The sequence below is a fragment of the Streptomyces sp. NPDC059248 genome (genome assembly GCF_042753905.1).
Taxonomy (GTDB): Bacteria; Actinomycetota; Actinomycetes; order Streptomycetales; family Streptomycetaceae; genus Streptomyces.
Genome location: NZ_JBHYZV010000054.1, coordinates 1 through 55,522, shown reverse-complemented (window position 1 = coordinate 55,522; position 55,522 = coordinate 1). Strand labels below are relative to the sequence as shown.

43 protein-coding genes, 2 pseudogenes and 1 riboswitch are annotated in these 55,522 nt (G+C 71.6%); of the genes and pseudogenes, 19 read left to right on the top strand and 26 right to left on the bottom strand.

Features of this window, described 5'->3' with window-relative positions:
* Positions 1-168: 168 nt before the first annotated feature.
* The 6 genes from ACFXG1_RS22615 to ACFXG1_RS22590 form a co-directional block, all read right to left on the bottom strand.
* Positions 169-624, bottom strand: coding sequence for a MarR family winged helix-turn-helix transcriptional regulator (locus tag ACFXG1_RS22615; protein WP_384714522.1), 456 nt, complete (start codon positions 622-624; stop codon positions 169-171).
* 152 nt (positions 625-776) lie between these two features.
* Entirely contained in the window at positions 777-1,637 is an 861-nt protein-coding gene (locus ACFXG1_RS22610) for a GNAT family N-acetyltransferase (RefSeq protein WP_384714525.1), read from the bottom strand.
* 5 nt (positions 1,638-1,642) lie between these two features.
* Positions 1,643-2,209 (bottom strand): DUF2269 domain-containing protein, encoded by a 567-nt coding sequence (locus tag ACFXG1_RS22605; RefSeq protein WP_384714528.1) that lies wholly within the window; start codon positions 2,207-2,209, stop codon positions 1,643-1,645.
* Positions 2,210-2,317: 108 nt separating this feature from the next.
* Positions 2,318-2,797 (bottom strand): NUDIX domain-containing protein, encoded by a 480-nt coding sequence (locus ACFXG1_RS22600; protein WP_384714531.1) that lies wholly within the window; start codon positions 2,795-2,797, stop codon positions 2,318-2,320.
* An 87-nt stretch (positions 2,798-2,884) separates the two neighbouring features.
* Positions 2,885-3,775, bottom strand: coding sequence for a LysR family transcriptional regulator (locus ACFXG1_RS22595; RefSeq protein ID WP_384714534.1), 891 nt, complete (start codon positions 3,773-3,775; stop codon positions 2,885-2,887).
* A 258-nt stretch (positions 3,776-4,033) separates the two neighbouring features.
* On the bottom strand, positions 4,034-5,176 hold the full coding sequence (locus tag ACFXG1_RS22590) for a cystathionine gamma-lyase (protein WP_384744280.1): 1,143 nt from the start codon (positions 5,174-5,176) through the stop codon (positions 4,034-4,036).
* A 101-nt stretch (positions 5,177-5,277) separates the two neighbouring features.
* Between ACFXG1_RS22590 and ACFXG1_RS22585 the strand changes: the two genes are divergently transcribed.
* The 3 genes from ACFXG1_RS22585 (at position 5,278) to ACFXG1_RS22575 (ending at position 7,284) form a co-directional block, all read left to right on the top strand.
* The gene (locus ACFXG1_RS22585) at positions 5,278-5,595 is read left to right on the top strand and encodes a cupin domain-containing protein (RefSeq protein WP_384721822.1); all 318 of its coding nucleotides are present in this window, start codon (positions 5,278-5,280) and stop codon (positions 5,593-5,595) included.
* 252 nt (positions 5,596-5,847) lie between these two features.
* Positions 5,848-6,066: a DUF5326 family protein gene (locus ACFXG1_RS22580; protein WP_384721824.1), complete on the top strand. Its 219-nt coding sequence runs from the start codon at positions 5,848-5,850 to the stop codon at positions 6,064-6,066.
* A gap of 783 nt (positions 6,067-6,849) precedes the next feature.
* Positions 6,850-7,284, top strand: coding sequence for an SsgA family sporulation/cell division regulator (locus ACFXG1_RS22575; protein WP_384744277.1), 435 nt, complete (start codon positions 6,850-6,852; stop codon positions 7,282-7,284).
* Positions 7,285-7,482: 198 nt separating this feature from the next.
* On the opposite strand, the gene ACFXG1_RS22570 is transcribed toward ACFXG1_RS22575, so the two are convergent.
* Positions 7,483-9,123: a YibE/F family protein gene (locus ACFXG1_RS22570; RefSeq protein WP_384714220.1), complete on the bottom strand. Its 1,641-nt coding sequence runs from the start codon at positions 9,121-9,123 to the stop codon at positions 7,483-7,485.
* A gap of 72 nt (positions 9,124-9,195) precedes the next feature.
* Positions 9,196-9,374, top strand: a riboswitch (TPP riboswitch).
* On the opposite strand from ACFXG1_RS22570, the gene thiC reads away from it, so the two are divergent.
* Positions 9,368-11,170, top strand: coding sequence for a phosphomethylpyrimidine synthase ThiC (gene thiC / locus ACFXG1_RS22565; protein WP_384714217.1), 1,803 nt, complete (start codon positions 9,368-9,370; stop codon positions 11,168-11,170). It overlaps the preceding riboswitch by 7 nt.
* Positions 11,171-11,272: 102 nt before the next feature.
* Here thiC and ACFXG1_RS22560 read toward each other — a convergent pair whose 3' ends face one another.
* The 3 genes from ACFXG1_RS22560 to ACFXG1_RS22550 form a co-directional block, all read right to left on the bottom strand.
* The gene (locus ACFXG1_RS22560; RefSeq protein ID WP_384714214.1) at positions 11,273-12,091 is read right to left on the bottom strand and encodes a hypothetical protein; all 819 of its coding nucleotides are present in this window, start codon (positions 12,089-12,091) and stop codon (positions 11,273-11,275) included.
* A 170-nt stretch (positions 12,092-12,261) separates the two neighbouring features.
* The gene (locus ACFXG1_RS22555) at positions 12,262-13,581 is read right to left on the bottom strand and encodes a metallophosphoesterase (protein ID WP_384714211.1); all 1,320 of its coding nucleotides are present in this window, start codon (positions 13,579-13,581) and stop codon (positions 12,262-12,264) included.
* A gap of 407 nt (positions 13,582-13,988) precedes the next feature.
* Positions 13,989-15,101, bottom strand: a complete 1,113-nt coding sequence (locus ACFXG1_RS22550; RefSeq protein ID WP_384714208.1) for a LacI family DNA-binding transcriptional regulator — start codon at positions 15,099-15,101, stop codon at positions 13,989-13,991.
* 436 nt (positions 15,102-15,537) lie between these two features.
* Here ACFXG1_RS22550 and hisC point away from each other — a divergent pair, with 436 nt between their 5' ends.
* The 6 genes from hisC (at position 15,538) to ACFXG1_RS22520 (ending at position 26,763) form a co-directional block, all read left to right on the top strand.
* Positions 15,538-16,611 carry a histidinol-phosphate transaminase gene (gene hisC / locus ACFXG1_RS22545; RefSeq protein WP_384714223.1) on the top strand — a complete coding sequence of 358 codons (1,074 nt, stop codon included), beginning with the start codon at positions 15,538-15,540 and terminating at the stop codon, positions 16,609-16,611.
* Between the two features lie 333 nt (positions 16,612-16,944).
* On the top strand, positions 16,945-18,453 hold the full coding sequence (locus ACFXG1_RS22540; protein WP_384744274.1) for a cytochrome ubiquinol oxidase subunit I: 1,509 nt from the start codon (positions 16,945-16,947) through the stop codon (positions 18,451-18,453).
* 21 nt (positions 18,454-18,474) lie between these two features.
* A complete protein-coding gene (gene cydB / locus ACFXG1_RS22535; protein WP_384719403.1) occupies positions 18,475-19,476 on the top strand; it encodes a cytochrome d ubiquinol oxidase subunit II in 1,002 nt (333 codons plus the stop codon).
* Positions 19,477-19,591: 115 nt separating this feature from the next.
* On the top strand, positions 19,592-23,308 hold the full coding sequence (gene cydD, locus ACFXG1_RS22530) for a thiol reductant ABC exporter subunit CydD (protein ID WP_384744271.1): 3,717 nt from the start codon (positions 19,592-19,594) through the stop codon (positions 23,306-23,308).
* Positions 23,309-23,398: 90 nt separating this feature from the next.
* Positions 23,399-25,168, top strand: a complete 1,770-nt coding sequence (locus ACFXG1_RS22525) for a GAF domain-containing sensor histidine kinase (RefSeq protein ID WP_384744269.1) — start codon at positions 23,399-23,401, stop codon at positions 25,166-25,168.
* A gap of 134 nt (positions 25,169-25,302) precedes the next feature.
* Entirely contained in the window at positions 25,303-26,763 is a 1,461-nt protein-coding gene (locus ACFXG1_RS22520; protein WP_384708263.1) for a peptidoglycan DD-metalloendopeptidase family protein, read from the top strand.
* Positions 26,764-26,807: 44 nt separating this feature from the next.
* Here ACFXG1_RS22520 and ACFXG1_RS22515 read toward each other — a convergent pair whose 3' ends face one another.
* Positions 26,808-27,659 (bottom strand): Cof-type HAD-IIB family hydrolase, encoded by an 852-nt coding sequence (locus ACFXG1_RS22515; protein WP_384708260.1) that lies wholly within the window; start codon positions 27,657-27,659, stop codon positions 26,808-26,810.
* An 89-nt stretch (positions 27,660-27,748) separates the two neighbouring features.
* Positions 27,749-28,642 (bottom strand): LLM class flavin-dependent oxidoreductase, encoded by an 894-nt coding sequence (locus ACFXG1_RS22510; protein ID WP_384708257.1) that lies wholly within the window; start codon positions 28,640-28,642, stop codon positions 27,749-27,751.
* A gap of 131 nt (positions 28,643-28,773) precedes the next feature.
* Here ACFXG1_RS22510 and ACFXG1_RS22505 point away from each other — a divergent pair, with 131 nt between their 5' ends.
* Both ACFXG1_RS22505 and ACFXG1_RS22500 read left to right on the top strand, forming a co-directional pair.
* The gene (locus ACFXG1_RS22505) at positions 28,774-29,022 is read left to right on the top strand and encodes a hypothetical protein (protein ID WP_384708254.1); all 249 of its coding nucleotides are present in this window, start codon (positions 28,774-28,776) and stop codon (positions 29,020-29,022) included.
* Entirely contained in the window at positions 29,019-29,420 is a 402-nt protein-coding gene (locus tag ACFXG1_RS22500; RefSeq protein ID WP_384708251.1) for a DNA-binding protein, read from the top strand. Before ACFXG1_RS22505 ends, ACFXG1_RS22500 begins: the two co-directional genes overlap by 4 nt.
* Positions 29,421-29,579: 159 nt before the next feature.
* On the opposite strand, the gene ACFXG1_RS22495 is transcribed toward ACFXG1_RS22500, so the two are convergent.
* The 3 genes from ACFXG1_RS22495 to ACFXG1_RS22485 form a co-directional block, all read right to left on the bottom strand.
* On the bottom strand, positions 29,580-30,521 hold the full coding sequence (locus ACFXG1_RS22495; protein WP_384708248.1) for a MerR family transcriptional regulator: 942 nt from the start codon (positions 30,519-30,521) through the stop codon (positions 29,580-29,582).
* 61 nt (positions 30,522-30,582) lie between these two features.
* Positions 30,583-32,352 (bottom strand): SDR family oxidoreductase, encoded by a 1,770-nt coding sequence (locus tag ACFXG1_RS22490; protein WP_384708278.1) that lies wholly within the window; start codon positions 32,350-32,352, stop codon positions 30,583-30,585.
* 122 nt (positions 32,353-32,474) lie between these two features.
* Entirely contained in the window at positions 32,475-33,398 is a 924-nt protein-coding gene (locus ACFXG1_RS22485) for a M24 family metallopeptidase (RefSeq protein WP_384708245.1), read from the bottom strand.
* 355 nt (positions 33,399-33,753) lie between these two features.
* On the opposite strand from ACFXG1_RS22485, the gene ACFXG1_RS22480 reads away from it, so the two are divergent.
* The 4 genes from ACFXG1_RS22480 to ACFXG1_RS22465 all read left to right on the top strand — a co-directional run bounded on the left by ACFXG1_RS22480 (position 33,754) and on the right by ACFXG1_RS22465 (position 37,486).
* A complete protein-coding gene (locus ACFXG1_RS22480; protein ID WP_384708242.1) occupies positions 33,754-34,821 on the top strand; it encodes an ABC transporter ATP-binding protein in 1,068 nt (355 codons plus the stop codon).
* Entirely contained in the window at positions 34,818-35,741 is a 924-nt protein-coding gene (locus tag ACFXG1_RS22475; protein WP_384708239.1) for an ABC transporter permease, read from the top strand. The genes ACFXG1_RS22480 and ACFXG1_RS22475 overlap by 4 nt, the downstream gene beginning before the upstream one ends.
* Before the next feature lie 94 nt (positions 35,742-35,835).
* The gene (locus tag ACFXG1_RS22470) at positions 35,836-36,747 is read left to right on the top strand and encodes an ABC transporter ATP-binding protein (RefSeq protein ID WP_384708236.1); all 912 of its coding nucleotides are present in this window, start codon (positions 35,836-35,838) and stop codon (positions 36,745-36,747) included.
* Positions 36,748-36,766: 19 nt separating this feature from the next.
* Positions 36,767-37,486 carry an ABC transporter permease gene (locus tag ACFXG1_RS22465; protein WP_384708233.1) on the top strand — a complete coding sequence of 240 codons (720 nt, stop codon included), beginning with the start codon at positions 36,767-36,769 and terminating at the stop codon, positions 37,484-37,486.
* A 587-nt stretch (positions 37,487-38,073) separates the two neighbouring features.
* On the opposite strand, the gene ACFXG1_RS22460 is transcribed toward ACFXG1_RS22465, so the two are convergent.
* The 9 genes and pseudogenes from ACFXG1_RS22460 to ACFXG1_RS22420 form a co-directional block, all read right to left on the bottom strand.
* Complete coding sequence (locus tag ACFXG1_RS22460; protein WP_384708230.1) at positions 38,074-38,928, bottom strand: HAD family hydrolase; 855 nt, start codon at positions 38,926-38,928, stop codon at positions 38,074-38,076.
* The gene (gene serS / locus ACFXG1_RS22455) at positions 38,925-40,202 is read right to left on the bottom strand and encodes a serine--tRNA ligase (RefSeq protein WP_384708227.1); all 1,278 of its coding nucleotides are present in this window, start codon (positions 40,200-40,202) and stop codon (positions 38,925-38,927) included. The genes ACFXG1_RS22460 and serS overlap by 4 nt, the downstream gene beginning before the upstream one ends.
* Positions 40,203-41,027: 825 nt before the next feature.
* Positions 41,028-41,963 (bottom strand): prephenate dehydratase, encoded by a 936-nt coding sequence (pheA, locus tag ACFXG1_RS22450; protein WP_384708224.1) that lies wholly within the window; start codon positions 41,961-41,963, stop codon positions 41,028-41,030.
* A 200-nt stretch (positions 41,964-42,163) separates the two neighbouring features.
* On the bottom strand, positions 42,164-43,564 hold the full coding sequence (gene efeB / locus ACFXG1_RS22445) for an iron uptake transporter deferrochelatase/peroxidase subunit (protein ID WP_384708221.1): 1,401 nt from the start codon (positions 43,562-43,564) through the stop codon (positions 42,164-42,166).
* Positions 43,565-43,572: 8 nt separating this feature from the next.
* Entirely contained in the window at positions 43,573-45,678 is a 2,106-nt protein-coding gene (locus ACFXG1_RS22440) for a copper resistance protein CopC (RefSeq protein WP_384744263.1), read from the bottom strand.
* 142 nt (positions 45,679-45,820) lie between these two features.
* Positions 45,821-46,252, bottom strand: a pseudogene (locus tag ACFXG1_RS22435) (copper chaperone PCu(A)C); the annotation flags it as partial.
* A 98-nt stretch (positions 46,253-46,350) separates the two neighbouring features.
* The gene (locus tag ACFXG1_RS22430) at positions 46,351-47,016 is read right to left on the bottom strand and encodes an SCO family protein (protein WP_384708521.1); all 666 of its coding nucleotides are present in this window, start codon (positions 47,014-47,016) and stop codon (positions 46,351-46,353) included.
* 44 nt (positions 47,017-47,060) lie between these two features.
* Entirely contained in the window at positions 47,061-47,912 is an 852-nt protein-coding gene (locus ACFXG1_RS22425) for a YcnI family protein (RefSeq protein WP_384708524.1), read from the bottom strand.
* 97 nt (positions 47,913-48,009) lie between these two features.
* Positions 48,010-48,825, bottom strand: coding sequence for a hypothetical protein (locus ACFXG1_RS22420; RefSeq protein ID WP_384708527.1), 816 nt, complete (start codon positions 48,823-48,825; stop codon positions 48,010-48,012).
* A gap of 335 nt (positions 48,826-49,160) precedes the next feature.
* On the opposite strand from ACFXG1_RS22420, the pseudogene ACFXG1_RS22415 reads away from it, so the two are divergent.
* Positions 49,161-49,508: pseudogene (locus tag ACFXG1_RS22415) on the top strand (ATP-binding protein); the annotation flags it as partial.
* A 381-nt stretch (positions 49,509-49,889) separates the two neighbouring features.
* Positions 49,890-50,072, top strand: a complete 183-nt coding sequence (locus ACFXG1_RS22410) for a hypothetical protein (RefSeq protein WP_384744284.1) — start codon at positions 49,890-49,892, stop codon at positions 50,070-50,072.
* Between the two features lie 72 nt (positions 50,073-50,144).
* Here the strand turns inward: ACFXG1_RS22410 and ACFXG1_RS22405 are convergent, their stop codons facing one another.
* Together ACFXG1_RS22405 and ACFXG1_RS22400 are read right to left on the bottom strand one after the other, a co-directional pair.
* The gene (locus tag ACFXG1_RS22405) at positions 50,145-51,602 is read right to left on the bottom strand and encodes an aminopeptidase P family protein (RefSeq protein WP_384708530.1); all 1,458 of its coding nucleotides are present in this window, start codon (positions 51,600-51,602) and stop codon (positions 50,145-50,147) included.
* A gap of 311 nt (positions 51,603-51,913) precedes the next feature.
* Positions 51,914-53,494, bottom strand: coding sequence for a PP2C family protein-serine/threonine phosphatase (locus ACFXG1_RS22400; RefSeq protein ID WP_384708533.1), 1,581 nt, complete (start codon positions 53,492-53,494; stop codon positions 51,914-51,916).
* A gap of 1,172 nt (positions 53,495-54,666) precedes the next feature.
* On the opposite strand from ACFXG1_RS22400, the gene ACFXG1_RS22395 reads away from it, so the two are divergent.
* Complete coding sequence (locus ACFXG1_RS22395) at positions 54,667-55,350, top strand: bifunctional DNA primase/polymerase (RefSeq protein ID WP_384744260.1); 684 nt, start codon at positions 54,667-54,669, stop codon at positions 55,348-55,350.
* Positions 55,351-55,522 lie beyond the last annotated feature (172 nt).

Here is a 55,522-nt window from a genome sequence, read left to right as displayed (position 1 = left end):
TCCTCCACACCTACAACCACCACCGCAGCCACACCGCACTGGCCGGCAAGCCGCCGATCAGCCGCGTTAACAACGTTGCAGGTCAATACACCTAGGTCGTCTCTTGTGGATCAGGCCAAACGGGCCGTGTCCCGTGGGTCGGGCCCGGCAGGATCCGCAGAGCGTCGCCTACGGCGTATGCAGCGTTTCGACGGTCCGGACCAGCGGTGCGAGTACGGGGTTCTCGGCGGCCTCGTCGAACGCCTCGCGCAGGGCGGCGTCATTGGTGGGGCGGGCCTCCGTGAGCAGGGCCAGTCCGGCCTCCGTCACATCGGTATAGATCCCCCGGCGGTCGGTTTCGCAGAGATAGCGGGTCAGCAGCCCCCGGTCCTCCAGCCGGGTCACCAGCCGGGTCGTCGCGCTCTGGCTGAGCACGACGGCATCGGCGACCTGCTTCATCTGGAGATGGCCGCCGGGGCCGCTGTGCTGTCGGCTGAGGACGTCCAGCAGGGAGTACTCGCGCACGCTCAGACCGTGGCCGCTCTGCAGGGCCCGCTCCACCCGGGTCTCGATCTTCCCGTGGAGCAGGGAGAGGGCGCACCAGCTCTGGGCGAGGCCGGTGAGGGCGGGATCGGTCGCGGGCATGGAATCCTCCTCCGGGTCGCGTCCGCGCCCTGAGCGCCGGAGCGACGGGAATCCAGGTTAGTCGAAAGTCATCGTCCGCAATATCCCGCGCCTGCAACCGTCCGGTCCGGGTTCGGGTCGGGGATCGGGTGTGCCAGCCGGTGGGGAGCGCGTCAGCCGGTGGCGAGGGAGAGCGGGGCGAAGGCGCGGCGGCGGTCGCCCGGGAGTTCACCGACGCCGTAGGTCATCGCCACGTTCGTGGTGACGGGCGCCATCCCGTGGTCGACGGCCCAGTCCAGCAGTTCCTTGTGCTCGTCGTGGATATTCGTCCGTACGGGACCGTCGACGCTCCGGGCCACCGTGACGAGCAGCGCCCGGGCGGTACGGGTGTCGCGGGCCGTCAGCGGGCCGATGCCGTAGCCCTCGGAGGTGGGCCAGCCCGCCGCATAGCCGATGATCTCTCCGCCGTCCTCCGCCACCCAGAGCCGGTCGGCGACCGCGGGCAGCCGGGTGATCATATGGGTGCGGTCGGCGCCGAAGCACTCGGCGTCGAGCCGGACGATCGCCGGGATGTCCTCGGCGGTGGCCCGACGGGTCACCGCCTCCGTCGCCGCGGCGTCGGCCGCGTCGTCGAGGCGGCCCAGGATCCGCTCGACCCGGCCGGTCTCGACGAAGCCCAGCTTCTGGTAGATCGGCCGGCCCTGAGGGGTGGCGAACAGCATCAGCGGGGTCTCGCCCGCCGCCGCCATGATGTGGCCCATCAGCCGCCGCCCCAGTCCCTGACGGCCGTACCGCCCGGCGACCAGCAGCTTTCCGACGGCCGAGAAGCCGGGGTCGTACGGGGTGAGGACACAGCAGCCGGCCAGCCCCGTTCCCTCGGGGGCGTCGATCCCGAACCCCGTACCCGCGGCCAGCAGCAGCCCCCACACGCTCTCGGTCCGGGCCCAGCCCCGGTCCTCGGCAAGGTCGGCGCAGTGCCTCAGGTCGTCCCTGGTGAGTCGGCGGATGGGCAGTTGGGGGAGCGCTGTCGACATAGAGGTCAGACTGTACGCCCCGATGATCGCTCGTCCAGTGCTTTCCGGGAACTGAATCCGGCCCGCAACCGACGGCCCCGCCGGGTCGGACCCCAGGGCTTGAGTACGGAGACGATCGTCATGAAGAGATAGGCGCAGAAGGACACGATCGGCCCGCCCAGTAGATCACCGGGCGGCGGAACGGCACCGGCCGCCACGCTCCCGGCCGCGTCGTCGATCCCGGGCCGGAGCGCCAGGACGGTGGCGATGACCGTGGCCGTGGTGAGCAGGAACTTGGTGAGGACCCAGCGGTGCCGGGCCAGACCCCAGGGCGTACCGAGGGCCAGCACCAGACCGCTGCCCAGGGTCAGCAGCGCGAGCGGGAGCACCAGCCACTGGGTGAAGATCCGCATCGACCGGACGGCGGCCTCGATCGTGTCCCCGGGGGCCGCGGGTCCCGCCGGTACCGGGTCCGTGGTCACGGCGGTGATCGCCAGGGCGAGCAGCCCGAGGGTGAGCCCGAGCCAGCCCGCGGAGGCGGCGATATGGATGACGAGGAAGGTCCGGCGGACGCGTCGGCTGAGTGGTTTCACGTGAAACACCGTGCCGTTCGGGGTGGCTCGGGGCGTCCCACCGGGGAAGTAACCGCCCGTACGCGAGCGGAGGTAGCCGCCTCCGGCCGCGATGGCCGGACGGGGGTGTCAGCCCAGGTCCGGAGAGTGCAGTGCGCGTACTCCCTCGATATTGCCGTCGAGGTAGTGGCGCAGGGAGAGGGGGACCAGATGGACCCCGGCGATCCCCATCCGGCTGAAGGGGACCCGGACGATCTCGTACTCGCCCCGGGGTTCCTCGATCTCCGGGCCGTGCCGTCGTGCCGGATCCATGGACGCCAGCCGGCAGACGAAGAAGTGCTGCACCTTCACACCGGTCACCCCGCCGTCTCCGATGTGCTCCACGGTGTCGACGAAGCAGGGCACCACATCGGTGATCTTGGCGCCCAACTCCTCGTCCACCTCGCGGTGCAGCGCGTCGACGACGGTGGCGTCCCCGGGCTCGACCCCGCCGCCGGGCGTCAGCCAGTACGGATCCACTCCGGGCCGGGTGCGCTTGATCAGGATCAGATCGTCGCCGTCGAGCAGGACGGCGCGTGCGGTGCGCTTGACCACGGGACGTTCGGTCATGTCTGGACTTTGGCCCGTACGGGGCGCTCTGAAACTCCCCGGGCTGTCGCCGCGGGGCGGGAGACCGGGGTCCGTCGGCGCTTCGGGTCACCAGTCGGCGGCGGCGCGCATCAGCCACTCATGGGCCCGGGAGATATGCGGCAGCGCCAGCGTCCCGGCCCGTACGACCAGGAAATACGTCCGCAACGGGGGCACCGGCGGATCGAGCAGGGGGACCACCCGGCCCCGTTCCAGCGCGTCCTCGCACAGATAACGCGGCAGTACGGCGAGCCCGGCGCCCGCGGCGGCGGCGTCCAGGACCGCCCGCAGATCGGGGGCGATGACCGCGCCCGCGGCCGCGGGCGGGGATTCGAAGACGGTGGACCAGTAGCGGGAGACCAGCGGCAGCGACTCATGGACCTCGACGACCGGTAACTGCTCCAGCCGCACCCGGCCGCCGCGCAGCACATCGGGCCCCAGCCGGGCCGCCCAGCGGGGCGAGGCGACCAGAATGTGCTCCTCGTCGCAGAGGGGGGTCGCGGCGAACAGCCCGCCGCGTGGCCGGGCCGTGGTGATGGCGAGGTCGTGGTGGCCGGCCCCCAGGCCGTCCAGGGACTCCTCGGCCTTTCCGAACGAGGCCCGCAGCGCCAGCCCCTGGGAGAGCAGCGGGGTGAGCGCGGGCAGGGCCCGTAAGGAGATGAACTCCGGTGGCCCCACCAGATGCAGGGTCCGTACGCCCGCCTCCTCGTCGAGACCGGATTCGGCGATCTCCACCAGGGCGTCCAGATGCGGGGCGGCCCGATGGGCGAGTTCGTCGCCGACGCTGGTCGGGGTGACCCCCCTGGCCTGCCGAAGGAAGAGCGGCTTGCCCAACTGGCGTTCCAGTGTGCGTATCTGGCCGGTCACCGCGGGCTGGGAGAGGCCCAGGAGGGCCGCGGCCCGGGTGAACGAACCGGCCCGGTGCACCGTGACGAACGTCCGCAGCAGGGCCAGATCCATATCGAGCACCTCCCGGCGACGGTGTCCGCGGATCGGACAACGATAAATAAGTCGATAGGCCGCTGTCGTTACTGTGATTGGACACTGACGCAGAGTCAACTAGCCTTGTGGGGCGGTTCCCCGGGGAGGAACCGGGGCGGTCCGAGCCACGAGGGGGGAGGCTCGGACCGTCCGACTACGGCCCCGTGCCCGTGCCTGCGCCCGTGCCCGGCCTCACGCCGCCCGCCGTCAGCCGGTCGCTTCGGTGGCTTCATCGGCTCAGGCGGTTTCGGCGGTTTCGGCGGCTTCTTCGAGGGCATGGAGGACGTCCGCCACCAGATCGGTGGTGTCCTCGGCGCCCGCCGAGAGCCGGATGAAGCCCTCCGGGACCGCGTCCCCGCCCCAGCGCCCGCGCCGTTCGGCCGACGACCGCACCCCGCCGAAGCTGGTGGCGTCGTCCACCAGCCGCAGCGCGTCGAGGAAGCGTTCGGCGTGGTCCCGGTCGGGCAGGACGAACGAGAGCACCCCGCCGTACCGCCGCATCTGCCGGTTGGCCAGGGTGTACGAGGGGTCGGTCGGCAGGCCCGGATACCGCAGTCCGGTCACCTCGGGGCGCTCGCCGAGCGCCTGTGCCAGGGCCAGCGCGTTGGCACACTGCCGGTCGATCCGCAGATGCAGGGTGGCCAGTGACCGATGGGCCAGCCAGCTCTCCATCGGCCCGGGAATCGCCCCGACGACCTTCCGCCAGCGCCGCACATCCGCCGCCAGGGTGGCGTCGCGGCAGGTCACATGGCCCAGCAGCAGATCGCCGTGGCCGGTCATGCCCTTGGTGTCACTGGCCACCGAATAGTCGGCGCCCAGCGCCAGCGGTCGCTGGGCGAGCGGCGTGGACAGCGTGTTGTCGACGGCGACCAGGGCGCCCCGGGCATGCGCGACCCGGACCAGCCGCCGGATGTCGCAGACGTCGAGCCCCGGATTGGAGGGGCTCTCGATCCACAGCAGACGGGCCCCTTCCAGGACCGACAACTGGGCGTCGCCCGCGGTGGGCGCGGTCCGCACCTCGATGCCGTACGCCTCCAACTGGTCGCGCACCAGCGGCAGCGCCTGGTAGCCGTCGCTGGGCAGCACCACCGCGTCACCGGCGCGCAGCCGGGAGAACAGCACGGCCGAAACCGCCGCCATGCCCGACGCGAAGACCGTGGTGTCGACGTCCTCACCCGGGGCCTCCAGCTCCCCGATGGCCCGTTCCAGCAGGGTCCAGGAGGGATTGGAGTCCCGTCCGTAGGTGTAGGGGCCGGTGGGTTCGCCGGGCAGATGGAAATGGGCGGCGAAGGCCGGGCCCGGCAGGGTCGGCTCGTACTTCACCGGTTCGGGCAGCCCCGCCCGTACCGCCCTGGTCCCGTCTCCGATACCCGCGTCCACGACCCGCCTCCGCCCCTTGACTGGGAAAATCTTCCTGTGTCTGATCGTGACAGACGTGATCGTGACAGGCGTGATCGGGACGGAAGCAGGGGCGGAGCACGATGAAGGCATTCCGGCTGGACGAACTGGAGGCGGAGCGCGCCGCCAACGACGGCGCGTACCTCCAGTTCCTGCGCGAGCGGAATATGTCGGTCGGCCTGTACGCCCTCGAGGCCGGGGCGCTCGATCCCCAGCAGCCGCACGGCCAGGACGAGGTGTACTTCGTCGTCAGCGGCCGGGCGGCGATCACCGTGGGGACGGAGACGACCCCGGTCGCCCGGGGCAGTGTCGTCTATGTGCCGGCCGGGGTGCCGCACAAGTTCCACCACATCACCGAGGATCTGCGGGTCATGGTGGTCTTTTCGCCACCCGAGGCCTGAACCGGCGGGGGCGGGACCGCCGTCTCCACCCGGGAGCGGAGACCGGGGCCGGTGATCCCTAGGGGGTCGTTCAGGGGAGACCGGGGGCCCGACGGACCCCGTCGCGCCGCCCGCCCGCTTAGCATCGAGGGCGGGAATGCGGTCGACCGATGGTTGACCGAAGAACGTCGTGGAAGGCGTTGGAAGGCGTTCGAACGCGTTCCAACGCGTTGGAAGGCCGCGGAACATCACCAGGGAGACGAGGTAGGACCGATGGCTGTACGGGAGATCGCCGCGAGGCTTCCGTGGTGGGTGAAGTGGGTCGTCGCGCCGGTACTGGCCCTGCTGGTCTTCGGCGGGCTGATCGCGAACGTCGTGGGGATCCTGATCGGTCTGCTCTTCAAGGTGCTGGCGCTGGTCGCCCTCGTCTGCGCACTGGTGTTCGTCGTCAGAAAGTTCAAGGGGTCGTCGAACTCCCGCGGGGGCTGGTAGCCGACCGCGACCGGGTAAGGCCGTTAACCCGGCCGGGGGAACCCGGGGCCTTACCCGGTTACAGACGGTTGAATGGCCATTACAGTGGCAGTCCGCCGCCGGGTACGCGGATTCACCACCCCTAGTGCGCCCTTTCGCACGCTTGTGAGCGCCCCTCCGGGGCCGCTCGGCGCCGTCTCGCCGGAGTCCGTTTCGGGTCTCCGCAGGACGGGCCGGGGAGGCCGGACGGGGTCAGGGGATCCGGGCGCCGCGGCGGGCGATCGCACGGGGACGGCCCCCGCGGGCGGGGCGCCGCCCCGCCACCTTGCCTGGGGGTGATCCGTGGCCACGACGAACGGCGGCGCTTCCGCCGCGTATCACGTGCTGCGCACGCTCGCCCATGAGGGCCGTCTCCACCGCGAACGAGGGGTTCCCGTCCTCGGTGACGCGCTCGGAAGGCTCGGCTCCGGCGAGCCAGGAACCCCCTTGCGGCCTGTGCAGAATCGTCGCGGCAGCGGACCGGGTGCCGGCACGGCGGTGACGACGGCGAGATCCGTCCCGCTCGATCAGGAGGAACGATTACCTCCGTCGATCGAGCCGTTCCGGACGCGAGTTGGCGGTCTCCTCGGCTCACTCGCCGTCTCTATCAGCACATGAAGGAATCACTCCTTGTAGTCTCGCGGTCACATAACGCACGATTGCAAGGAGAGAGTCAGGGGAATCCTTCCTGACCCGTTTCGCCAGGCTTCGTCAAGAAGGCTGCCACCAGGCCCTATCCGGGCTTTCGTCACTGCGGGGTACACGATGCACGAGTCGGTCCAGGCCGAGGTCCTGATGAGCTTCCTCGTCTCCGAGGAGCTGTCGTTCCGGATCCCGGTGGAGCTCCGGTACGCGGCGGCGGATCCGTACGCCGTGCGGATGACCTTCCATCTGCCCGGGGACGCGCCGGTGAGCTGGGCCTTCGGCCGGGATCTGCTGCTCGACGGGATCGTGGGGCCGAGCGGGGACGGCGATGTGCACATCACACCGCTCGGCCCCGACGAACTGGCCGATGTGGCGATCCGGCTCCGGGTCTGCGACGAGGAGGCGCTGTTCCAGGTGAGCGCCGCGCCGATCGTGGCCTTCCTCGACCGTACGGACCGGCTCGTACCGCTCGGCCAGGAGCAGGCGCACGTGGACTCCGGGGCCGAACTGGACCAGGTGCTGCGGAGCATCCTCGCGGAGGAGAACGCGGGGTAGCGCGCGCCGGTGGAGCCGCGCCGGGCCGGAGCCGTACGAACGGAGCCGTACGAACGGAGCCGCGCCGGGCCGGAGCCGTACGAACGGAATCGTACGAACGGAGCCGCGCCGGGCCGGAACCGTACGAACGGAGCCGCGCCGGGCCGGAACCGTACGAACGGAGCCGTACGAACGGAATCGCCGGCCCGGCCGGGGCCGCTACCGCTTGCGGCGGCGGCCCTTCGACCGGCCTCCCCTGCCGCCACCGCCACCGCCACCGCCACCGACGCCGCCCGTGCCCGGTGCGGCGGCTCCGGCCGCGGCGGTGGCACGTGCCCCGTCCGCCGAGACCACCAGCGCCGCCAGCGCAGTGGTCACCGGCACCGAGGCCACCAGACCGATCGAGCCGACGAGGGTCCGGACGATCTCCTGCGCCACCAACTCGCTGTTGGCGACGGCCCCCATGCTGCTCTGCGCGATGCTGAACAGCAGGAGCAGCGGCAGCGCCGCGCCCGCGTAGGCGAGGACGAGCGTATTGACCACGGACGCGATGTGGTCCCGGCCGATCCGGATCGCGGCCCCGTACAGCGCCCGGGGACCCATCCCGGGATTCGCCTGACGCAGCTCCCACACCGCCGACGTCTGGGTCACCGTCACGTCGTCGAGCACCCCGAGGGACCCGATGATGACCCCGGCCAGCAGCAGCCCGCTCATATCGATCTCGGGGTAGAGCCCATGGATCAGACCGGTGTTGTCGTCCGTGTTGCCCGAGAGCACGGACCAGCCGATGAAGATCGAGCCCAGCAGTCCGATCAGCAGCAGCGAGATCAGCGTGCCGAGGACGGCGACCGAGGTACGGGCGGTGATGCCATGACAGGTGTAGAGCGCGATCAGCATGATCGCACTCGCCCCGACCACCGCCACGAGCAGCGGATTGGAGCCGTCCAGGATCGCCGGGAGGATGAAGAGCGTCAGCACGCCGAAGGAGACGGCGAGTGCCACCAGCGCCATCAGCCCGCGCATCCGTCCCACCAGCACCACCGCCAGGGCGAAGATCCCGGCCAGGACGGCGAGCGGCATCCGGCGGTTCACATCGATCACCGAGTACTGGAGTTCGCGGGGCGCGCCGGGGGAGTACGCCACCACGACCTCCAGCCCCCGCTCCAGCTTCCGTGTCGCGTCCGGCTGGACGATCTCGCCGAAGGTGCGGCCCTTGTGCGGACCGCTGGTGATCTCGATCGTCGCCTTCTCGCACGTGCTGCTCCGTGCCGCGTCCGCCTTGCCCCCCTGGGGCGCGGCGGTGTCACCGCTCGGTGCCGCCGGGGCGGCGTTGACGGACTTGCAGTCGACCTTCTCCAGCCTGGCCACGGTCGCGGACTCGGTCTGCCGGTCGAAACCGACGCCGGTGCGCTCATGGCCGGGGTCGGCGCCGGGCCAGAGGATCGCCATACCCACGGCGACGGCGGCGGCGAACGGGATCAGCACCGCGGCGATCACCCGGCGCAGCTGCCGTGACGCGGGCGCGGCGGGCCCGTGCCCATGGGAATGCCCATGGGAATGGCCATGGGAGTGCCCGTGCCCGTGCCCGTGGCCCTGACCCCGGCCGTGTTCATCCTCCGCCGGAGCGGGGGGCGGGACCGGGACCGGGGGCGGTGTCGGTGCCGGTGCGTGGTTGTGCTCGTGGCCGTGGCCGTGGGTGGGGGTGTGGTCGTGGGTCCGGGCGGGGCCGTGGTCGTGGTCGTGCGCGTGCGGCGGCGCGGGGCCGTGGCCGGGAACGTACCCCTGGTCACCGCCGTCCGCGGAGCCGTACGTGTACCGGGAATCGGGACCCCGTTGAGGGCCGGGCGCTGATGACGTCACCGACCGATCATCGCAAGAACGGGCGGGGGCCCCTGTTCAGCACGCCAGAATTGGCGCTAGCGTTGGTGTCACCTTTGCACACGCGGGAGCTCGGAGCACCGGGCTGAGAGGGCGCTGACCTCCGTCGACACGTCGCCGGGCGATACACGAACCAGGTGTACGCCCCGGGACGCCGTCCACGGGATCCGCTGCGTCGACCGCCGAACCTGTTACCGGGTAATGCCGGCGTAGGGAGTAGGTCTTCATGACCGTTCAGGATGCACGCACGCCTGCCGTCGTCGAACCGGCGCTCGACGGCGAACGCACGCCGGGCTGGCACAAGGGGTACGTCACGGGTTCCCGCCCGGACGTCCGGGTGCCGGTCCGTCAGGTGCACCTCACCAACGGCCGGGACGTCACGCTGTACGACACCTCCGGCCCGTACACGGACCCCACCGTCGAGACCGATGTACGCCGCGGTCTGGCACCGCTGCGGGAGAACTGGATCACCGCCCGCGGGGACACCGAGGAGTACGCGGGCCGTCCCGTGCGCCCCGAGGACGACGGGATCAAGCACACGTCCCCGCGCGGCGGACTGCGCAATCTCGACGCGGTCTTCCCCGGCAGGCCGCGCCAGCCGCGCCGGGGCCGCGACGGCCGGGCGGTGAGCCAGCTCGCCTACGCCCGCCGGGGCGAGATCACCCCCGAGATGGAGTTCGTGGCGGTCCGGGAGAACGTCTCCCCCGAGGTCGTACGGGAGGAGATCGCCGCCGGCCGGGCGGTGCTGCCGGCCAATGTGAACCACCCGGAGATCGAGCCGATGATCATCGGCAAGCGGTTCCTGGTGAAGGTCAACGCCAACATCGGCAACTCCGCGGTCACCTCGTCCATCGAGGAGGAGGTGGAGAAGATGACCTGGGCGACCCGCTGGGGCGCCGACACGGTCATGGACCTCTCCACCGGGCGCAATATCCACACCACCCGCGAGTGGGTGCTCCGCAACTCCCCCGTCCCGATCGGCACCGTGCCGCTGTACCAGGCGCTGGAGAAGGTCGACGGCCGGGCCGAGGAGCTGACCTGGGAGATCTACAAGGACACGGTGATCGAGCAGGCCGAGCAGGGCGTCGACTACATGACCGTGCACGCGGGTGTGCTGCTGCGGTACGTACCGCTGACCGCCCGCCGCAAGACGGGCATCGTCTCGCGCGGCGGCTCGATCATGGCGGCCTGGTGCCTGGCGCACCACCGGGAGTCGTTCCTGTACGAGAACTTCGAGGAGCTGTGCGAGATCCTCGCGGCGTACGACGTCACGTACTCCCTCGGCGACGGCCTGCGGCCGGGCTCGATCGCGGACGCCAACGACGAGGCGCAGTTCGCGGAGTTGCGCACGCTCGGTGAGCTGAACCGGATCGCCAAGCGGATGAACGTCCAGACGATGATCGAGGGCCCCGGTCATGTCCCCATGCACAAGATCAAGGAGAACATCGACCTCCAGCAGGAGATCTGTGAGGAGGCGCCGTTCTACACCCTCGGTCCGCTGACCACCGATGTGGCGCCCGCCTACGACCACATCACCTCGGGCATCGGGGCGGCCATGATCGCCTGGTGGGGCACGGCGATGCTCTGCTACGTCACGCCCAAGGAGCATCTCGGGCTGCCCAACCGGGACGACGTCAAGACCGGGGTCATCACCTACAAGATCGCGGCGCACGCGGCGGATCTCGCCAAGGGGCATCAGGACGCCCAGGAGTGGGACGACGCGCTCTCCGACGCGCGCTTCGAATTCCGTTGGGAGGACCAGTTCAATCTGGCGCTCGACCCGGACACGGCCCGTGAGTTCCACGACGAGACGCTGCCCGCCGAGCCCGCGAAGACGGCCCACTTCTGTTCCATGTGCGGGCCCAAGTTCTGTTCCATGAAGATCAGCAGGTCGATCGCCGAGCAGTTCGGCGGGGATGCGGCGGCGGTGGACGGGGCGAGCGATACGGAGATCGCCGAGGGGATGCTCCAGAAGTCCAAGGAGTTCGCGGCGAGCGGCAGCCGGGTCTATCTGCCGCTGGCCGACTGACCGGGACGGGCCGCACCGTCCGGCCGCACCGTCCGGTCACACCGTTCGAGGGCATCCGGGGGCATCTGAGGGCATAGGAGGGCATACGAGGGCACCGTCCGGTCACTCCGGACGGTGCTCCGGTCCGCCGAAGTCGGGGCTGGTGAACTCGGGGCTGCTGAAGGTCGGCCGCGGCCCGGCCGTGGCGCCTTCACTCGGGCTGGAGAAGTCCGGGCTGTCGTAGCCGACCTTGGGGATCCGGCTCACCGGCCGGGCCCGGGCCGCCGAGAGCGGATCGACATCGGGCTCCTCCAGCGCCATCCGCAGGAACGGCAGCAGACCGCGTTCCAGTACGGCGTGGAGCCAGGCGTCCTTGGCACGTGCCACCTCGTCCGGAAGCTCCTCCGAGAACTCCTCGGAAGCCACCTGGGTCGCGCTGTTGCGGACCGCGGTGACCAGCAGTCCGACCGCAGCCGCCAGGATCGCGGCGGCCGTCACCGCGGCGAAGAACCAGCCGGCCGAGACCAGGGGGGTGGCGAAGGACGGGGCGGGGTCGAGCATCTTCAGCAGATGGCCGACGAGCAGGAAGATCAGCGCCGCCGTTCCGGCGAGCACCGGCGCGAGCACGGTGAGGACGGCACCGAGACCGGCACCGCCGCCGTCGGCGTCCCCGACGAGGTCCGGCGGGTCGTTCCGGCCGTCGTCCGGGGCCGAGGGGGAGCGTGCCTCCTCGCGGATCCGGATGTAGTGCGCGTACTCCGGGGCGGCGGACGCGGTGATCATCGTGGTGGCCCTGAGCGCCATCGTCCGTAGCTGAGTGGCGTTCAGCCGCTCACCCACGGCGGCCAGATCCGGTCGTTCGTGGGCGTTGCGCAGTGTCTCGTCGAGAAGCCGCTCGTATTCGGCGCGGTCCTCGCCCAGCAGGTGCGGAGCGCTGTTCATGTGCGTCCCCCGATGCTCCGTGGGCCGGGCCGCCCGCACGCGGACGGAACCGGTCGTAAACGGAGGAGAGCCTGGAACGGATAAGCAGATGGTAGAGCCGTTACGGCACGGGGTGACAGGGGGTTGCGGCAAAACGCAGGTCAACGCGGTGTGGAGCCGGCCCGGTCGGCTCAGTCGGCCAGCGGAAGTCGGACGACAAGGAGTTTCCCGGCCATCGTGACCCCGCCGTCCATGGCGATCGCCAGCCCGTCCGCGTAGAGGTGCGGACCCTCGACGACCGGGCGGTCGCCGTCCTCGCCCGCCTCCGTGCCGACCTCGCCGAGCAGATACGGAATGGGGCTGTGGCCGTGGACGATCCTGGTGCCCCCGTAGGCGGCGAGCAGTTCGCGTACCGCGGGCGGGCCGCTCTCCTCGTCCCGGAAGGCGAACCGCTTGGTCATCTTGCGGAACAGGTCCCAGCACTCGTCGGCGTCGTTGCGGGTGAGCACGTCCTGGATGTTGTCGTTGACGTCCTCGACGGTGCGGCCGTAGTCGAGATAGGCCGTGGTGTCGGAGTGCACCAGCAGATGGCCGTCCTCGACCGCGACCGCGTCCAGCCGGGCCATCCACTGGACGTGCACGTCCTGGAGCCGGTCCATATCGGACTTCTGGCCGCCGTTGAGCAGCCAGGCGGCCTGGAAGGTGGCCGTGCCCGCGCCGGAGTTGACCGGGGTGTCGACGAAGCGCTTGGCACCGAGCACCAGCAGTTCGTGATTGCCCATCAGGGCCTTGCAGTAGCCGCCGGCCGCCGCGGCCTCGGCGGAGAGCCGCATCACGAGGTCGATCACGCCGATACCGTCGGGGCCCCGGTCGGTGAAGTCGCCGAGGAACCAGAGCCGGGCGTTGCCCGCGGCCCAGTTGCCTTCGGCGTCGATCAGGCCCTGGGCGGCGAGGGCCGCGACGAGTTCGTCGAGATAGCCGTGGACGTCGCCGACGACGTAGAGGGGGCCGAGTTCGGCCGGCGCGGACTGCTCGGCACTCGCCGGACGCGGTACGGCTCCGGTGCCTTCGGCGGCTCCGGCTCCGGCTCCGGCCCCGGCGGGCTCGGCGCGGCTGATGACCGGGAGATCGCGCTCGGTGGGGGTGTAGCCCTCGGGCATCTCGTCCTCGGGTACGGCGTCGCCGGGGTGGCCGGGGTGGCCGGGATGGCCGGACCGGACGGGGTACGCCGCGGGCGTCTGGTGGTAGGCCTCCCCGTGGTGGCCCTGGGGCGCCGCGGGGGCCGGGGCTGGGGCCGTCGCAGGGGCCGGGGCGGGCTCCCCCACCGGCTCCGGGTGGGCCGCGGCCCGGGGAGCCGTGTCCTCCGCGCCGGGGGGCGCGGGGATGCCCTCCGGCCGTTCGTCGTCCTGAGGTCCAGACGACTCCACGGGCATCTGCGCATACGGCGGAACGCGGAAATCGCGCAGCGTCGCCGTGCGCACCACGGGTCCTTGACCGGCCCCCTGAGTCATCGACCCCTCCACCACCGTCGCGCCGCCGTTCACCTCTCGGCCCAGCCTGGTCGGGGTGGTCCGCGGTGTCGTCCGCCCATCATAGGAATGAGCTCCGCGCTCTGTGACGCACCAGGGGTGGTGAATCCGGTCGTACCCCCTGAGTCGCCGACTCTTTCGCCCCGATAGGGCACCAATTGGGGCTTCCCGGGGTGTCCCGATGTCCGCCGGTACCACCGGCGAATCCGGCTCGGCCGGGACCGGCCGGGACTGGTCGGGCTCGGCCGGGGCTGGGTCGGGCCCGGTCCCGGCCGGCTCGTGATCGTCCGGACGCGGGTCCGCTCGGCCCGCTCGGACTGCTCGGCCTCATCCGCCCGCGCCGGCCGTCCCGCCCGTCCCGCCTGTTCCGCCCCTTCCGCCCGTCCCGCCTACTCCGACGACGGCGACCGCGGCGCGCTGACGGTGGTCCGCGGCGAGCGGCGCTGCGAGGAGGTCCGGACGATCAGCTCCGTCGGTATCACCTGCTCGACCGGACGGTCCTCGTCGATGCCCTCGATGGCGTCGATGAGCAGCTGGACGACGGCGGTGCCGATCCGCCGGGGTTTGAGCGAGAGGGTCGTGATGGGCGGCTCAGTGGTGGCGTAGACCGTCGACTCGCTGCAGCAGACCAGGAGCAGGTCCTCGGGGACGCGCAGGCCGTAGCGGCGGGCGGCGGCCAGCAGATCCGTACCGTTGGGATCGAAGAGTCCGTAGACCGCGTCGGGGCGGTCCGGGCGGGCCAGCAGCCGGTCGGCGGCGACGGCGCCCGCGCACGGGTCGTGCGCCGGATAGGACTCGTACACCGGGTCCTGGCCGACCCGCTCGCACCAGTTGAGGTAGGCGGTCGTGGAAAGCCGGGTGTACGTGTCCGTGGTGGTCCCGGTCAGCAGCCCGATCCGGCGGGCGCCCGCGTCGGCGAGATGGTCGAGCAGATCGAGGACGGCCGCCTCGTGGTCGTTGTCGACCCACGCGGTCACCGGGAGGGTCCCGGCCGGGCGGCCGTCGGAGACGACGGGCAGACCCTGGCGGACCAGTTCGGTGACGACCGGGTCGTGGTCGGAGGGGTCGATGACGACCGTGCCGTCGAGCGCGACGTTCGACCAGACGTCGTGGCGCGAGGTGGCGGGCAGGATCACCAGGGCGTAGCCGCGGGCGAGCGCGGCGGAGGTCGCCGCCCGCGCCATCTCGGCGAAGTAGGCGAATTCCGTGAAGGTGAAAGGTTCATCCCCGTACGTCGTCACGGTCAGGCCGATGAGCCCCGACTTTCCGGTACGGAGGGTGCGGGCCGCCGCGGACGGGCGGTAACCCAGCCGGTCGGCGACCTCGCGGACATGTCTGCGAGTGGCGTCCGGGAGCCGGCCTTTCCCGTTCAACGCGTCCGAGACGGTCGTGATGGAGACACCGGCTGCGGCGGCGACATCTCGGATGCCCGCCCGACCTTGCCGGTTTCCCCGGCGGGATGTGTCCGTCCGGCTCACCTGGTGCTTCCCTGCTGCTGTCATGGCGTGCCGATATTAGGGCTCGTGCGGGCGGTGGGACCGGTCGCATATGCACCCGTTGACAGGCACGATTCTGCATGATCATAAACCATCAACTGCCTTGGAATTTAAGGAACTTATTCGATACTCATAGGTCGGCTGAGGCGTACCGCGGCTGATGCCTGGCCTGGGATCAAGGTCTCGAAGAGGTCTCAACTCACCTCTACGGGGGACGCGCGCCACGGAGCGAGCCAGAGGCGCGCGCCGCGAACGCGAGCGCTCCCCCCGTTTTTCCGAACCCTTGTCCGAGTTGATCGCCGGACCCCGTCGGACCTGATCCGGTGGGGGTCCCTTCGAACGGGAATCCTCATAGGGTGTGCAGTATTGGGCCCCGGCCGGTTTTCCGGCCGGACCTTGGACGGACGGACGAGGAGGATCTGCGGTGAGCGATACGAGCCCGATGACGAGCCCGAGGCTCCGTGCCGAGCTGAACGGAATTCCGACGTACAAGCCCGGCAGGCCCGCGGCCGCCGCCGGGCCCGTCGCGTACAAACTGTCGTCCAACGAGAATCCCTATCCCCCGCTCCCGGGCGTGATGGAGACCGTTCTGGCGGCGGCGCAGAACTTCAACCGCTATCCCGACATGGCGTGTACGGGGCTGATCACCGAGCTGGCGGACCGGTTCGGGGTGCCGCTCACGCATCTGGCGACCGGTACGGGCTCGGTGGGCGTCGCCCAACAGCTGCTCCAGTCCACCGCGGGCCCGGGTGACGAGGTGATCTACGCCTGGCGCTCCTTCGAGGCGTACCCGATCATCACCCGGATCAGCGGCGCGACCCCGGTCGAGGTGCCGCTGACGGCGGGCGAGCGACACGATCTGGACGCGATGGCCGACGCGATCACCGAGCGGACCCGGCTGATCTTCGTCTGCAACCCCAACAACCCGACCGGCACGGTGGTCCGCCGGGACGCCCTGGAGCGGTTCCTCGACCGGGTGCCGTCGGATGTGCTGGTGGTGCTGGACGAGGCGTACCGCGAGTTCATCCGGGACCAGGAGGTTCCGGACGGTGTGGAGATCTACCGCGAGCGGTCCAATGTGGCGGTGCTGCGGACGTTCTCCAAGGCGTACGGCCTGGCGGGGCTGCGGGTCGGCTTCGCGATCGCGCGTGAGCCGGTGGCGGCGGCCCTGCGCAAGACGGCGGTGCCGTTCGGGGTGACCCAGCTCGCCCAGGACGCGGCCGTCGCGTCGCTGCGGGCGGAGGACGAGCTGCTGGGCCGGGTCGGGATGCTGGTCTGCGAGCGGGCCCGGGTGTACGAGGCCCTGGCCGGGCAGGGGTGGACCGTGCCGGAGACGCAGGCCAACTTCGTCTGGCTGCGGCTGGGGGAGCGTACGGCGGAGTTCGCGGCGGTCTGCGACGAGGCGGGGGTCGTGGTCCGGCCGTTCGCGGGTGAGGGCGCGCGGGTCACGATCGGCGAGCCCGAGGCGAACGATCTCTTCCTGCGGGTCGCGGCGGACTTCGTGAAGACGCTGTAGCGCCGGTACGGCATCGGCCTCCGACGGCCCGGATCCCGAGAGGGGTCCGGGCCGTCGGCGTTCCCGGGCTCAGGGGCTTGCGGGTTCGTGGGCTTCCGGGGTCGCGGCCCGCACGGTTCCCGGGGCTCCCGGGGCCCCTGCGGCGGGGTGCTCACTAGCCGGGGCGGCTCCGCGCGTCAAGAGGTACCCCCCGGTCATCAGTGCGGATTTCGTATGAGCCATAATCTCATGTGAATGTGAACGCTTTCACAAGCGTGTCCCGTTCATCCCGCGATGGCTGGGATTAATCAGGCAAACTGCCGATCGACCTCGTCGATGTAAGGAGATGACGACGTGGACTTGGCTCTGGCGCCGGAGACCCTGGCGCGATGGCAGTTCGGCATTACCACCGTCTACCACTTCCTCTTCGTCCCCCTCACGATCTCCCTGGCCGCCCTCACCGCGGGGCTTCAGACCGCCTGGGTCCGGTCCGGGAAGGAGAAGTACCTCAAGGCGACCAAGTTCTGGGGCAAGCTGTTCCTGATCAATATCGCCATGGGTGTGGTCACCGGCATCGTCCAGGAGTTCCAGTTCGGGATGAACTGGTCGGACTACTCGCGCTTCGTCGGTGACATCTTCGGCGCCCCGCTCGCCTTCGAGGCGCTGATCGCGTTCTTCTTCGAGTCGACCTTCATCGGTCTGTGGATCTTCGGCTGGGACAAGCTGCCGAAGAAGATCCATCTGGCCTGTATCTGGATGGTCGCGATCGGGACGGTGCTCTCCGCCTACTTCATCCTCGCCGCCAACTCGTGGATGCAGCACCCGGTCGGCTACCGCATCAACGAGGAGCGGGGCCGGGCCGAGCTGACGGACTTCTGGCGGGTGCTCTCGCAGGACACCGCCGTAACCCAGTTCTTCCACACCATTACCGCCGCCTTCCTGGTCGGAGGCGCGTTCATGGTCGGCATCGCCGCGTACCACCTGGCCCGCCGCAAGCACATCCCGGTCATGCGGACATCGCTCCGGCTCGGCCTGGTCACCGTGATCGCCGCCGGACTGCTCACCGCCGTGAGCGGTGACTTCCTCGGCAAGGTCATGTTCAAGCAGCAGCCGATGAAGATGGCCGCCGCCGAGGCGCTCTGGGACGGCGAGGCGCCGGCCCCGTTCTCGCTCTTCGCCTACGGGGATGTGGACGAGGGCCACAACAAGGTCGCCCTGGAGATCCCCGGGATACTGTCCTTCCTCGCCAACGGCGACTTCGACTCGTACGTCCCCGGCATCAACGACATCAACAAGATGGAGCAGGAGAAGTACGGGCCCGGCGACTACCGGCCGAACATCCCCGTCGCGTACTGGGGCTTCCGCTGGATGATCGGCTTCGGGATGGCGTCCTTCGCCCTCGGTCTGCTCGGTCTCTGGCTGACCCGGAAGAAGTTCCTGCTCCCGGCGGCGCTGCGGACCGGGGAGGACGAGGTACCGAATCTGGTCCTCTTCCGGAAGAAGGCCCTCGGCCCCCGTTTCGGCCGCTGGTACTGGATCACGGCTCTGTGGACCATGACCTTCCCGCTGATCGCCACCTCCTGGGGCTGGATCTTCACCGAGATGGGCCGCCAGCCGTGGGTGGTCTACGGAGTGCTCCGTACCGAGGACGCGGTCTCCCCCGGGGTCTCCCAGGGCGAGGTCCTCACCTCCATGATCGTCTTCACCCTGCTCTATGCCGTCCTCGCCGTGATCGAGGTCAAGCTGCTGGTCAAGTACGTCAAGCTGGGCCCGCCCGAGCTGACCGAGGCCGATCTCAACCCGCCCACGAAGATCGGCGGCGACGAGCGCGACGCCGACCGGCCGATGGCCTTCTCCTACTGAGGCCGAAGGAGCTGCAGAGGCATGGAACTCCATGACGTCTGGTTCGTACTCATCGCCTTCCTCTGGACGGGCTACTTCTTCCTGGAGGGCTTCGACTTCGGAGTCGGCGTACTGACCAAACTGCTCGCCCGGAACCGCAAGGAGCGGCGGGTACTGATCAACACCATCGGTCCCGTCTGGGACGGCAACGAGGTCTGGCTGCTGTCGGCCGGCGGTGCCACCTTCGCCGCCTTCCCCGAGTGGTACGCCACCCTCTTCTCCGGCTTCTATCTGCCGCTGCTGATCATCCTGTTCTGCCTGATCGTCCGCGGTGTGGCCTTCGAGTACCGGCACAAGCGCGACGAGGACCGCTGGCAGACCAACTGGGAGCACGCGATCTTCTGGTGCTCACTGATCCCCGCCTTCCTGTGGGGCGTGGCCTTCGGCAACATCGTCCGCGGGGTGAAGATCGACGGCGATATGGAGTACGTCGGCAATGTCGCCGACCTCCTCAACCCCTACGCGCTCCTGGGCGGCCTGGTCACCCTGAGCCTCTTCACCTTCCACGGCGCGGTCTTCACGGCGCTCAAGACGGTCGGCGACATCCGCGGCCGGGCCAGGGCCCTCGCCACCCGGCTGGGGCTGCTCACCGCCGTACTCGCCCTCGGCTTCCTGGGCTGGACCCAGGTCTCACGGGGCGATGTATCGAGCCTGGTCGCCATGGCCGTCGCGGTGGTGGCGCTGGTGATCGGGATCGCGGCCAACATGGCCGGACGCGAGGGCTGGTCGTTCGCCTTCTCCGGGGTGACCATCGTGGCCGCCGTGGCGATGCTCTTCCTCACGCTCTTCCCGAATGTGATGCCGTCGTCGCTGAACGACGCGTGGAGCCTGACGGTGACCAACGCCTCGTCGACCCCGTACACCCTGAAGATCATGACCTGGTGCGCCGGGATCGCCGCACCGCTGGTGATGCTCTACCAGGGCTGGACGTACTGGGTCTTCCGCAAGCGGATCGGCACCCAGCACATCGCCGACGCGCACTGACGGCCACAGCCACCGCCGTAGCCACAGTGACAGGCACAGCCACAGCCACAGCCATGAGCCCGTACGCCACGACCCTCTTCCTCCTCACGACCCTCGTCTCCAGGGGATGTTTCACGTGAAACCGATCGACCCGCGTCTGCTCCGCTACGCCCGCGCCACCCGCCGCTTTCTGATCGCGGTGGTGTTGCTCGGCCTGATCGGGGCGGCGCTGGTCATCGCCCAGGCGATGCTGATCGCCGAGGTGGTGGTCGGGGCCTTCGAGAAGGGGTTCGGCGTCTCGGACGTCATGACCCCGCTCGTCTTGCTCGCGGCCGTCGCCGCCGGCCGGGCGCTGGTCTCCTGGCTGACCGAGCTGGCGGCCCACCGGGCGAGCGCGGCGGTCAAGTCGGAGCTGCGGGGACGGCTGCTGGAACGGGCTGCCGAGCTGGGTCCGGGCTGGCTGAGCGGCCAGCGCACCGGGTCCCTGGTGGCGCTGGCCACCCGGGGTATCGACGCCCTCGACGACTACTTCGCCCGCTATCTGCCCCAGCTGGGTCTGGCCGTGGTGGTCCCGGTGGCGGTCCTGGCCCGGATCGTCACCGAGGACTGGGTCTCCGCGGCCATCATCGTGGTGACCCTGCCGCTGATCCCGGTCTTCATGATCCTGATCGGCTGGTACACCCAGGCACGGATGAACCGTCAGTGGCGGCTGCTCTCCCGGCTGTCGGGCCACTTCCTGGACGTGGTCGCGGGGCTGCCGACGCTGAAGGTGTTCGGCCGGGCCAAGGCGCAGGCCGAGTCGATCCGTACGATCACCGCCGAGTACCGCCGGGCCACCCTGCGGACCCTGCGGATCGCGTTTATCTCCTCCTTCGCGCTGGAACTGCTCTCCACCCTCTCCGTCGCCCTGGTCGCCGTCACCATCGGTATGCGGCTGGTCCACGGCGGAATGGACCTCTACACCGGGCTCGTCATCCTGATCCTGGCGCCCGAGGCGTATCTGCCGATCCGGACCGTCGGTACGCAGTACCACGCCGCGGCGGAGGGTCTGGCGGCCGCCGAGGAGATCTTCACGGTGCTGGAGAACGAGCCGCGCCGTACCGGGACCCGGCCGGTCCCCGCCTCGGTCCGGCTGGAGCTGACCGGAGTGACGGTCCGCCACGAGGGCCGGACCGAACCGTCCTTGGACGCCGCGTCCCTGGTCGTCGACGAGGGGGAGACCGTCGCCCTGGTCGGCCCGAGCGGGGTCGGCAAATCCACCCTGCTCGATGTCGTCCTCGGTTTCACCGAACCCGCCGAGGGCCGGATCACCGTCGGCGGTGTCCCACTCGGCGAGATCGACACCGACCGCTGGCGGGAACGGATCGCCTGGGTGCCCCAGCGGCCCCATCTCTTCGCGGGCACCATCGCCGAGAACGTCCGGCTCGCCCGCCCCGACGCCGACGACGAGGCGGTACGGGAGGCCCTGCGGCAGGCGGGGGCGTACGACTTCGTACGGGCGCTGCCGGAGGGCGCCGCGACCGTACTCGGCGAGGACGGGGACGGGCTCTCCGCCGGACAGCGGCAGCGGCTCGCGCTCGCCCGCGCGTTCCTCGCCGACCGTCCCGTGGTGCTGCTGGACGAGCCCACGGCCGCGCTGGACGGGGCCACCGAGGAGACGGTCGTCGCCGCGGTACGGCGGCTGGCCGCCGGGCGGACCGTCCTGCTGGTGGTCCACCGCCCCGCGCTGCTCGCCGTCGCCGACCGGGTGGTGTCCCTGACCCGTACCGCAGGCGAGTCCGCGGCCGGGGACGAGGCCGCGGTCCCGGTCGCGGTCGCGGTCGCCGCGGCCGGTCCCGAACGGCCTGGTGTCGGCACCACCGGCCTCTACGCGGGCACCGGCACGAGCACCGGCACGAGCACCGGCACGGGAACCGCCCCGGACCGGGACCGGCCGGTGGACGCGTACGCCTTCGACACCTTCGACACCTCCGGCGCCCTCGACGACCGGACGACGGCACGGGGCGTACGCGTCCCCGCGCTCACCCGGGTCCGGCGGGCCGCCGCCGGGCAGCGGGGCCGGTTCCGGCTGGCGCTGCTCCTGGGCAGCCTCGCGCTGGGCTCCGCCGTCGGACTCATGGCGGTCTCCGGCTGGCTCATCTCCCGCGCCTCCGAGATGCCGCCCGTCCTCCATCTGATGGTCGCCGTCACCGCGACCCGCGCCTTCGGGATCGGCCGGGCCGTCTTCCGCTACGCCGAACGTGTGGTCTCCCACGACGCGGTGCTGCGGATGCTGGCCGAACTGCGGGTCGCCGTCCACCGCGGGCTCGAGCGGATCACCCCGGCCGGCCTCGGCCGTGCCCGCCGCGGAGATCTGCTCTCCCGGCTGGTCACCGATGTCGACGCCCTCCAGGACTACTGGCTGCGGTGGCTGCTGCCCGCGGGCTCCGCGCTGCTGGTGAGCGTCGGCGCCGTCGGGTTCACCGTCTGGCTGCTGCCGGAGGCCGGGGCCCTGCTCGCCGCCGGACTGCTGGCCGCCGGGCTCCTCGTCCCGTTGCTGAGCGGCGCGGTGGCGCGCCGCGCCGAGCGCCAGCTGGCCCCCGCCAGGGGCGTACTGGCCACCCGCACCGTCGATCTGCTGCGCGGTACCGCCGAACTGACCGTCGCGGGGGCGCTCGGCGCCCGTACCGACGCGGTCCGGGACGCCGACCGGCGACTCACCGGAATCGCGTCCCGGGGCGCCGCGGCCACGGCGCTCGGCGCCGGGCTCACGGCCCTCGCCTGCGGTCTCACCGTCGTCCTCGTCGCGCTCGCCGGAGTACAGGCCGTCCGCGACGGGCGGCTCGACGGCGTCGCCCTCGCGGTCGTCGTCCTCACCCCGCTCGCCGCGTTCGAGGCGGTCAACGGGCTGCCGCTGGCCGTCCAGTACCGGCAGCGGGTCGGCCGGAGCGCGGAGCGGGTGTACGAGATGCTCGACGCGCCCGTCCCCGTACCCGATCCGGAACGCCCGGCGCGGACCCCCGCGACGGCGTTCCCGCTGGAGCTGCGCGGGGTACGGGCCCGCTACGCGGGCCAGGAGCGGAACGCGCTCGACGGAATCGACCTCACCGTCACGGCGGGTGCCAGGATCGCGGTCGTCGGTGCGTCCGGCTCCGGGAAGACGACCCTGGCGCAGGTGCTGCTCCGCTTCCTCGACATCTCCGACGGCGGTCCCGGCGGTCCCGGGGGTCCCGGGGGTCCCGGGGGCGAAGCCGTAGGGGGGACGTACACGCTGGGCGGAACCGCCGCCCACGACCTCGACGGGGACACCGTCCGCGGCTTCGTCGGGCTCTGCGCCCAGGACGCCCACGTCTTCGACAGCTCGGTCCGCGAGAACCTGCGGATCGGCCGACCCGACGCGAGCGACGACGAACTGCGGCGGGCTCTCGCCGCCGCCCGGCTGCTGGACTGGGTCGACGGACTCCCCCGGGGCATGGACACCCTGGTCGGGGAGCACGGCGCCCGGCTCTCCGGGGGACAGCGGCAGCGGCTCGCCCTGGCCCGCGCCCTCCTGGCCGACTTCCCCGTCCTGGTCCTCGACGAGCCCGCCGAACACCTCGATCTGGCGACGGCCGACGCGCTGACGGCGGATCTGCTGACGGCCACCGAGGGACGGACGGCACGGGGCGCGGCGACCGTACTGATCACCCACCGGCTGACGGGGCTCGACGCGGTGGACGAGGTCGTGGTGCTGGCGGAGGGCCGGATCGCCCAGCGGGGCCCGTACGCCGAACTCGTGGCGGCCGACGGACCCCTGCGGCGGATGCTGGAGCGGGAGCGCGAGACGGACGCCATGGCCGCGACACGGGTGGAACCGGCGGGCGCGGCGGTGTGAGCGGGCGCCCGGCGAGTTCGGTGGGCCGGGCGGCCCGTCGCCGGGAGAGCCGACTTTTCTCGGCAAATAGGAATTACTAGGCTCAAGGTCATGACAGCTCCCGACGCGGCCCCGACAGAGCCCGACGACGCGCCGGACGACGCGCCCGACGACGCGCCGGACGGGGTCCGGCGGGATCCGCTGGAGGCCGCGACCCGGGCCACCCGCAGCCTCCAGGGGCTCTCCACCGAGCTGACCGCCCGGGTCCCCCAGCTGCTGGAGGCGATGCGGTCCGTCGGTACCGGCCTCGAACTCCATACGACCCTCGACCGGATCTGCGAGACCGCCGCCGAACTCGCCGACGCCCGCTATGCCGCGATCGGCGTCGTGGACGAGGAGGGCCGGGGGCTCTCCGACTTCGTCACCCACGGCATCGACGAGGAGACCGCCGCCGAGATCGGCCACCGGCCCGACGGCCACCGGGGCCTCCTCGGCGCGCTGATCCACGATCCGGCCCCCGTGATGCTCGCCGATCTGGCCTCCGACCCCCGCGCGGCCGGATTTCCGCCCGGCCATCCGCCCATGCGGACCTTCCTGGGCGTCCCCATCCGGGTCCAGGGCGAGATCTTCGGCAATCTCTATCTCGCGGAGAAGCGCGGCGGGGCCGAGTTCAACGACGACGACCTCCACATGGTCCGCGTCCTCGCCACCGAGGCGGGTATCGCCATCGGCAACGCCCGGCTGTACGAGGCGGCCCGCCAGCGGGAGCGCTGGATCGACGGCTCCGTCGCGGTCACCACCGCCCTCCTCTCCGGCGGTGACGCCGAGGACGCGCTGACCGTCGTCGCCGAACAGGCCCGGCGGCTCGCCGACGCGGCGGCCGGGATCGTACTGCTCCCCGCCGAAGAGGGCGGCCTGGAGATCGTCGCGGTCGCGTCCGACCAGCTCGCGACGGCCCTCGGCGAGGTGATGCCCCCGGAGAGCCCGGTGATCGCCAAACTCCTCGCGGGGGAGCCGGTCTTCGTCGCCGACGCGGCCACCGATCCGCGGGTGATCACCCGCAGGGCCGGGCGGTACGGGCCGTGCATGATGCTGCCGCTCCAGAGCGGCGGCCGGGTGCTGGGGGCGCTGGCGACGCCCAGGGCCCGGGGCGCCCGGCAGTTCACCGAGGCGGAGCGGACCCTCGCCACCCAGTTCGCCGCCCAGGCGGCCCTGGCGCTGATCATGGCGGAGGCGCAGCGGGACAGGGAGCGGCTCGCGGTCTACGAGGACCGCGACCGGATCGCCCGCGATCTGCACGATCTGGTGATCCAGCGGCTCTTCGCGACCGGGATGATGCTGGAGGGCGCGCAGCGGCGGTCCCGGGTACCCGCCGTCCAGGACGGGGTCGGCAAGGCCGTGGACGAACTGGACGTGACCATTCAGGAGATCCGTACCGCCATCTTCGCGCTCCAGCAGGGCCCGGCGGAGGCGCCGTCCGGGTTGCGCACCCGGGTCCTGCGCGAGATCAACATGGCGGCCGTGCCGCTCGGATTCACCCCCGGCCACCGTTTTCTCGGCCCGGTGGACGCCCTGGTCGGCGAGCTGACCGGGAAGAACCTCATCGCGGCGCTGCGGGAGGCCCTGTCGAACGCCTTCCGGCACGCCGACGCCTCACGGATCGATGTCGTCGTGGACGCGACGGTGAAGCTGCCCGACGGATCCGATGGGGTACGGCTGACGGTCGCCGACGACGGCGTCGGCATCCCCGACGGGGGGCGGCGCAGCGGGCTGCGCAATCTGGCGCGGCGGGCCGAGTCGCTGGGCGGGTCGAGTGCGTGCGGGCCGGGGATCGGCGAGCACGGCCGGGGCACGACGGTCCGCTGGGAGGCGCCGCTGTAGGCGGCGGGTCGTGTCCTGCCGTGTCCTGCCCGGGGCGGCGGAGTCCGTGGGGCGAGGGGTTTTGCTGGTCCGGGTGGCCCTACGACCCCCCGCGGTCCCCGGATTCGAACGTCCGGCGGGTGACGATCCGACGCATGTGCCAAAGACGTCGGTCGCCGTTGCTCGCGGTGGTGGTGATCTGGTCCGTGCTGCTGACGCCCGCTCCGGCGGTGGCCGGGGCGACCGATGCCCGGGCCGGCACCGGCACCGGCACCGGTGCCGCGGGTGGGGTCGTCGCCGTCGTGAGCGCGCCCGACGGCGGTTCCGGTGAGGAGGGGGCGTCCCCGGCCGGGACGGATCCGGGGTCGTCGGAAGCCGCACCGGACGGCGGTCCCCCATCAGAACCGGACCCGGAAGCGGAACCCGGAGCAGAAGGCGGTACGGCCCCGGACGCGGGCCGTACCGACCACTCCGCGCCGACTTCGGGCGCCCCGGGCGGTCCCGTCCACGGGCCGGTCACCGGGACCTCCGCCGAGGTGGCCCGGCTGTTCGACGAGACGGCCGGGGTCACGGCCGCGTACGAGCGGAGTCTGCGGGAGACAGGCGTCCTGCAGTCGGCAGCCCTCGGGCTCCAGCAGCGGCTCGGCCACCGCCGTACGGAACTCGCGGCGCTCCTCGACCAGGTGGGCGCGGTCGCCAGGGACCAGTACCGCACCGGCGGTCAGCTCACCGTCACCGCCGGGCTGCTGCTCGCCCGCGACCCGGACGATCTGATGCGCGGCCGGCGGGTCGCCCGGCAGGCCGAGACCGCGGTCGAGCGGCTGCTCGCGCAGGCCCGGGCGGCGGAGCGGCGGCTGTCGGACGCCGAGGACCGGGCGCGCCGGGCCTGGCACGAGCTGGAGCGGCGGACCGCGCGGCTCGCCCGGTCGAAGAAGAGCCTGGAGTCCCGTCTCGAAGCGGCGCGGTGGATCCTCCAGGGCGAGGCGCAGAGCCGGGCGGCGGCGGGTACCTGCCCGAGCCCGGCCCGGCTCACGGCGGGAAGCCCCGGCGCCGGCGCCGACGGAACCGGCAGTACCGCGACCGATAAAACCGGCACCGGAACCGGAACCAGAACTGGAACTCGAACTGACGGAACCGGAATCAACAACGGAACCCTCGGCGGAACGCCGGGCGGCGATGCCTCACCGTCCTGGGTGGCGCCCGTCGACCGGTATCTGCTCTCCGCCGGATTCGGCAGCGGCGGCGCGCGGTGGGCGCATCGCCACACGGGCCAGGACTTCGCCGTCGGTATCGGTGCCCCCGTGCGGTCCGTGGGGGCGGGCCGGGTGCTGACGGTGTCCTGCGGGGGCGCCTTCGGGATCCAGATCGTGGTCCAGCATCCCGGTGGCTATTACACGCAGTACGCGCATCTGTCGTCGGTCGGGGTCGTACGGGGAGAGCCGGTACGCGCCGGGCAGGTGATCGGGCTCGCGGGCTCGACCGGCAACTCGACAGGACCGCATCTCCACTTCGAGGTGCGGCTCACCCCCTATCTGGGGTCGGGGGTCGATCCGGCGGAATGGCTGCGGGCGCGGGGCGTACCGCTGATCTCGTCGGCGGCAGCGGGTACGGGCTGACCCGGCGGCAGCGGGCACGGGCCGACCACCCGGCGGTGTGCGGGTCAGCCGCGCTCGCGCAGGATCCGCTCGATGACGACGGCGACACCGTCGTCGTTGTTGGCGACGGTCCGCCCGGACGCCGCGGCGATCACCTCCGGATGGGCGTTGCCCATCGCGTACGACGTCCCGGCCCAGCGGAGCATCTCCACATCGTTGGGCATATCGCCGAAGGCCACGACCTCCGCGGCCGTGATCCCGCGCTCGGCGCAGCACCGGGCCAGAGTGCTGGCCTTGCTCACCCCGGGGCCGCTGATCTCCAGCAGCGGGCCGGGGCTGGACCGGGTGACGGAGGCGAGGCTTCCGGTGTGCTCGCGGGCGAGGGCGTGGAAAGCGTCGGGTGCCGTGGCCGCGTGGTGGGCCAGCAGTTTCAGTACGGGCGCGGAGCCGACCTCGTCCAGGAGGAGCTTCTCGGCCTCGGCGACGATGGTCCCGGGCTCGTCCTCGTACAGCGTCGGATATCCCGCCTCGTGGTGGAAGCCCGCGGCGGTCTCGATCCCGAACGTCGTCCCGGGCGCCGACGCGCGCAGCGACCGTACGACCCCGAGCGCCGTTTCCCGCTCCAGCGGCTGGACGGCCAGCAGTGTGCCGCCGGACCGCAGATCGACGACGGCGGCGCCGTTCGCGCAGATCGCGAGCCCGTGGCCCTGGACGTGGTCGCTGACGACGTCCATCCAGCGGGCGGGGCGGCCGGTGACGAAGAAGACCTCGATCCCGGCCTCCTCGGCCGCCGCGAGCGCGGCGACGGTACGCGTGGAGACCGACTTGTCGTCGCGCAGCAGGGTGCCGTCCAGGTCCGTGGCGATCAGCCGGGTGGGCGCCGGGGACGGGCTGAGGGGATCGGTTGCAGGGGTCACACACGCATTCTCGCCCACCGGCCCGTACACCTGTACGGGCCGGTGGGCCCCGGTCCTCCGGCGGAGGTCCCGGGGCGACCCGGGGGTGATCAGCGGAGCTGGGCCAGGGCGTCGGAGGCGATCTTCTCGTAGACGGCCTGGTCGGCGGCGAACTCCGAGTCCGGGATCGGCGAGTGGATCACGATCTCGTCGATCCCGAGGGCGAAGTGCGCGCCCGCGAAGTCGACGAACGCGTCGAGGGACTCCAGGGGCGTGCCGCGGTCCGGGGTGAAGCCGGTCAGCAGGACGCGGTCGAGCCCGGCGGGGTCGCGGCCGGCGTCGGCGCAGATCTCCGTCAGCCGCTCGACCTGGGCGCCGATCGCCGCCCGGGACTCCTCGGGCGTCCCCGTGCGGCCGGTCTTCGGGTCGCCCGTGGTCACCCACGCCTGCCCGTAGCGGGCGGCAAGACGCATGCCGCGCGGCCCCGCGGCGGCGACGGCGAACGGCGGCCGCGGCGTCTGGACGCAACCGGGTACGGCCCTGGCCTCCACGGCCGAGTAGTGGGTGCCCTCATGGGTGACCGCGGGCTCGGTGAGCAGCCGGTCCAGCACCGCCGTGAACTCGGCGAACCGGTCGGCGCGCTCCCGGGGCGTCCACGCCTCCTGCCCGAGCGCCGTGGCGTCGAACCCGTCCCCGCCCGCGCCGATACCGAGCGTGAGCCGCCCGCCGGAGATGTCGTCGAGGGTCATCAGCTCTTTGGCGAGGGTGACCGGATGCCGGAAGTTCGGGGAGGTCACCAGGGTGCCGAGCCGGATTCGCGAGGTGGCAGCGGCGGCGGCGGTCAGGGTCGGTATCGCCCCGAACCACGGACCGTCCCGGAAGGCGCGCCAGGTCAGATGGTCATAGGTGTACGCGGCATGGAAGCCGAGCTCCTCGGCCCGCTGCCAGATCGTCCGTCCTTCGGCCCAGCGATGGATGGGAAGGATCACCGTGCTCAGTCGCATTTCACCGACCCTACGTCCGGACTCCGGCCATCGAGGAACGCCGACGGTCCCGGTTCGGGAGCACGCCGACAGGGGGTGCACCGGCGGGAGGAAACCCGGCAGGAGTGCGCATACTGCAGTATGCTGACTCCATGGCTGAAACGACTCGGATCACGGTCACGCTCCCCACCGAACAGGTGGTCGAGCTGAAGAGGCTCACGGACAACGTCTCCGGCTATGTCGCCGAGGCGGTCGCCCGTCAGATCAGGCACCAGCTTCTCGGCGAGGAACTGCGCCGCTACGAGGAGGAGCACGGCGCTTTCACCGAAGAGGAGCTGGCCGCGGCCCGGGCCAGAATCTTTGGCGCGGCGGAGCACCAGGAGCCGGCGAGCGCCGCGTGAACAACCGCTTCGAGACCGTTGTGCTGGACTCCCAAGGGCTGTCCGCCTGGATCACGCAGGATCGGGACGCGCTCGCGTTGATCCGGTCCTTCCATTCGATGGCGGCCGACTTCGTGGTCTGTGCCAACACCATCGTGGAAGCCATGCATGCCCGGGTGAACATGCCTCGACTGCACTGGATCCTCTCCCAGGTCAAGGTGGAAGCGGTGACAGAACAGGCAGCCCGAGCCGCGGCCGGGCTGCTGAAAGAGGCCGGCCTGCACGGGCACAAGTATGCGATCGATGCCACCGTTGCCGAGCTGGCGCTCCGCCGGCCCGGCCCGGTCGTCATGCTCACGTCCGATGTCGACGACATGGCCAAGCTGTGCGGTAACCGCGTACGACTCATCGCGATCTGACTTTCATCGGCAGGGCGGGACGTCCCCGGCGGGTGGTCCGATCGAGCGGGCGTCCGCCACCGAAATTCCGGGGACATCGAGGTTTGATCCACAGCCAACATGAGTTATCCACAGGCTAATTGGCGATTCTGTGGACAACTGGCCTCTGTGATGGGCTTTTTACCCAAGTCCCTTGGGTGGACGGGTTTTTGCCGTCAGGGCGTCCAAGGTTCGTTTCCGCACTTCCCGTTCGGCTGCTGCCGTGATGAACGCGGCTATGTGCTCCGCGCCAACCAGCTCTCGTACGGCCCGGATCGTGGCGGCGGGAAGGGATACCGGTATCCGGTCCGGCGGTCCGGACGGCTCCGCGGGCTGTGGCGGATCCGTCGGCTGGTGGTGGAGCCGGAGCGTCGCGAACATCCTCATCGCCCGTGCCAGTTCGGCGTCCACGGTCTGCTGGGCGAGCGGCTTGAGCCGGCGGACCAACGCCGCCGCCTCGGTCGCCTCCGCTTCGTCCGGCGGCCCGGCACCGAGACAGCGGGCGAAGAGGTGTTCCGTCGTGAACTCCAGAAAACCCGCCGCGATATGTTCCACCTGTCCGCGAACGTCCCGCAGCTGCCCCGCTATCGCCGACAGCGGCACCCCGGCGGCGTGCAACTCTGCCGCCACCGCCAGCTCCTGGGGACTGGGCACCAGGAACACGTCCTCCTCCCCGGGCACCGCCTCCAGCACCCCCAGTTCGATCGCGTCCGCCACGGACCGCTCGTCGGGGCCGCCGCCGAACGCCGATGCGAGCTCGGCCCGGGTCACCCGGGTCGGCTCCTCGTCCGTCCACGGCCCCCGGACCTCCGCGACCAGACCGAGCACCCCGCCCAGCCCGCGCCCGGTGTCCCACGCCTCCAGCAACTCCTTGATCGAGGCCAGGGTGTAGCCGCGGTCGAGGAGATCGGCGATCTGCCGGAGCCGCCCGAGGTGGGCGGAGCCGTACACATTCGACCGCCCCCGCCGCTCCGGCCTCGGCAGCAGCCCCCGGTCCTGATAGGCCCGGATCGTCCGGACCGTGGCACCACTCAGCTGTGCCAGATCCTCGATCCGGTACTCGGCGACCGGCCGCTCCGCCATGTCGACCCCCCTCTCCGCGCCCTCGGGACACCCGTCCCCGACCCGACTCCGCCCGCCGATGTCACAGGGGCGGCTCCAGACGGGCCGCCCCGCGCAGCATCCTCGGCGCGAACCGGGACATCAGCAGCGCCCCGCGCGCCTCGGGCGTCACCGGGACCACGGCGCTGTTGCGGACCACCGCGCGCAGGATCGCGTCCGCCACCTTCTCCGGCGGGTAGTTCCTCAGGCGGTACAACCGGGCCGACTTGCGCCGCCGCCGCTGCTCCTCGGCCGCGTCAACACCGGTGAACCGCGCGGTGGACGCGATGCCCGTGTTCACGATGCCCGGACAGATCGCCGTCACCCCGATCTCCCGCCCCGCCAGTTCGGCCCGCAGGCTCTGGCTGAGCATCAGCACGGCCGCCTTCGACGTCCCGTAGGCGGGCAGCGCCTTGGAGGGCTGATAGGCCGCCGCCGACGCGATATTGACGATATGGCCGCCCTGGCCGCGGTCGGCCATCTGCCGGCCGAAGAGCCGGCAGCCGTGGATCACCCCCCACAGATTGACGTCGAGGACCTTCCGCCAGTCGTCCGACGAGGTCTCCAGGAACGGTCCCGACATCCCGATCCCCGCGTTGTTGACGAGGACGTCCACCACCCCGTACGCCCCGGCCACCTTCTCCGCCAGCTTCTCCATCGCCGTCTCGTCGGCGACGTCGACCTGTTCGGACCAGGCCTCGGGCGCGCCGATCAGCCGGGCCAGCTCGGCCGTCCGCGCCGCGCCCTCGGCGTCCCGGTCCACGGCCACCACCCGTGCGCCCGCCTCCGCGAAGGCGAACGCCGTCGCCCGTCCGATACCGCTCGCCGCGCCCGTCACCAGCACCAGACGCCCGCCGAACCGCTCGGCGTACGGCCCGGACGCGGGCGCCGGGCCGACCGCCGTCCCCGCCGTGCCCGTGGGGCTGTCCTCATGGGCACGGGCGAAGTCGGCGATCCACGTCGACAACTGGTCGGGCCTGGTCCGCGGTATCCAGTGCCCGGCCGCCAGCGACCGGCGGGTCAGCCGGGGCACCCACTCCTCCAGGCCGTCGTAGACCCGCCGTGACAGATACGGGTCCCCGGCGGGCGTGATCAGCTGGACCGGGCAGTGCGCGTACGCGTCCCGGCGCGGCCGGGACAGCCGGGCCCGGATGTTGTCCCGGTAGAGCCAGGCGCCGTGCGCCGCGTCGTCGGGCAGCGACGGCGTCGGATACCCGTCACCGGACAGCCTCTCCCGCCGGGCCAGCAACCCGGGCCAGGCCCGGCCGAGCGGTCCGCGCCAGGCCAGTTCGGGCAGGGCGGGCGTATGCAGCGCGTACACGTACCAGGAACGGGCGCCCTGGCCCAGCAACTGGGCGAGCCCCCGGGGCGTGGGGCGCGCGGCCCGCCGCCGCAGCCAGTGGCCCAGATGGTCGAGCGACGGCCCCGACATCGAGGTGAAGGAGGCGATCCGGCCCTCGGTACGCGCCACGGTGACGAACTCCCATGCCTGGACCGACCCCCAGTCGTGGCCGACGACATGAACCGGCTCGTCCGGGCTCACCGCGTCCACCACCGCCAGGAAGTCGTCCGTCAGCTTCTCCAGCGTGAAGCCACCGCGCAGGGGACGCGGCGCGGAGGAGCGGCCGTGGCCCCGGACGTCGTACAGCACCACATGGAAACCGTGCTCACCGGCCAGCCGCCCGGCGACCTCCGACCACACCTCCTTGCTGTCGGGGTAGCCGTGGACGAGAACGATCGTGGGCCGCTCCGCGTCGCCCGACTCGGCCACGCACAGATCGACCCCGCCCGACCGCACCCACCGCTCCCGCACACCGGGGCTCCCCGCCGCCGCCCCACCGGACCCGTCCCGGGCGCGCCCGCGTCCCGCGCCCGTACCGCCCGTATCGCCCGTACCGTCCGTACCGTCCGTACCGCTGTCGTGTGCCCCGTCGCTCACGCCCACGCCTCCCCCGCGTTCGGTGCCTCTGTGCTCCCGCCAGGCCGGCGCCGCACATGCGGCAGATCGTCGTCCAGCCAGAACGCGCTCTCCACCGGATCGGCGGAGTCCGTGACGACCAGCAACTCCTCGAACTTCGCGCCCGTCCGCCGGAATCCGAGATGCGGCTCCACCGCCCACAGCCCCGGCCGTGGCGGATGGTCCGAGAAGCGATACGGACTCCACAGCGGCGACCAGCCCTCCCGGTGGCCGCGCACCGCGTCGCTCGCCAGACCCTTCAGCGCCTGGGTGCCGAAACCGAGGACACTCGGCGACCAGCGGCTCTCCCGGACCCGGTCGACCCTGTGCGCGATCACCCCGAAGGGATAGGCCCGATGACGGTTGGCATAGCCCTGCCGCACCATCAGCCGGTCCACGTCCTCGTAGATCTCCCGCAGCGACCTGCGCTCCCGGACCTCGCGCAGGATCAGCTCACGGTGCTCCCGCAGATCCCGGAGCATCGTGTCGTGCAGCGGATTCGGGCCGAGGCAGCCCGAATAGCCCACATCCGCCGTGAACCCGCCGTGGATCGGGGCCATATCGAGGATGAACGGCATACCCGGCTCCAGCACCCGGTCCGTGGGGAAGAACTGGAGCGGTATCCGGAAGCCGGTGAAGGCCGTACGGTCGCCGAACCAGGCGAAGGGGAGATGGAACCAGTCCCGCACCCCGCGCCGCCGCAGCCACCGCCGCTGCATCCGGGCCGCCTCCCGCTCGGTGACCCCCGGCCGCAACTGCCCGGCCACCGCCTCCGCGCACTCGTACGCCAGCCGCTGCACCGCGCGGAACCCGCGTAACTCCGCCGGGCCGAACCCGCCCGGCCCACCGGACGCCACCGCCGCCGCACCGCCCGGAGGAACCGCCACCGCCGCCGAGGTCATACCACCGCCCCCTGCCCGTCCCGTGTGCGTACCGTCGCTCTCCGCACTCGTCATGTGACATGGATGAATGTGACAATCCCCGGCGGCGGCGTCAAGGCCACGCATCCGCCTGTGGACAACCCGCCGCGCGGGCACCGCCCTGTAGCACCGCCCCGTAACACCTCGTACCACCCCCGTACCGTCCCGTACTCCGTCGTCGGTATCGGCGGCTTCGACGAACGGACGACATCCCCACCGCCCCGACGCCGACTTTCGCAGCGCCCCCTAAGGCCATGTCCACCTCAGGTCTGACAGGGATCCGACCAACAAGGCTGATGCTCCGGCAACGGGCCGCCACTACGGTCGGAGGGTGACTGTGATCGCCACCGAAAGCCTCAGCATGCGGTTCCCCCGGGTGACCGCTCTCGACCGGCTCTCCTTGGACATCGGACCGGGTGTGACCGGACTGGTGGGTGCCAACGGGGCCGGAAAGTCCACCCTGATCAAGATCCTCCTGGGCCTGACCCCCGCCACGGAGGGCCGTGCCGCCGTGCTCGGCTTCGACGTGGCCACCGACGGCGGTTCGATCCGCGAACACGTCGGCTACATGCCCGAGCACGACTGTCTGCCGCCCGACGTCTCGGCCACCGAGTTCGTCGTCCATATGGCCCGGATGTCCGGACTGCCGCCCGCCGCCGCGCGGGAACGCACCGCCGACACCCTGCGCCATGTCGGCCTCTACGAGGAGCGGTACCGCCCCATCGGCGGCTACTCGACCGGTATGAAGCAGCGCGTCAAGCTCGCCCAGGCGCTGGTCCACGACCCCAAGCTGGTCCTCCTCGACGAGCCGACCAACGGCCTCGACCCGGTGGGCCGGGACGAGATGCTGGGACTGATCCGCCGCGTCCACACGGACTTCGGCATCTCCGTCCTGGTCACCTCGCACCTCCTCGGCGAACTCGAACGCACCTGTGACCACGTCGTCGTCATCGACGGCGGCAAACTGCTGCGCTCCAGCTCCACCAGCGACTTCACCCAGCTCACCACCACCCTCGCCGTCGAGGTCACCGACACCGACGAGCACCCCGACGGCACCGCCGTCCTCCGGGAGCGCCTCGCCGCCGCCGGGGTCGTCCTCCACGACCGCGTGGAGGAGGGCCTGCCCGGCGCCGGGCACGTCCTCCTGATCGAGGCGGAGGGGGAGCGTACGTACGACACCGTCCGCGATGTCGTCGTCGACCTCGGCCTCGGCCTCGTCCGCATGGAACAGCGCCGCCACCACATCGCGGAGGTCTTCCAGGCGAACCATGACAACCGTGACAACCACGACAACCGCGGTAGCCACGACGACCACGGCACCGGTGACGCCGGCCCGCCCGAACCCACCGCCGCCCCGGCGGCGGCCGCACACCCGGCCCCGGCCGTGAAGGGGGACCCCCGATGAACAGCAGGACCCCCGTTCCGGCCCCGGGCTCGCCCGCGGGGAACACCGACGCCGCGCGCATCCACAACATCGGCTACCGCAACTACGGCGGACAGCGCCTGGGCCGTGCCTATGTGCGCAGGTCCCTCTTCGTGCAGTCCCTGCGCGGTTCCTTCGGGCTCGGCCGCTCGGCCAAGTCCAAGGTCCTGCCGATGCTGCTGTTCGCCGTGATGTGCCTGCCCGCACTGATCATCGTCGCGGTCGCCGTCACCGTGGACTCCAAGAAGCTCCCGCTGGACTACCCCGAGTACGCGGTCTACCTCCAGGCGGTCATCGGCCTGTTCATCGCCTCCCAGGCGCCGCAGGCCGTCTCCCGCGACCTGCGGTTCCGGACGGTGCCCCTCTATTTCTCACGCCCGATCGAGCGGGTCGACTACGTCCTCGCCAAGTACGGCGCCATGGCGTCGGCGATGCTCATCCTGACCGGCACCCCGCTCCTCCTGCTCTACCTCGGGGCGCTGCTCGCCAAGATGGACTTCCTCGACCAGACGAAGTACTTCGCGCAGGGCCTGGTCGCCGCCGCCCTCCTCTCCGTGCTCTTCGCCGGGCTCGGCCTGGTCCTGGCCGCCGCCACCCCCCGCCGGGGCTTCGGTGTCGCCGCGATCATCGCCATGCTGACCATCACCTACGGCGCCGTATCCAGCGTCCAGGGGATCGCCGAGGGCACCGAGAACGGCGACATCGTGCAGTGGCTCGGCCTGTTCTCGCCGCACACCCTCGTCTACGGCATCCAGACCGCCTTCCTCGGCGCGGACTCCGTCTTCCCCGGTGGCCACGAGCCCGGTACCGGAATCGGTGCGCTCTACGTCCTGGCCGTCCTCGCGCTGATCGCCGGGTCGTACGCCCTGCTGATGAGCCGCTACCGGAAGGCAGGGCTGTGACCGACCCGCTGCACACCCCCAACGCAACCCGCCGCGAGCCCCTCGGACCGACCCGGTCCGGGTTCCGGCAGAGCCGAGAGAACGGGCCGCGCCCATGACCACCATCTCCATCGACCACGTCTCCCGGTGGTTCGGAAACGTCGTCGCCGTCAACGACATCACCATGGACATCGGCCCCGGCGTCACCGGTCTGCTGGGCCCGAACGGAGCCGGGAAGTCCACTCTCATCAACATGATGGGTGGTTTTCTGGCGCCCTCCACGGGAAGTGTCACCCTGGACGGCACCGCGATCTGGCGCAACGAGTCCGCCTACCGCGAGATCGGCGTCGTGCCCGAGCGCGAGGCGATGTACGACTTCCTCACCGGCCGGGAGTTCGTCGTCGCCAACGCCGAACTGCACGGCCTGGGCGACCGGGAAGCCGCCCGAGCCCTCGCCACGGTCGAGATGGAGTACGCGCAGGACCGCAAGATCGCCACGTACAGCAAGGGCATGCGCCAGCGCGTGAAGATGGCGTCGGCGCTGGTCCACGAACCGTCCGTGCTGCTGCTCGACGAGCCGTTCAACGGCATGGACCCCCGGCAGCGCATGCAGCTCATGGAGCTGCTGCGACACATGGGAGCCGAGGGCCGTACGGTGCTGTTCTCCTCCCACATCCTGGAGGAGGTGGAGCAGCTCGCCTCGCATATCGAGGTGATCGTCGCCGGGCGGCATGCCGCGTCCGGGGACTTCCGCCGGATCCGGCGGCTGATGACGGACCGGCCGCACCGCTATCTGGTCCGCTCCACCGACGACCGCGCGCTCGCGGCGGCGCTGATCGCCGACCCGTCGACCGCCGGGATCGAGGTCGACACGACCGAGGGTGCCCTGCACATCCAGGCCGTCGACTTCGGCCGCTTCACCGAACTCCTGCCGCGCGTCGCCCGGCGGCACTCCATCCGGCTGCTCACGGTCTCGCCGTCGGACGAGTCCCTCGAGTCGGTCTTCTCGTACCTCGTAACGGCCTGAAAGGAGCTGTGACGCCACCATGTATCACCCCACGGTCGCCCGGCTCACCTACCGGGCCGTACTCGGCCGCCGCCGCGCCGCCATCCTCTTCATCCTGCCGGGGCTGCTGCTGCTCATCGCGGCCGCGGTCCGCGGTTTCCACGGCGCCGACGACCAGGTCGCCAACGACCTGCTGGCCGGTTTCGCCATCGCCACGATGGTGCCGCTGATCGGAGTCATCGCCGGTACCGGCGCGATCGGTCCCGAGATCGACGACGGCTCCATCGTCTATCTGCTCGCCAAGCCGGTGAAGCGGCCGACGATCATCCTCACCAAGCTGATCGTCGCCATCGCCGTCACCATGGCTTTCTCCGCGATCCCGACCTTGATCGCGGGCTTCATCCTCAACGGCAACGGCCAGCAGATCGCCATCGCCTACACCGTCGCCGCCCTCTTCGGCTCGATCGCCTACAGCGCGCTGTTCCTGCTGATCGGCACCGTCAGCCGGAACGCCGTCGTGATCGGTCTGATCTACGCCCTGGTGTGGGAGGGCGTGTTCGGCAGCCTGATCGAGGGGGCCAAGACCCTCAGCGTGCAGCAGTGGTCCCTGGCGCTGGCCGAGCGGATCGCCGCCGACGGAATGGTCGGCTCCGCCGTGGGCCTGCCGGCCGCGATCGTGCTGCTGACCGTCGCCACGGTCGCCGCGACCTGGTACGCGGGACAGCGGCTGAAGGTGCTGAAGCTGGCCGGCGAGGAGTGAGTTACTGACTGGCTGACGGGCTGGCTGACGGACAGGCAGGCAGGCAGGCAGGTGGACGGGCTCGGGGCGCGGTGGCACGACCGTCGCGGCCGGGCCCGTTTTCGTACCCTCGTACGTCTCGGAAGCCGAGTCGGCTTCCGAGTGGTGGCCCGAGCCCGGCGAGACCCCGAGCCCGGAGACCCCGAGCCAAGGTCCGGATTCGGGTCCGGATTCGGGTCCGTGAACGGAAATTCGGTGGCGGGGCACCGGTGTTGAGGGGAGAGTGGAGCAGCCGGGACAACCGGACTCCGGGACCGGGAGAGGAGCGCGACGACACCCTGTGTGCGTCGGGCTTCCGTCCGGGCGGGCACCGGCCAGGCCGCGGAGCCGCCGTCACGGCGGGACTCCGCGCCGCGGTGCGGCCCGAGGGGGCGGTCGCTTCGAGCGCGCGTATGCGCGGACCGCCCCCTTCCCCCGGCACCGGCGGTCGATCCGGCGGAGCGGACCCGTGAACGGACCACCCGGCCAATCCGGCCGGTGTACGGACCCGGTGGATCAAGCCGGTGGATCGGACCCGGCGAATCCGGCCGGTGCACGGGTTCGGCGGATCAGGCCGCGAGCAGGGACTCCAGCTTCACCGCGATACCGTCCTCGTCGTTCGACGCGGTCGTCTCGTCGGCGACGGCCTTCAACTCGTCGTGCGCGTTCGCCATGGCGACCCCGTGCGCGGCCCAGCCGAACATCGGTACGTCATTGGGCATATCGCCGAAGGCGATCGTGTCGGCGGCCTTCAGCCCCAGCCGGCGCGAGGCGAGGGAGAGCCCGGTGGCCTTGGTCAGCCCCAGCGGTATCAGCTCCACGACGCCCGGCCCCGCCATGACCACATCGACCAGACCGCCCACGGTCTCCTTCGCGACCCGGGTCAGCTCGTCGTCGTCGAGGTCCCGGTGCTGGATGTAGATCTTGTTGAGGGGCTCGGCCCACAACTGGTCGACCTCGGTCAGCGGGAGGTACGGCAGCGGCCCCTCATGGGCCACGTAGTCCGCGCTGACCAGGACGTCTCCGTCGAGCCCGTCCCGGCTGGCGGCGAGCGCCACCCGCCCGATCTCGGCCTCCAGCTTGGCCAGCGCGATCGCGGCGATCTTCCGGTCGAGCGTGAGGGACGTCAGCAGCCGGTGCTCGCCGGCGTGGTACACCTGCGCGCCCTGGCCGCAGACCGCGAGACCCCGGTAACCGAGGTCGTCGAGTATGTACCGCGTCCACGGCACCCCGCGGCCCGTCACCACGATATGCGCGGCGCCCGCGTCCGTGGCGGCGCCGAGGGCGTCCCGGGTCCGCGCGGAGACCGTGCCGTCCCCGCGCAGAAGCGTTCCGTCAAGATCGGTGGCAACCAGCCGGTACGGAAACCCTCCCGACCGGTCCGCCGTCTCCCGCCGCTCCCGGGGCTCGTCCGCCGGGCTCACCGGGAGACCGGTTCCAGCAGTTCCCGGCCGCCGAGGTAGGGGCGGAGCATCTCGGGCACCCGGACCGAACCGTCCGCGAGCTGGTGGTTCTCCAGCAGGGCCACGATCGTGCGCGGAACGGCGCAGAGCGTGCCGTTCAGCGTCGACAGCGGCCGGGTCTTCTTGCCGTCCCGGACCCGGATCGACAGCCGGCGGGCCTGGAAGCCGTCGCAGTTCGACGCGGACGTCAGCTCGCGGTACTTGCCCTGGGTGGGGATCCACGCCTCGCAGTCGAACTTCCGCGTGGCGGAGGCCCCGAGGTCGGCGGAGGCGACGTCGATGACCTGGAAGGGCAGTTCGAGGCCGGTGAGCCACTGCTTCTCCCAGTCGAGGAGCCGCCGGTGCTCGGCCTCGGCGTCCTCGGGGTCCACGTACGAGAACATCTCGACCTTGTCGAACTGGTGTACCCGGAAGATGCCGCGGGTGTCCTTGCCGTACGTGCCCGCCTCGCGCCGGAAGCAGGGCGAGAAGCCCGCGTACCGCAGCGGCAGCTTCTCGGCGTCGATGATCTCGTCCATGTGGTACGCGGCGAGGGCCACCTCGGAGGTGCCGACCAGGTAGTAGTCGTCCTTCTCCAGGTGGTAGACGTTCTCCGCGGCCTGGCCGAGGAAGCCGGTGCCCTCCATGGCGCGCGGGCGGACCAGTGCGGGGGTGAGCATCGGGATGAACCCGGCCTCGGTGGCCTGCGCGATCGCCGCGTTGACCAGGGCCAGCTCCAGCAGCGCGCCGATGCCGGTCAGATAGTAGAAACGGGAGCCGGAGACCTTGGCGCCGCGCTCGACGTCGATCGCGCCGAGCTTCTCGCCCAGCTCCAGATGGTCCCGGGGCTCGAAGCCCTCGGCCGCGAAGTCGCGGATCGTGCCGTGGGTCTCCAGGACGACGAAGTCCTCCTCGCCGCCGACGGGGACGTCGGGGTGGACGAGGTTGCCCAGGCGCAGCAGCAGCTCGCGGGTCTGCTCGTCGGCCTCGTTCTGCGCCGCCTCGGCCGCCTTGACCTCGGTCTTCAGCTGCTCGGCCCGCTTCAGCAGCTCGGCCCGCTCCTCGGGGGTCGCCTTGGGGACGAGCTTGCCGAGAGACTTCTGCTCGGAACGCAGCTCGTCGAAGCGGGCGCCGGAGGACCTGCGGCGCTCATCGGCGGAGAGCAGGGCGTCGACGAGTCCGACGTCCTCTCCACGGGCGCGCTGGGAGGCGCGAACACGGTCGGGGTCCTCACGGAGCAGGCGAAGGTCAATCACCCCACCAGGCTACCGGTGCCCGCCTCTCACACGGCCACCTCATATTGCGTTCAGTTGGCTTCTGTCCGCATTGGTGACATTTGCCGGTATTTGGCGGATTGTGGAGTGGTGAAGGGATTCGAGGGCGGGGTGCCGCTATCCGCCGCCTGCCGGGGGTTCGGCGGACAGGGGGCGGCGGAATGGGGTCGGGAGGGTGCTCTCGGGCCGCCCGGAGCGCGTCAAGCGGGATCCTCGCGGATCGCCGGAACGGGGCACGGTGGTGCGGCTGGAATTGACCCATGTTCCTTGTGTTCCCGGGGATTTGAGACTTCGTTGTCCACAGGGTGGCCGGTTCCCGAAAAGTTATCCACAGGCTGTGTGAGAAAACTGTGGATTCCGGAAGTGATCATTCCTGTGGGCTCTCGCCCCGCGTTCGGGATTCCCTTGCCAAACCCCCTCCATCCACTCATTCGGGTGGGAATTACTCCCTCCAAAGAGGTGGTGGATGAAACGAAGGTGACGAGCGGATGTCCCGGACCCCCTGGCCGTGCTGTGGATGATGTGACGCCGACCACGGCCGTCGAGGGGGCCGGAGAGGGCTTGTGGGCCGATTTGTCGACGATGGCGTGCCGGACTGTCGACTTGTCCCCAGGTCGAGAGTCCGAGCCTGTGGATAACTCTGTGGATAATGAAAATCAGCAGGTAGGACAGTTCCGGTCAGCCGACCGCGACCGGCTACTCGGACGCGGCGGGGTCGTGTCGACCCGACAGGGCCCGCGGCGGCCGTGTGGGGTTCCTCGGACCAGGCCGGACTCATCGGACCGGCCCGGGTGGCGGCCGGACCGCTCAGGCCCGGCCGTCCTGGCAGCGGGCCAGCCAGTCCGACGCTTCCGTGAAGTCGGTGTCCGTCGTCCCCGCCCGAGGGCCACGGACCTCGTCCGCCGACACGCCCGCCCGCGGGTACGACCCCAGGAACCGCACCTCGGGACAGATCCGCTTCAATCCCATCAGCGCCTCGCCCACCCTGCGGTCGGCGATGTGCCCCTCGGCGTCGACCGCGAAGCAGTAGTTGCCGATGCCCTGCCCCGTGGGGCGGGACTGGAGCAGCATCAGGTTGACACCCCGTACCGCGAACTCCTGCAACAGCTCCAGCAGACCGCCGGGGTGGTCCTCCCGCTGCCAGATGACCACCGAGGTCTTGTCGGCCCCGGTGGGCGCCGCGGGCCGCGCGGGGCGGCCGACCAGCACGAACCGGGTCTCCGCGTTCTCCGCGTCGTGGATGTCGGTCACCAGGGCTTCCAGTCCGTACGTCGCCGCCGCGAACTCACCCGCGAACGCCGCGTCGTACCGTCCCTCCTGCACCAGGCGCGCGCCGTCGGCGTTGGACGCGGCCGACTCCCACAGGGCGTCCGGCAGATGGGCCCGCAGCCACTTGCGCACCTGGGGCTGGGCGACCGGATGCCCGGTCACGGTCTTGATCTCCGACAGCTTCGTCCCCGGCCGCACCAGCAGCGCGAAGGCGATCGGCAGCAGCACCTCGCGGTAGATCATCAGCGGCTCGCCCGACGCCAGCTCGTCCAGGGTCGCGGTCACCCCGCCCTCGACCGAGTTCTCGATGGGGACGAAGGCCGCCGCCGCGTCGCCGTTCCGTACGGCGTCGAGCGCGGCCGGTACCGACACCATCGGGACGAGTTCCCGGGTGGCGGCCTCCGGCAGTGTGCGGAGGGCGGCCTCGGTGAAGGTGCCCTCGGGACCCAGATACGTATACCGCGTGGCTGACATACGGTCACCCTAGTAGGACGGGCGGGCCCGGCCCGGCGATCGGCGGAAGGACCCGGAATCCGCCCGCCCGGACCTCGGCCGTCCCACCGGCCGCGTCCCGGCCGCCGCGTCCCGTTCGCCTCGCCTCGCCTCGCCTCGCCGCGTCCCGTCCCGTTCGCCTTGCCGCGCCTCGTCCCGTTTCGTGGATCGTGCCCGCGGCGCTACGACTCCAGCAGCTTCTGCCCCACGTACTCGCCCTTCGCCGCGCCTCCCGGTACCGCGAAGAGCCCGCTGGCCTCGTGCCGTATGAACGCCGACAGCGCGTCGCCCCGGTCCAGCTTCCGCTGGACGGGTACGAAGCCGCGCAGCGGATCGGCCTGCCAGCAGACGAACAGCAGCCCGGCGTCCGGCGCGCCGTCCGGAAGAACGCCGTCGTGGTACGAGAAGGGGCGCCGCAGCATTGCCGCGCCCTGGTTCTGCTCCGGCGCGGAGATCCGGGCATGGGCGTTGGCCGGGATCACCGGCTTCCCGTCCGCGTCCAGCTCGTCCAGTGCCAACGGGGTGGTCTCCGAGCCACCGGTCAGCGGGGCGCCGTCGGACTTGCGCCGCCCGATCACCCGCTCCTGCTCGGCCCCCGGCAGCCGCTCCCAGGTGTCGAGGAGCATCCGGATCCGGCGGACGACCGCGTACGAGCCCCCGGCGAGCCACTCCTGGTCGCCACCGGGTGCGACGAAGATCCGCCGGTCGAAATCGGGCTCGGAGGGCCGCGGATTGTTCGTCCCGTCGATCTGGCCCATCAGATTGCGGGCGGTCATCGGACGGTCGGTGGCGCCCGGTGAGCGGTTGAACCCGTCCATCTGCCAGCGGATCCGGGCCGCGTCCCCGGCGGCGCGCTGGACGGCCCGCAGGGCGTGGAAGGCGACCAGGGCGTCGTTCGCCCCGATCTGGACCCAGAGGTCCCCATGGGAGCGGCGGGGGTCCAGCTGGTCCGAGGAGAACGGCGGAAGCGGCTTCAGCCCCGCGGGGCGCCGGGCCGCCAGCCCCGTACGGTCGAAGAACGTGCGGCCGAATCCGAAGGTGAGAGTCAGCGACGACGGCCCGGCGTCGAGGGCCACCCCCGTATCCCCGTCGGGCGCGGGCTCGCCCGCCATCAGCGCAGCCGCCAGCGCCGACCAGCGGCGCAGCAGGGCCGCCGCCTCCTTGCGGCCCGCTCCGGGGGTCAGATCGAAGGCGATCAGATGGCCCCGGGAGTGCAGAGGTGTGGTGATGCCGGGCTGATGTTTCCCGTGAAACATCGACGCCGTCGAGCCGACCGTCGTAAGCGCCGTCGGCGCCTCGTCGGCGGTGGCGGCGAAGGCCGCGGCACCGCCGGCTCCGCCCAGCGCCAGTCCGGCCGCGCCCGCGGCTCCGGCGGTCGACAGGACCCGGCGCCGCGAGGGACCCTCAGAGCCGCCCGGTCCGGAGCCCGGTCCGGAGCCCGGTCCGGAGCCGGGGCCCGCGGGGTCGTCGGCGGCAGGGGCGTCCGCCCTCCGTCCGGCCGGTACGGGTGTACGGACGTCCGCTCTCGTCTCCGGCTCCGCCGCCGCGGTCTTCGCGGGTGTCGTGGTCTTCTTCTTCGCCATGGGGTACTTCAGCCGATCTTCACGTTCTCGTCGACGGAGGTCTGGTCGATGTCCGAGGTCCGTACGGTCACCTTGACCTGCCAGTCGCCCGGCATGGGGATCGGTACGGCGTCGGCGCGCCACTGCCCCGGCACCGACTTCACGAGGGCCACGGGCAGCGGGCCGATCTGCTGGGCCGGGAGGGTGAGGGAGACCCGCACCTCGGGGACGTCCAGCGGTCCGCCGTCGGGGCCGGTGACCCGGAGCCGGAGGTCATTGGGGCCGGGGCTCGCCGGGCCGAGGCCGAGCCGGATCGTGCCCCGGCCGCCGGGACCGCCCGTGTCGAAGGGGATCTCGACCTCGGCGGGTCCCCGGGAACCCGCGGACGACGGCGCCGACGACGCACCGGCCGTCGTGGCAGAACGGCCCGCCGTCTCCTCCGTACGCGCGGGCTCGGTGGCCGTCAGCGCCGTCGTCACAGCCAGGACGACCGCCGCGATACCCGCCTCGACGAGGACGGAGCGGCGCAGTCCGGACCGTACGGGATCGGAGTCCCGGGCCTTGCGGCGCGCGGTGGAGGCGACCGCGGCCCGCTGACGGGCCAGCTGAGCGGACCGTACGGGATCGTGGCCGGAACCAGCATCCGCGTCGGCGTCGGCGTCGGAACCGGCATCCGCACCGGCATCGGCACCGGCATCGGCACCGGGACGGGCCGCCGCTGGGGCGTCGCCCGTCCCCGTCCCCTGGGACTCCTCGGCCGCCCTGGCCTCCGCGCACCGCTCGCATTCGGGGGAGTGCTGCGGCCCCGGCACCGTCGGCGTCTGCTCCAGCCGGGCCGTCCAGCGCCGGGAGAACCGGGCCACGGCCACGAGGACCGCCACCAGCGCGACCTTGGCGAGCAGCAGCCGCCCGTACGACGTCTCGGTCAGCGCCGACCAGGAACCGACCTGCCGCCAGGACTGGTAGATCCCCGTCACGGCCAGGACGACCACACAGACGAAGGCGACATCGGAGAACCGCCGCACCGCCGAGGGTTCGAGCGACGGCTCCCGGTACAGCGCCGTCAGCAGCGCCGCGAGACCGCCCAGCCAGCCCGCGACGGCCAGCAGATGCAGAACGTCGAGCGGGATCGCGAGCCCCGTCTGGATACCGGTGGACGCGTGCTCGGAGAAGGCCCAGGTGGCGGCGATCCCCGCGGAGACCACCGCGCCGCCGACCGTGAGACCGAAGGCCAGGTCCTCCCGTCGGGCGTCCGGTACGGGCTCGCCGTCCGGCCCCGGCACGTCCGGGCGACGGATCCGCTGGGCGTACGCGCCGAAGAGGACGGCGACGAAGAGCGCGGCGGCCCCCAGCAGCAGCAGCCGGGAGACGAGGGCCGCGCCGGTCTTCGTCTCCAGGACGTCCTGGAGCCCGCCGAGGTCGAAGACGTCCGCCAGTTCGCCCGAGCCGGTGTACGGGACCCGCAGCATCAGCATCGCCAGGGTGGCCGCCGTCAGGGCCACCCAGGAACGGGCGACCAGGCGCTGCATGGACCGTACGGACGCGCCCCGGGGCCAGCACACCAGGACGAAGGCCGCCGCGCCGCACAGCAGCACGAAGCCCGCGTACGAGAGGTACCGCGCGATGTCGTACAGCAGGCCGACGGCACCGTCGCCCGCCGTACCGTCGGGCAGTGCGACGGTGGTCGCGGACGGCGCCCCGATCGAGAAGGTGAACGCGCCCGAGATCGGGTGGCTGTCGGCGGACACGGCCTGCCAGGCGACGGTGTACGTACCGTTCGGCAGTCCGGTCCGCAGGGCGACGGAGTAGGCGACCTTGCCGTCCGCGGAGCGGTCGCGGACGGGACCGTCGTCCGCCCGCGAGCCGCTCGGATCGAGGACCCGGATCGAGCCGTCGCCCATGGCGAGCTGCTCGGAGAAGGTGAGCGCGACCTCCGCCGGTGCCGTGGCCACCACCGCCCCGTCCTTCGGGTCGCTCCCGGTCAGGGCGGCGTGGGCGGCCGCCGGACCGGCGGCCGCGAGCAGGGCGCTCAGGACCGTGCCGACGATGACGACGGCTGCGAGCAGGGCCCGGACCGGTCCGACGGCCGGAAGCGGCCGGACCGGTGGGAGGTGTGGAGCGGTGGTGGGTGTCATGGCGTCCTCATGCGTCCTTCACTCAGTGGTGTCCGCCGGAGGTGTGCCCCGACCCGCCGTCCGGCTTCTCCGCCTCGCCGGCCTTCTCCGCGTCGGAGTCGGAGGCCTTCGACGAGTCCGACGACTCCGACGACTTCGTTGCCGGGTTGTACGTGGCGTCCATGACGGGGAGTTCGACCCGGATCGGATCGGACTTCTCGAAGTGCAGCTCGACCGTGACCTTCTGGCCCTTCGCCGGCCGCTCCTTCAGCCGCTCGAACATGATGTGGTTCCCCCCGCGTTCGAGGGCGAGTGACCCCTCGGCGGGCACGGGGAAGAAGTCCACCTTCCGCATCCGCTGCCCCTTGGACTCGTGGATCGAGATCTCGTCGGAGATGGGGCTGGTGACAGAGGTCAGCCGGTCGGCCTTCCCTCCCCCGTTGCGCACGGTCAGAAACCCGGCGGCCATATCGCTGACGGGTTGCGGCATGAATTCGCCACTGACTGTCAATTCGGGCGAGTTCGACCTACCGGCGGAGGAGCCGGAGGTGCCGGAGCTGCCGGAGGAGTCGGATGAGCAGGCGGTCAGCGTCACGGCCGCCCCGGTGACGACGACGGCGAGAGCTATGAGGGGGTACGCCGCGCCCCCTCGGCGCCGTCCGTCCCGGTCCCGCCGCCGGGGGTGTCCGTAGCTCACGGATTCTCCCCGCGGACGAGCTCCGGAAGGTCCTCGGCGTACTGCTCGGGCGTGGTGTCCTCGCCGTAGACGACATAGCCCTTGTCGGTCTCCGGCGAGAAGGCCATGACCTGGGCGCCGTGCATGGAGGTGACGGAGCCGTTCTTCTCCTTCTTCGGCGGGTCGATCCCGATGCCGACGGACCGGGCCCCGGCCTGGATCTTCTTGAAGTCGCCGCTCAGACCGATGAAGGAGGGATCACCGGCGGAGGGCAGCCACTTGCCGAGCTGGGCGGGGGTGTCGCGCTCGGGGTCGGTGGTGACGAAGACGATCTGGAGCTTCTCCCGGTCGGCCGCCGGGAGCTTCGCCTCGGCGACGGCGATGTTGCTCATCGTCATCGGGCAGACGTCGGGGCAGTTGGTGTAGCCGAAGAAGAGCAGGGTCGGCTTGCCCTTCGTCCGCTCCCGCAGGTCGAACGGCTTGCCCTTGGTGTCCGTGAGCACCAGGTCCGGCTTCTCGAAGGGATGGTCGAGTACGGTCCCGGGCTTCTGGTCCTTCGGCGCGGAGACATCCGCGACGGAGCTCTTGGAGCCCGATGTCCCGGCATCGCCGTCGGAGCAGGCGGAGAGGGTCAGAGCCGTGGCCGCGGCGAGCACGGCGACCAGTGCGGTCTTCTTTCGCATGGGAGATTTCCTGGAGGGGAGGGAGTGGGACGGGGGAACAGACGTCATGAGGTGACACCGCTGTCGCGGCGGCGTCCGGCGAGCACGCCGAAGGCGACGCCCGCGGCACCCACCAGGATGCCGACCACGCCGAGCACCCGGGCGGTGGTGTCCGTGGAGTCGTCGGCGGACGCCTTCGCGGTCTTCGTGGCCTTCGTGGCCTTCCCGTCCGTGCCGCCGTGGTGGCCCACGGCGCTGTCGGCGCTGTCGGTGCTGTCGGCGGGCGCGGCGCCGTGGCCGTCCGCCCGGGGTGCCGACAGGGTCAGGACGGGCGCGGGCGCCGTCGGCTCGGAGCCGCCCTTCTCGGGGATCTCGATCCACCGCACGACTTCCTTGTTGTCGTACGTCTGGAGCGCCTTGAAGACGAGCTGGTCGGTGTTCTCGGGAAGTCGGCCGAGGGAGAGGGGGAACTGCTGGAACTGGCCCGGGCCGATCTTCGAACCCGCGGCGGTCCAGGTGACCTTGGAGACCGCTTCGGTGATCTGCTTGCCGTGCACGGACAGCGGCTTCGCCAGCTTGGACTTGGTGACCTCGACCTTCCAGCCGGGTACGGGCTGCGGCTGGACGGAAGCCAGCGGGTACTCGGTCGGGAGGACGATCTCCAGCTTCACGGTCGAGGCGTTGTCGCGCTCGTTGGGGACCTTGACGTCCACGGTGGCGTATCCGCCGCGGGCCGCCTCGCCCCGCGGCTCCACACCGACATGCGCGAAGGCGGGCCCGGCCAGCAGTACGGAAGCCGCGCCCACACCCGCGACGAGGGCCGTGGCCCGTACGGCGCGGAAGGACCGGCCACCGGCAGAGGAACCCGAGGAAGCGGACGTAAGGGAAGAGGCGGAAGAAACGCGGGAAAGTCTCATGATGCACGTACTCCACGAGCAGAGGAGGAAACGGTGGTCGTGCCGGGGCGCACAGGCGCACGGGCACCACGGCCGCACTCCCGTCGAGTGGACCGTGTCAGGCGGCGAGCGCGAACTCCGCGGGCGGGCCGCGCCTGATCACCGTGTGCTGAAGCGCCTCGCCGCAGGCCGGTGGCGCGTCGTCGTCGTCCCCGGGCCGCGCGGGCCGGACACCGGGCGCCGGGAGCCGTACGAGACCGGCGCAGAGGGTCCGTACGAGGGTGAGCGCCGCCCGGAGCGACCGCAGCCGGGCCGTCTCGGCCATCAGCTCGCGCGCCTCGTGCGCGGAGGCCGTCGACAGCCGGATCAGCCGCAGCAGTGCCAGATCCCCGCGGCGCAGCAGCCAGCCGGTCACCACGGCGACCAGCAGATGCGCGAGCAGCATGGGGAGGGACGGCAGCAGCTCCGGCCCGAGGAGGGTCTGATCGCCGGCCGGGTGACCGGTACCGCCGCCGGCCGCGGGCGGGGTGATCCCGGCCGTGGTGACGACCTGCCGCGCCTCGTCGGCGGTCAGTGCCCCGGTCGGGCCGCAGAGCAGGTTCTCGGCCATCCGGATCAGCGTGTCGTCCGAGCCCGGCGCGAGCCGGACCGGGTGCCGCTGTCCCAGGCCGAAGAGGAGGTGGAGCGCCAGCTGCCCCGCGCCCAGGGCGACGGCGACGGCGGGCAGGGACCGTACCCGGCCGGTGAAGGGCAGGACGAGGACGAACGTCCCGGCGAGTCCCGCCAGCAGCGTCCACCAGGGGACGCCCTCGCAGGCGGCGAGCGCGTGTCCCGTCGCGGACAGCACGACGCAGACCGCGGTGAACACCGCGGCCCGCAGCAGCCGGAGGCCGGTACCGGTGGGCGCACCGGGCCGGAGCGACAGGGACGACATGGCCGGGTCATCATCCCACTGCGGTCCCCGGCGGCCGACGGCAGGGGCGCGACGTCACCGATGGGTCACGATGGATCCCGGCCGGCCGCGGCGGAGCGCACCGCGCCGGTCATGGTGCGGATCGGACGCGGCCCGATCGGTCCGGCCGAAGCCGTCCATCCCCTCGGTCGTGCCCCTTCCGCCACCCGCGTCACGGTGTCACCCGTCCGGCATACACCGTCGCGCCATGGGCGCGCTTCCGCCGAATGAGCGCAATCACACCAACTCTGTGCTTACGGACCGTGTCTTGGGGCAATACGTATCGGTATGTCGAGCCGCAGCCAGGAGGCTGGAGCATGAGCATCTGGTGGTCTCTGCACTTGCGGCGCGAGGCTGCGAGCATTCCGCTCGCCCGGCGGTTGCTCGTCGGCACGATGGAGACGGCGGGTGTCGATCCCGATATCTCCTTCGACCTCTCGGTCGCGCTGAGCGAAGCATGTGCGAACGCCGTGGAACACGGTGGTGGGGCAGGTTCCGGCGGTACCGCCGGGGGGTATCGCGTCACCGCGTATCTGGACGGCGAGAAGTGCCGTATCGAAGTGTCCGACTCCGGGCCCGGGTTCCCGGCCGGGTCCGCCCGGCACGGCCACGGCTGTGCCCACGGCGGTTCGCCCGGCCCGACGGCCCCGACGGCCCCGACGGGTGCCGCGGCCGTGAACGGCGTCCGGGGGAGACCGGCCCACCGCATCGCGAGCCCCGCGAGCCCCCCGAATCCCTTGAGTCCCGCTAACCCCCTGAGCCCCGGCAGCCATGAGACGGCCGGTGTTCATGAGACGGCCGTGAACCTCGGGACCGGACCGGGTGACCGGTCCGCCGTCGACCGCTCGGGTACGGACTCCGACCGCTCGGGTACGGGTTCCGGCCGATCCGATACGGGATACGGGCGCCCCGGTCGCGGACACGGCCCGACGGCCGGGCCCGTCGCCGGTACGAAGGGCTCCGGAGCCGCCCCACAGGATCGCCCGGCGGACCGCCCACAGGATCGCCCGGCGGCCCGGCCGAGGGGCGGCGGTCCGGCCGGCGGTGTGCCGGGCGGGCAGCTCGACCCGTCGTCGGCGGTGGCCACCGCCGAGAGCGGCCGGGGGCTCTGTCTGATCGAGGAGCTGGCCGATCACGTCCACTTCAGCAACCGGCCGGGCCGGGGCGCCGTGGTCAGTTTCGACAAGATCCTGAAATGGCGGGAGGACGCGCTGCTCAAGGTCTCGTGAGGGGAGGAACCCCGCACAGGCCCCGGGCAGTCGCGTCCTCCGGCGGAGAGCGGCGCGCGGCGAGCGTCGGCGTCAGCCCTTCAGCGACGCCATCCACGCCTCGACCTCGTCGGCCCGGCGCGGCAGCGCGGCCGACAGGTTCCGGTTGCCGTCCTCGGTGACGAGGATGTCGTCCTCGATCCGGACGCCGATACCCCGGTACTCCTCGGGCACGGTCAGGTCGTCGGCCTGGAAGTAGAGACCCGGCTCCACCGTCAGGCACATCCCCGGCTCCAGCGTGCCGTCGACGTACGCCTCGGTCCGCGCGGCGGCGCAGTCGTGGACGTCGAGACCGAGCATGTGACCGGTGCCGTGCAGCGTCCAGCGGCGCTGGAGCCCCAGCTCCAGGACCCGCTCGACCGGGCCCTCGACCAGACCCCACTCGACCAGCCGCTCGGCCAGCACCCGCTGGGCGGCGTCGTGGAAGTCGCGGTACTTGGCACCCGGCTGCACGGCCGCGATACCGGCCTCCTGGGCGTCGTACACCGCGTCGTAGATCTTCCGCTGCAACTCGTCGAAACGGCCGTTGACCGGCAGGGTCCTGGTGACGTCCGCGGTGTAGAGGGTGGTGGTCTCCACACCGGCGTCGAGCAGCAGCAGATCGCCCGAGCGGACCGGGCCGTCGTTGCGCACCCAGTGCAGGGTCGTCGCATGCGGCCCCGAGGCGCAGATGGAGCCGTAGCCGACGTCGTTGCCCTCGACCCGGGCCCTCAGGAAGAACGTTCCTTCAATGTAGCGCTCGCTGGTCGCCTCGGCCTTGTCGAGGACCTTGACGACATCCTCGAAACCGCGGGTGGTGGAGTCGCAGGCGCGCTGCAGCTCGGCGATCTCGAACGCGTCCTTGACCGCCCGGGCCTCGGACAGATAGACCCGCAGCTCCTCGTCGCGCTCGCCGGTGACCTTGTCGGTCAGCGCGGCCTCGACCTCGGCGTCGTGCCCCCGGACGACCCGGACCGGGCCCGTGGCCTCGCGCAGCTCGTCCTTCAGCTCGCGGACGTCCGCCGTGGGCAGCCCGAACAGCTGCTCCTGCTCGGCCAGCGAGTGGCGGCGGCCGATCCACAGCTCGCCCTGGCCGGAGAGCCAGAACTCGCCGTTCTCGCGGTCGGAGCGCGGCAGCACGTAGAGGGTGGCGTCGTGCCCGTCGTCGGTGGGCTCCAGGACGAGAACGCCGTCCTCGCTCTGGTCGCCGGTGAGGTACACGTACTCGGTCGCGGCGCGGAAGGGGTATTCCGTGTCGTTGGACCGCGTCTTCAGATGGCCCGCGGGAACCACCAGACGCTCACCGGGGAAGCGGGCCGAGAGCGCCGCGCGGCGGTCGGCGGCGTACGGCGCCTGCTCGACCGGCGTCAGGTCGCGCTGCTCGGTATCCGCCCAACCACTTGCCATGTTCGCGGCAAGCTCATCGGAAACCTCGGGGTAGAGGCCGTTTTTGCGCGGCTTGATCGACTGCTCTTCTTCTTCCGGGGCACTCGGGGTGAGCTCCTCGGCCACGTCTGCCTCCTCGACACGTCATCGGACCGGACTCCATCGTATGTGGGGCGTGAAGAGGGCCTCGAAGGGTGTGAGGAGTCAGACATAACGGATGTACCAGTGGCATGGAAGAAGTGCCTCCGGAGCATCCTCCGGACCGCCGGGTCCGCTTCCGTTTAACGAAGCCGTGCCCGAGGCCGAAGCCGGGGGCCAGGGGCCACGGCCGAACCCGAACCCGAACCCGAACCCGAAGCCGGGGCCGAAGCCGAAGTCGGACTGCCCGGCCCCCGTAGCCGGGTGTGTCGGCCGTACCGTACAAGCCGGGCGGCCGGTCAGCCGAACCGTACGGCGAGCATGACGACGTCGTCCGCCCGGTCGCCTCCCCGCCCCGCCGGCGACCGGGTCCCGCGGGAATCCCGGTCGTCGTGGAAGTCCCCGGCGGTGCGCGTGGCCTCCGGTCCGGTGCGGGCGGTCTCCGGTCCGGTGCCGTACGGACCGGCCGGTTCCGGCAGCAGGGTGTTCAGCACATGGTCCGCCACGGCGCCCGGATCGTCCCGGATCGCCCTCGGTACGCTCGCCGCCGCGGCGTGCAGCCGGGCGAACGCCCGGTCCATCGGGTCCCCGGTGAGCCGGAGCAGCCCGTCCGTATAGAGGAGCACCGTTTCTCCCGGCTCGGGACACAGTTCGACGCTGGGCGCCTCCCAGCACGCCAGCATCCCCAGCGGCGCGGAGAGCGATGTCTCAACGAACTCCGTACGCCGCTCGCCGACCAGCAGCGGCGGGGTGTGCCCGGCCCCGGCCAGCACCATCTTCCCGGCGGCGGGCTCGGCGTAGGCGAAGAGCGCCGTCGCGGTCCTGGCCGGTTCCGTCAGCCGGAGCAGCAGTTCGAGATCGGAGAGTACGGCGACGGGGTCCTCGCCCTCCATCACCGCGTACGCCCGCAACGAGGCCCGCAGCCGGCCCACCGCGGCGAGCGCGCCCGGTCCCGTACCGCCGACCGAGCCCACGGCGAGACCCAGCGCGCCCTCCGGGAGCGGCAGCGCGTCGTACCAGTCGCCGCGCGGTCCGCCCGGGCCCCTGCGGTGCCGTACGGCGAGCCGGACCCCGGGGATCCGGGGAAGCCTGGTCGGCAGCAACTCCTCGGCCATCGTCGCGACGTTCCGCCGGGCCTCCTCCAGCTCGATCAGCCGGGACAGATGCTCGGTGGCGTACCCGGCGTAGCGCTCCACCAGCTCGCGCCGGTGCGCGGCGGGGGCGGCGGGCTCGTCGTAGAGCCAGACGGCGGCGCCGAGCGTCCCCGCGGTCCCGGATGCCAGCGGCTGGGTGTAGGCGGCGGCACAGCCGAGACGTACGGCGACGGCGCGGCGCAGGGGGTCGAGGGACTCGTCACCGAGGATGTCCGGGTGGGAGACCGCCGACGGCAGGGGGTACGTCCCCGGTCCCGGCGCCGCGGCGGGAAACCACTCCGGGACACCGGTGGCCGGTCGCGGACACTCCGGAGACACCTCCGGCAACGACAACGGCAACGGCCCCGACCCCGACCCCGCACCCGGCCCCGTTGCCGGGTCGCGCCGTTCCGTCCGGTCGAGGATGCGGCCGTACGCGGTCAGGGCGCGCGGCACCGTCTCGATCTGCCCCAGCTCCGCATGGCTCAGTCCGTAGCCCCTGGTGAGAGACGCGGGGAAAGTGCGCGCGGCGGCGGGCGGGGGCTCGATGACGGCCAGTCCGCGCCGGGCGCCGACCAGCGCCGCCCCGGCGCGCAGCACCTCGTCGACGGCGGTGTCGAGGGAGTCGGTCGTCGCCAGGCGCCGGGTCAGTTCGTGCAGGGCGGCCAGATCGGCGGCGAGCCGGGCGGCGGGGCGCGCACCGTCGCCGACAGGCGCGCCGGATGCGGTACGCGCCCCCGCGAGCATCGAGACGCCCCCGGCGAGAGGGTGCCGGTCCGGTCCGGCGGACTCGTCGGGCCCCGGCCGAAGCCCTGATCCCGTCGCCGCGGCGGATTCCGTGCCCGCCTCCGTGCCTGCCGCTGCGCCCGCTTCCGTGCCCGTCTCCGTGCCCGCCGCCGGCTCGGACGCCGCGGGATCACCCGCGGGGAAGGCGGCAGGAGCGGAAGATGGCGTCGCAGTTTGCGGGGAGTGCCGAATCGAAGAATCGATTCCGGCCACTTTCGGGAGGTGTGGTGCGCTCATCGAACTGAGCTTTCCAGTGGGTGCATTTCGTGGCATAGCATTGCAAACCCCCAGGTCATTTTGCGCCGCCAGCAATGGGTCCACATCTACACGGAGATGTAAGTGGATGTCCAGCATTGCACCAGTGGGATTGATGGTGTCTACGTGAGTTTGGGGAGGCTTTGGGGTGCTCTTGACTGAGAGTTCCGGAGCGGAGAGTATTCGTCACCCCGAGTTGAACTTGGCCGGAAATCACTCCTGCTCGCCGTCCATTGCGATCGACTGAACGTGTTCGACGGTTGATCCTTCCGAACAGCCCTTCCGGGGCGAGTGCTTCCGGAGCGGCCGCGGGTGGGTATAGCCGCCCGGACGCGTCACGCGGAGCGTGGCGGGTACGTGAATACGTAAAGCTGGTTAAAAAGGTGACGTCCGGGGTCGTTGGGATCTCCCGGAACCTGGCGACGGGTCAGGGCGTCCTAGAGACCGTGAGCCGTGACGGCACCTGAGCAGTTCCCCGGACAGCCCACCCGGAACCGACCGCCGGGCGGAGGGGAAAAGACGGATCGGCCCGCGCACGCGGGGGCGGTCCGGCTATAACGGGACACAGAAGCGTCAGGTACGCGTCCCTCATCACGCGTTCGACGAAGCAGGGCCACGTCGGCCCCCGGGCGGCCAACCGCCGCGGGCCGACCGGGGGACGCCCCCTGCCGGAGGCGGTCGAGGCCACCGGCACAGCAGGGCGGGAACGGCGCCGATCAGCCGACCCGGAGGTACGCACCAGGCCGCGGAACATGCGGAGGAAGCGGTACGTACCTGATTCAGTACGGACGCACAGCGTGTATTCCTACGCACAGTGACAGACCTGCACACATGGTGTGATGTGGACCTCGGCGTTCAACGGAAAGGAACGAGCGCACATGCGCGAGATCCTCGGAAGGCGACGCGGGCTCCGGTTGTGGCGCAAGAGGGGCCCGGTACCGCCTGCACAGCTGGAAGCGGTGCTCATGTGCGCCGCATGGCAGTGGCCCGTCGTCCCAGGAGTGGGACCGGCCACGGCCGGCGGCGGCCGGGGGCGGGCCTGCGCCTGCCCCGACCCCGAATGCGTCGTTCCCGGCGCCCACCCCTTCGACCCCGGAATCCTGGCGGCCACCACGGACCAGCGCATGCTGCGCTGGTGGTGGTCGAATCGACCCGCGGCGCCGGTGGTACTGGCGACGGGGGGCACGGCGCCCTGCGCGGTGAGCCTGCCGGCGCTCGCCGGGGCGACGGCACTCGAAGAGCTCGACAAGATGGGCGTACGGCTCGGCCCGGTGGTGGCGACCCCGACACGATGGTCGCTGCTGGTGGCTCCGTACAGCCTCGAACGGCTCGGTGAGCTCCTGTATGTGAAGGACCGGGTGCCCGGTTCCCTGCGGTTCCACGGGGACGGCGGCTATCTGGTGCTGCCGCCTTCGGAGACCGGAGCGGGGCAGGTCCGCTGGGAGCGGGCCCCCCGGCCGGGAGCCGTCGCGCCCTGGCTCCCGGATGTGGAGACCGTGGTCGACGCCCTGGTGGAGGCGAGCACGAACGCTCCGGACGGCGGAAGCCGGCTGGCGTACTGAACGCGGCGGCTCCGCCCGCGACCGCCACGCGCGGCCGCGGGCGGAGCCGGTCGCACGCGATTCGGGTGAGGGCGGGGCGCCGGCGGGCGCCCCGCCCGCACCCGGACGGGGGGGGGGGGGCCCCAGGTGTTCGGGGAGCGGGTGCGCGGCCCGGCGGCCCGCCGCGCGCCCG

Excerpts from the sequence above, each read along its gene's own strand:
- efeB (WP_384708221.1), bottom strand. The coding sequence starts at position 43,564 with ATGGCGAAGAAGAAGACCACGACACCCGCGAAGACCGCGGCGGCGGAG.
- ACFXG1_RS22495 (WP_384708248.1), bottom strand. The coding sequence starts at position 30,521 with ATGGCGGAGCGGCCGGTCGCCGAGTACCGGATCGAGGATCTGGCACAG.
- ACFXG1_RS22550 (WP_384714208.1), bottom strand. The coding sequence starts at position 15,101 with ATGACAGCAGCAGGGAAGCACCAGGTGAGCCGGACGGACACATCCCGC.
- ACFXG1_RS22555 (WP_384714211.1), bottom strand. The coding sequence starts at position 13,581 with ATGACTCAGGGGGCCGGTCAAGGACCCGTGGTGCGCACGGCGACGCTG.
- pheA (WP_384708224.1), bottom strand. The coding sequence starts at position 41,963 with ATGTCAGCCACGCGGTATACGTATCTGGGTCCCGAGGGCACCTTCACC.
- ACFXG1_RS22580 (WP_384721824.1), top strand. The coding sequence starts at position 5,848 with ATGGCTGTACGGGAGATCGCCGCGAGGCTTCCGTGGTGGGTGAAGTGG.
- hisC (WP_384714223.1), top strand. The coding sequence starts at position 15,538 with ATGACGAGCCCGAGGCTCCGTGCCGAGCTGAACGGAATTCCGACGTAC.
- ACFXG1_RS22595 (WP_384714534.1), bottom strand. The coding sequence starts at position 3,775 with ATGGATCTGGCCCTGCTGCGGACGTTCGTCACGGTGCACCGGGCCGGT.
- ACFXG1_RS22505 (WP_384708254.1), top strand. The coding sequence starts at position 28,774 with ATGGCTGAAACGACTCGGATCACGGTCACGCTCCCCACCGAACAGGTG.
- ACFXG1_RS22440 (WP_384744263.1), bottom strand. The coding sequence starts at position 45,678 with ATGACACCCACCACCGCTCCACACCTCCCACCGGTCCGGCCGCTTCCG.
- ACFXG1_RS22465 (WP_384708233.1), top strand. The coding sequence starts at position 36,767 with ATGTATCACCCCACGGTCGCCCGGCTCACCTACCGGGCCGTACTCGGC.
- ACFXG1_RS22585 (WP_384721822.1), top strand. The coding sequence starts at position 5,278 with ATGAAGGCATTCCGGCTGGACGAACTGGAGGCGGAGCGCGCCGCCAAC.
- ACFXG1_RS22520 (WP_384708263.1), top strand. The coding sequence starts at position 25,303 with ATGTGCCAAAGACGTCGGTCGCCGTTGCTCGCGGTGGTGGTGATCTGG.
- cydB (WP_384719403.1), top strand. The coding sequence starts at position 18,475 with ATGGAACTCCATGACGTCTGGTTCGTACTCATCGCCTTCCTCTGGACG.
- ACFXG1_RS22475 (WP_384708239.1), top strand. The coding sequence starts at position 34,818 with ATGAACAGCAGGACCCCCGTTCCGGCCCCGGGCTCGCCCGCGGGGAAC.
- ACFXG1_RS22575 (WP_384744277.1), top strand. The coding sequence starts at position 6,850 with ATGCACGAGTCGGTCCAGGCCGAGGTCCTGATGAGCTTCCTCGTCTCC.
- ACFXG1_RS22600 (WP_384714531.1), bottom strand. The coding sequence starts at position 2,797 with ATGACCGAACGTCCCGTGGTCAAGCGCACCGCACGCGCCGTCCTGCTC.
- ACFXG1_RS22430 (WP_384708521.1), bottom strand. The coding sequence starts at position 47,016 with ATGCGAAAGAAGACCGCACTGGTCGCCGTGCTCGCCGCGGCCACGGCT.
- ACFXG1_RS22470 (WP_384708236.1), top strand. The coding sequence starts at position 35,836 with ATGACCACCATCTCCATCGACCACGTCTCCCGGTGGTTCGGAAACGTC.
- ACFXG1_RS22615 (WP_384714522.1), bottom strand. The coding sequence starts at position 624 with ATGCCCGCGACCGATCCCGCCCTCACCGGCCTCGCCCAGAGCTGGTGC.
- thiC (WP_384714217.1), top strand. The coding sequence starts at position 9,368 with ATGACCGTTCAGGATGCACGCACGCCTGCCGTCGTCGAACCGGCGCTC.
- ACFXG1_RS22510 (WP_384708257.1), bottom strand. The coding sequence starts at position 28,642 with ATGCGACTGAGCACGGTGATCCTTCCCATCCATCGCTGGGCCGAAGGA.
- ACFXG1_RS22560 (WP_384714214.1), bottom strand. The coding sequence starts at position 12,091 with ATGAACAGCGCTCCGCACCTGCTGGGCGAGGACCGCGCCGAATACGAG.
- ACFXG1_RS22485 (WP_384708245.1), bottom strand. The coding sequence starts at position 33,398 with ATGACCTCGGCGGCGGTGGCGGTTCCTCCGGGCGGTGCGGCGGCGGTG.
- ACFXG1_RS22425 (WP_384708524.1), bottom strand. The coding sequence starts at position 47,912 with ATGAGACTTTCCCGCGTTTCTTCCGCCTCTTCCCTTACGTCCGCTTCC.
- ACFXG1_RS22525 (WP_384744269.1), top strand. The coding sequence starts at position 23,399 with ATGACAGCTCCCGACGCGGCCCCGACAGAGCCCGACGACGCGCCGGAC.
- ACFXG1_RS22610 (WP_384714525.1), bottom strand. The coding sequence starts at position 1,637 with ATGTCGACAGCGCTCCCCCAACTGCCCATCCGCCGACTCACCAGGGAC.
- ACFXG1_RS22420 (WP_384708527.1), bottom strand. The coding sequence starts at position 48,825 with ATGTCGTCCCTGTCGCTCCGGCCCGGTGCGCCCACCGGTACCGGCCTC.
- ACFXG1_RS22395 (WP_384744260.1), top strand. The coding sequence starts at position 54,667 with ATGCGCGAGATCCTCGGAAGGCGACGCGGGCTCCGGTTGTGGCGCAAG.
- ACFXG1_RS22400 (WP_384708533.1), bottom strand. The coding sequence starts at position 53,494 with ATGCTCGCGGGGGCGCGTACCGCATCCGGCGCGCCTGTCGGCGACGGT.